Origin of the sequence: Methylobacterium persicinum, assembly GCF_022179525.1 — a bacterium.
In the GTDB taxonomy this organism is placed as follows: Bacteria; Pseudomonadota; Alphaproteobacteria; order Rhizobiales; family Beijerinckiaceae; genus Methylobacterium; species Methylobacterium persicinum.
In genome coordinates, this window is record NZ_BPQX01000051.1 from 1 (window position 1) to 55986 (window position 55986).

Consider the following 55986-nt stretch of genomic DNA (forward strand, 5'->3'; position numbering starts at 1 on the left):
CGCGGCGGGGCAACTCGCCGCGTAACCCGCCGCCATGGGGTTGAGACTCGACCGCTCCGCCTCCAACGGGACGACCCTCGCACCCGTCGCGGCGATGATCGCACCATGCGCCCGCACCCTTGCAATCACCGTCACGTCGAAGTCCATCGACACCGCCGCCCGCGCCATCGGCAGGAAATGCGACGCGAAGAACCAGTCCTCGGTGGCGATGAAGGCGAGGCGGCGCGGGACGCACGGGGACAAATCGGTTTGCTCCATCCTGCGCTCCTGCACCGCCACGATGCGAAACGAAAGATGGGGACGACTGTCGGTGACGGTGACGCGTCCCAGGAACGCGCTTTGACCCGCCCAGGTTGTCGGATGCCGGGGCGCAGGCCCCCGGAACGGGAGGAGTTTCGCGATGGCCGCGGTCGAACCCGCCGAGCAGACCGGCGACCTTCGGGATGTCGCCCAGGAAGCTGGACTGACCTACGTGGACGACAGGCGTCCCGGACTGACCCGACGCCGTAGCGGCAAGGGCTTCAGCTACAGGGACGCCAAGGGCGGCCCGATCCGCGACGCGGCGACCCTGGACCGGATCAAGAAGCTCGCCATCCCGCCCGCCTATACCGACGTTTGGATCTGCCCGCGCCGGAACGGGCATATCCAGGCCACCGGCCGCGACGCCAAAGGGCGCAAGCAGTATCGCTACCACCCGGATTTCCGGCAGGCCCGGGAAGCCAACAAGTTCTCGCGGATCATGAGCTTTGCCGACGCCCTGCCGGCGATCCGCCGACGGATCGACGCCGACATGCGACGCAAGGGCCTGCCCCGCGACAAGGTCCTCGCCACCGTGGTGTTCCTGTTGGAGAACACCCTCATCCGGGTCGGCAACGACGATTACGCCCGCACCAACCGCAGCTACGGCCTGACGACCCTGCGCGATCCCCACGTAAAAGTCGCCGGGGCGGCGCTGACGTTCCGGTTCATGGGCAAGAGCGGCAAGGAGTGGAACGTATCGCTAAAGGACCGCCGGGTCGCCCGCATCGTCAAGGCGTGCCAGGACCTGCCGGGCCAGGAACTGTTCCAGTACATCGACGAGGATGGCGTGCAGCGCGATGTCACGTCGTCGGATGTCAACGCGTATCTGCGCGAGATCACCGGCGAGGACTTCACGGCCAAGGATTTCCGCACCTGGGCGGGCACCGTTCTGGCGGCCCTGGCGCTGAAGGCCTTCGAAAGCTTCGACAGCGAGGCCGGAGCCAAGCGCAACGTTCGCGCGGCCATCGAGGACGTGGCCCAGCGCCTCGGCAACACGCCGACGATCTGCCGGAAGTGCTACATCCACCCGGAGATCCTCGACAGCTACCACGACGGAGCGCTCATCGAGCAGATGCGTGGCGCGGTCGAAACCGAACTGAGCGAGGACCTCGGCCGGCTCCGCTCGGAGGAGGCCGCCGTACTCGGGCTGCTGCAGGCCCGTCTCGCCCGCGTCCAGGCGGAGGCCCGTACCGCGAAGACATCACGGAAGGCCGCCGCAGCAAGCGGGAAGCGTGGGAAGCGTCCGGCGGCCGAAGCCGCCTGAACGCAGCTTAGTGGCGGGACGACCGGTCGTTCTGCGGCGTGGACTGCCGCGGTTCGTTGCGTCGCGCGGGCTCGCCATCGACCACCGGGGACAATCCGAGCTGCCGGGCCAGGGACACGAGGTCTTTCAGCCGACCGGTCTGCGTCTTCCGGCGGAGGTTGAGGCGGTGGGTCTCCACGGTCCGCACGCTGAGCGTCAGCCGGCGGGCGACTTCCTTGTTGCTGAAACCAGCGCTGAGGAAGCGGAGGACTTCGGCCTCACGGGGGGTCAGCCCCTGGCCGTCCATGACGTCGGCGGCCGGTACGGGCTCCATCCGCACGAGGCAATCCGCACCTTCCGCCAGCGCGACGATGGCGGTGCCAAGCTCCCGCGGCGACTTCGACCGGGCGACGAAGGCATCGGCGCCTGCCCCCAGCACGGCGCGCACGTCATCGGCCGTCAGCGCCTTGAACGAGACGAGCACCCGCAAGGCAGGTTGACGCTCCTTCAGCCCGACGATCCGCGCGACCCCGTCGGCGAGGCGTGCCTCGTCGAGGAAGACCAGCGCCACCGCGGGCCCGGCGAGCGAGGCGAGATCCCCCTCCCCGATCGTCGCGAATTCCGGCATATGTTCGAGGCCGGCGCGCACGGTCGCACTCAGATCCTCAGGCTCATCCAAGATGAGGACGCCAACCGGCGTATCCATGGTCCCTGCACCCTAGTTTCCCTGGCCGGGACATTCCAGCCAAGCTCCGGGAAGCAAGTCCAAGAAACGTTCCAGGTCAGAACCCGGGAAATTAAGGTTTACACTCGGGGTTTTGGGCTCAATTCGGTAGTTCTGCGCAACGCAATCGTTCCAGATCGAGATTGCGTAAAATTGTAATTATCTGTGCTGATCCGATCCGAAACGCGTCTTGGACAGGGCGAGGCTATCCGGCCGTGTCTCAACCATGACCCGGTTCCGGCCGGCGGCCTTCGCCGCATAGACCGCCACATCCGCACGCTTGAGAAAGGCCGGAATGGTGTCTCCGGCAGCCCACGTCGTGACACCGAAGCTGCAGGTCAGCCCGATCGTGCCATCGCCGCAGGCGACCCGAAGGGCGCGGACCCGCACCCGCAGCCCCTCGGCATGGAAGACTGCCGATTCAAGGTCCCTCTCGGGGAGGAGGATGCCGAACTCCTCGCCCCCGAGCCGGCCGACGATCCCCACCTCCTGGAACAGGTCGGCGACGGCACAGATCGCCTGATCGCCGATGTCATGGCCGTGGACATCGTTGATCTTCTTGAAATGGTCGATGTCCACCACGATCAGCGACGGCGTCCGCCCATGGGCGATCTTCGCGATGACGGAGTCCGTCCGCTCGCGGAACGCCCGCCGGTTCAGGAGGCCCGTGAGGCCGTCGGTCTCGGCGAGGCGGATCAACTCCTCCTGAAGCTTGGTCAGGCGCTCCGCCGCCCGGAGGCGCGCGTGCAACTCCTCGGCCCGCGGCGGCTTTTCGATGAAGTCGTCCGCACCGCTATCGAGCGCTTCGGCGAGGTTATGAACGCTGTTAGCGGAGGACATCGTGATGATGTGCAGGGGACGCCGGTCCTCGGCCAGCAGACGCACGGCCCAGCACAATTCCAGGCCATTCATCGGCCGGACTTCGAGGCTGGTGATCAGAACCCGGACCTCCGGGGCGGAGGACAGGAATTCCAGGGCCTCGTCGGACTCGGTGAACTCGTGGACCGTGTGCCCTCGGGCTTCGAGCAACGATCCGATCACGCGTAGGACGACTTGGCTCGAATCGACGACGACGATCTGCATAAGGACACCGGTCCAAACCCGTGCCACCGTCATCCCCAAAACCTTAAGTCGATGCAAACAATGTCGCACCAATCAGAGCGCGAGCCACCGAGAACCCCTGACGGGCGCTACATTATCGTTCGCGGCCGCCTCTGGCGGTGCGCTGATCCGTCGCTCCCGGAGGCTCGCCGTAGCACCCTCGTTGCAGAGCTGATGGCGTCGAGACGGGCGGTGGGAACGGCCAAGCGCAGCGGCGACGCGGCCGCCCTCAAGGCTGCCCGCGGTGCGGTGGATGCGGCGAAGATCGCGCTCGGCGAGCGTGGACCGGTCTGGTGGACGGATGGGGCGCCTGACCTCAACCGGCACATGGCGCGCAACACGCCTTACGGGGAATGGTTCGCCGAGATCAGCGGCGGGGAACGCTGACATTGACCACGCGGGTGTCGCCCATTGCCTCCTCGGAGCTCGCGCCGGCTCGAATGCCGCCCCTGCGGCCACCCTGCGGATGGATCACCGTCAACGTCGGCTGCTCGGTCGGAGGCGCGGCGATGCCGGAGACGGTGGGCACGCCATACGTGCCATAGCTCCAGGGGCTCGGCACCAGACGGTCCGGCCGGGGGACCGTGGTGTACGGCTCACCAATATAGTCGCCCTGGATAAATGGTTGTGCGAAGCCGCCGCCGTAAGCGACCGCCGGATAGCCATAGCCGTAGCCACGAACACCCTGTCCGCGGAATCCTTGTCCGACGAATGTCCGGCCGCGTGAGCCCGCCTCATGGGCCGGGGCGGTGCGGGAGCCCTGGGCCATCGCGGGCACGGAAGCCGGAAGCAGGGCGAGGCCCGCAAGGATCGTCAGGGAACGTAGGCGCATCGGGTGGGCTCCGGTTTCGGCCGGTGACGAACCGGGAACGGGTCGCCCCTGATGTCGTTCCGCCGGGTGCGCCCCCGCCAGCCGCGCGGACTGCGTACGAAGCCGCCTATCGGCAGGTCGCGATTTTGCGCACCACCCAGCCTTCACCCTCGAGCCACAACCGGCGTCGGGTATGGGTGCAGACCGGTTGGCCCTCGCTGATCACCGCCGCAACCGGCCTGACCGGAGACGCATCCTGGACCACGGGCCTCTCTTCCGCGCTCGAGCGGAGAGGCCGGGCCTCGGCGGAGACGAGCCCGAGCCCGACCACGGTCGCGGCACACACAAACGAGCGAAACATGATGGTCCTGCGAGGGGGCGGAATGAAAGCGGCCGACGCCCTGATAAGTGCGCAAGCGCTGGTTTTGGTTGCATGGCCAAGGTTGCATCTTGAAGACGATTCGCTCGGCAAGCGGCAAGCGTGCGCGCGCTTAGACTTCGCCCCTTCCCCGGAGTAGGAGGAACCTCCCCGGACGCGCAGGCGCCGAAAGGTTCATGACCAAGCCGAAGCCCCCGACGAACCCGCTCCTCACGGCCGAAAAGCGTGTGGAGGATGTCGATCAGTCCATCCGCCCGCTCAGCCTGTCCGAATTCATCGGGCAGCGCGCCGCACGAGCGAACATGCAGATCTTCATCGAGGCGGCTCGCAAGACGGGCCAAGCCCTCGATCATGTGTTGTTCGTCGGACCGCCAGGCCTGGGGAAGACGACTCTGGCGCAGATCGTCGCCCGGGAGCTCGGGGTCAACTTCCGGTCGACGTCGGGGCCTGTCATCGCCAAGGCGGGCGACCTTGCGGCCCAGTTGACCAATCTCGAGGAGCGCGACGTGCTCTTCATCGACGAGATCCACCGCCTCAACCCGGCGGTGGAGGAGATCCTCTATCCCGCGATGGAGGACTACCAACTCGATCTGATTATCGGCGAAGGCCCGGCCGCCCGCTCGGTGAAGATCGAACTGCCGAAATTCACCCTGGTCGGCGCCACCACCCGGGCCGGGTTGCTGACAACCCCCCTGCGCGACCGGTTCGGTATTCCGATCCGGCTCCAGTTCTACGAGATCGACGAGTTGGAGCAGATCGTCTCCCGGGGCGCGCGGGTGCTTGGGATCGGCATGTCCGCGGAAGGCGCCAACGAGATCGCCAAGCGAGCCCGCGGCACGCCCCGCATCGCCGGCCGATTGCTCCGCCGTGTCCGCGATTTCGCGATCGTGGCGGATGCCGAGACAGTGACGCGAACCATCGCGGACCGGGCACTCCAACTTCTCGATGTCGATGCCGCCGGCCTCGACATCATGGACCGGAAATACCTGACCCTCATCGCGACTTCGTTCGGAGGCGGCCCGGTGGGTATCGAGACGATTGGCGCAGCCCTGTCCGAACCCCGCGACGCGATCGAGGACATCGTCGAACCGTACCTGATCCAGAAGGGCTTCGTGCAACGGACGCCCCGCGGCCGGGTCCTGACGCCCCACGCCTTCCGGCATCTCGGCTTCGCGGAGCCGCGGCGCGACCCCGCCTCGCAGTTCGGCCTCTTCACCAACGACGGCACTCGGTGAAAGACGAGCATCATGCGTAAGGATCCGGGCAGCTTTTCGCCCTGATCATGCGTTGGCACCCAGTACAAGCTTGACCGTTCCGGGCAGTACTTAGCTTCTTCACATAATAAATGCCTGCGAACGTGCGTTATTTCCTGCTACTCGCACGCCCCTCTACGTAATCCCCCCGCCGCGCCAGGTGCGGCAAACTCGCGAATTCGCGATCAGCGACGATGGAACAGCGGCTGACCGCCGCGGTTAGGCGACGGACTGATCCCCACGGGGGATGTCGTTCCGGGCCGCCTGGCGCCAAGCCGCGGCCTCCCACCCATCGCTAGAGAGGGACTATCCCCACTCATGAAGAAGATCACGCTCGCCGCCCTCGGCCTTTCGGTCGCCGCCATCGCGTCGCCTGCCCTGGCCCAGGACGCTCTTCCCGTCCGGATCTTCCCGAACCTGGCCAATACCGGCCCGACGACCACCTCCACCCCGGAATTCCGCACTGAGGCTCTGCGCTCCGATGCGGCGAGCATTGAGGCGAGCCGCATGGCCCTCGAGCGTTCGCGAAACCCGCGCGTCCGCGCCTATGCCAACCGCGTTCTCGTCGAGCGCAAGGCGACCACCGACGCGCTTCTTCCCCCCGGCACCTCGCTGAGCCGCGGCGGCACGGTCGTGTCCGACAACCAGGGCATCCGCACCGACCTCAGCAACCCGGCAGGCATCCTCCTGGCGCCCGTGACGATCGCCGCTAACCTCGGCACCTCGATCGTCGGCGGAACCCTCGGCGCTGTCGGCCTCGTCGACAACAGCCCGACCGAGCCGGGCCGTCGTGTGGCTCTCGGCGAGCGTGGCCAGGCCCGCCTCTCGCAGCTGCAGTCCGCCCCGAACGGCCGTGCCTTCGACCGGACCTACATCGACCAGCAGGCTCGCTCCGACGCCCGCACGCTGGCGCTCTATGACACCTACGCGAAGGGTGGCGAGAACGCTCAGGGCCGTCAGTTCGCCAACGAGGCGCTGCCTTACATCGCCGAGGAGCACGCCGAGTCCTCGAACCTGGCCGTCCGCTACGGCGGCTAATTCCTGACCGTCACCTGACGACTCGTGCGAGGGCCGCTCCCGATGGGGGCGGCCCTTGCCGCGTCAGGCCCCCGCGGAACTGCTATAGAGCCCGCGACAGGGGCCCCTCGTGGCACCGTGATGGAAGCGGACTCAATGGAAGCGGAAGGGCATGCGCTCCCCGTGCGCGTCTACTACGAGGACACGGATTTTTCCGGCTTCGTCTATCACGCCAGCTATCTGCGGTTCATGGAACGGGGCCGGACCGAACTGCTCCGCACCCTCGCGGGGGATCAGTCCGACCTGCATCGCGATGCCAAAGGACTGGTCTTCGTCGTCCGTCGGATGATCCTGGACTTTCTGAAGCCCGCTGTCATGGACGACCAGCTGATCGTCCAGACCCGCACCCTCGAGCTTCGCGGCGCGTCTATGAAGCTGGCCCAAGACGTGTGCCGCGGTGACGAGATCCTCGTCAGTGCGGAAGTCGTCGTCGCCTGTGTCCGCGACGGCCGGGCGGTCCGCCTGCCGGATAGCCTGCGCGCCCGGCTCACGCCGCCGACATGACCCGGAAGCGGCCTCCGGCCCCCCCTTGTGGAGGGCGCCGGACGCCGTTCTTCCTTCGAAGCACAAGGAAGCGCCGATGATGGGGCCGACAGACTGGCCCGACGATCAGTCCTGAAGCATCCGCTTCAGAAGCTCGACCTCATCGCCCAGGACCGTATCCTCGCCGATCTGCTTCTCGATCTTGCGAACGGCATGAAGGACGGTGGTGTGATCGCGTCCGCCGAACCGACGACCGATCTCGGGCAGGGAGCGCAGGGTGAGGACCTTCGACAGATACATGGCGATCTGCCGGGGCTTTACGACCGCCGCCGTCCGCCGCTCGGACAGGATGTCCGACCGTGAAACGTTGTAGCGGCTGGCCACCAGCTTCTGGATATCCTCGATCTTGATGCGCTTCGGCTCGCGGTTCTTCACGAGGTCGCGGATCGCCGTCTCAGCGGTCTCGATGGTCACGGCCGTCCCGCTGAGGGTGGCATGGGCCAGGAGGCGGTTCACGGCGCCTTCCAGGTCGCGTCCGTTGGCGGTGATCGCCCGGGCGACGTAGTTCACCACCTGCGGCGACACATCGAAGCCCGGATGGGCCGACCGTACGGCGGCGAGCCGGGCGGAGAGGATCGAGACGCGCAGCTGTTCGTCGAGGGAGCCGATCTCCACCACGAGCCCACCCGCGAGGCGCGAGCGGACCCGCTCCTCCAGCGCCTCCAGCTCGGTCGGCGGCCGATCCGACGCCACCACCACCTGGCGGCCCGCATCGATGAGGGCATTGATGGTGTGGCCGAACTCCGCCTGGATCGACTTGCCCTGAATGAACTGGACGTCGTCGAGGATCAGCAGATCAATGCCCCGCAGCCGCTCCTTGTAGGCAAGGGCCGACTGGGTCTTCAGGGCGTTGACGAAGCCGTACATGAAACGGTCTGCCGTCAGGTAGATTACCCGGCGCCCACCCTCCCGGGCCGCGTGGCCGATGCCGTGCAGGAGGTGCGTCTTACCAAGGCCGACACCCGCATGGAGATAGAGGGGATTGTAGAGCGCCCCCTCCCCCTGGTGGCGGGCGATGCGCTCGGCCGCAGCGTGGGCCAGGGCATTGGAGCGCCCGACCACGAAGCTTGCGAAGGTCAGCCGGGCATCCAGGGGCGTGCTGTTGAAATCCCCGCCCTGATCGGCAGCCGCCGCCGCCGTCCGCATTTCGGGCGCAGGGGCTACGGGCGCCATCGGAACCGGAGCCCCGGTCGCATGGAGGCGGGCCAGGGGGCCGCTGGTGGGCGCCGGCTTGGGCGTGTTCACCGGGGCGGGGCGGACGGGCGCCGCGGTGCCGCGCACGCCGATCTCGATCCGATCCACGTCGGGGGCCTCGGCCCGGAAGGTGGCCAGCACCCGATCGATATAATGAGACTCGATCCAGCTCTTCAGGAAGCGCGTGGGAACGGTGAGACGGCCCGCGCCGCTCGAGACGCTGTCCAGCTCCAACCGGGCGAACCAGCTCGCAAACACGTCCTCCCCGAGTTCGACGCGCAGACGGCGCTTCACCCGCGACCAGGCCGCGGCGTAATCGAGAGTGCCGGTCTCCTGCGCGCCACCATCCTGGGTGCGCCCTTCATCGTCGCCGTTCGCCACCGTTCCGTCGACACGCATCACTGGCTCTCCCCACGCCGCCGACGAACTTCCGCCCGCGGCGCGTACGCACGCTTCACGCTTCACGCCTCAGCGTCTCGCAACTACCGCGCGAGACCGATTCTCGGTGGCGAGTCAATCCCGCCACAAGGATCTTTTGCCGATTGGAGGAGCCTATCAACAAAGACCTGCAGTTCCCTTAACAGTGGGACTTGTGGGGACGGCTTCGATTCCCAAGAGCAAGTCTTCCGATGCGGGCATCCGCCAAGAGCTAGAGTCTTGCGCCGACACATGATTCGCGAGAGTCCCGAAACCAGCGCGTTTTGCTTGAATGCGGTGACGTTCTGTTAAGCTACACGCGCCCAGTGGACTCCGCAATGCAGCGAATCTGGGGGAAGGGTTAACCGTTTCTGAGCGGATGATGGGTTGCCGGCTGTCGGTCAGCGAGCAACAAAAAAGCCCGGCCAGATGGCCGGGCTTCGCAGAGGCTGGAGAGGAAGAAGGTTGGGGCGATCAGGCCGCCAGGGCCTTCACCCGCGCCGCGAGGCGCGACACCTTCCGGGACGCGTTGTTCTTATGGACGATGCCCTTCTGGGCGGCGCGCATGATCTCCGGCTCGGCGCTCTGGAGGGCGGCCTGGGCATCCTGCTGGTTGCCGGCGGCGATCGCCTCCTCGACCTTGCGCACGTAGGTGCGCATGCGGGAGCGGCGGGATTTGTTGATCGCCGTGCGCTTGGCGATCTTGCGGGTCATCTTCCTGGCCGAAGCGGTATTGGCCATGTCAGTCCTCGTGTTTCTCGTCGGGCGATGCCGACGGGCCGGCACGGCCGGGGATCGGTCAACGCGAAAGGTTGTCAGGCGATAGCCGAGACGCAGCGCACGCAAAAGCGCGGCGTTCCAGCGAAGCGCTCCGTATAGTGAGAGGGTGATGTGCCGTCAATGAGAGGCTTCCCAAGCACCCGCCGCTCATAATAGGCCTTTGTTCCTTTTTTCTCGATTTTGTTCCTGTTTTGTGCCAGAAACCCTTCGCGCTGCCGTTCTTGCGCGGGGGATTCGGATCGTATGGCCACAGAGCGAAAACGCCTGCATGACCTTCGAGCGATCGAAGATTTGCTCGCAGGGGCGGCCGTCAGCCGCGCACTCGTACGCCTTCGAAGGGAAGATCTCGGACGAAAATATTCCGCAAGCCAGCCACGCGCTCCTGCCGGGAGCCCCGATGGCGGGCGCTGGATCGACGACCCCTCAGCCGATCGCGCGACGAGTGGTTCGACCGACCCTCAAAACAGGGACGCCGGGCCATTTGCCAACACCGAAAGTACGACCCTGGAGGACGGGACGCGGGTTCTCTCGATCCGGATTCATGCCGGTCGACAACAGTTCGAAGAGCAACATGCCGTCATTTCACCGGACGGCGACAGCCGAATTTTCGAGACATCAGGAACAACTCAAACGATCCGCGATGGCGTCTCGGGGGAGGTGCTGTCCCAAAGCACATTTACAGCCTCGGATATTGTTCCAGATGCGACGGTCCAGCCAGCCTTCCTCCAGTTCGTTCCTCCTGCGGTCGCTGCACTTCGTGCTGCCCGAACGATCGAACTCGCACTGTCACTCTTCACGGCGCTCAGCGCTCGCAAAGGTGACTTCGGCACAGTACTCGGCTTGACGGCTCGAGAATACGATCTTGGCGCGGAAAGCTCTCCGACCCTGGTCCCTTGGGTTGGAACCCTCGATAAGCCGACCTTGGACGCTGCGTGCCCTCGAAACGGAGAGGTCATGGCCATGACCGATCGAGTCACGAAAGCAGTCCGAGCTTCCGGACAATATAGAAATAAGACAGAACTCGGAAACAAAATACATATCAATATTGCAGGCGAGGTAAAGGCATTAAGAGACCCAGATTTTATACAGGAATTACTTCTTGATCCGACGGGGGACAAGGCCAACCCGCAAAAAAGGGAAACGTTCGCCTTGACCTCCTCGAGAATGTCCAATCTACGAAAACCGTGTGTGTTTATGACTACAAAACAGGCGAAGCAGGCTTATCGCTAACCCGAGCGATACAACTCGCAGAATCGGCGCACAAAAACTTTCCGTCCCTTCGCAGACTCATCATCATTCAAGTGAGGCCGCAGATATGAATCAGCCGATGACATTGAGTCCTTTATTTCGCGAACTCAGAAAAAGAAATCCCTCCCTGGTCAGATTTTCAAATAACACTTTGGCATTCGCGCCATTTGAACACTTTTGCCGATACATCTATGTCGGCAATTATCCAAGCAGGGGATATTTGGGGGTGGAGTGGAAGATGCACCACCCATTCGAACCGATGGGAAGCAGCGCTGTCGGATGGGGCAGGTTGCGCTGTCCGATCGGTCGCTCGATAAAATTTAAACCCGAAGGGCAAGGCGGATGTTTTGAATGGAACGACCCGACGATGCCTGGAGATTTCGTCGATCAGATCGAGGCTGAGATCTTACCATTGTTTCGTTCCCTTGATACACTGGAAAAGTCTATCGAGTACATCGCATCATGCGATCACTTTCCTCTCCGCGACTGGATGCCATGGATAACCTTGATGCATGTTGCGCTTGGCGAGATCGACAAAGCGCAAGAATTATGGCGCACTCTGATTCCAGGAGACGTCCCGGAATTGTCCCGTTCCGATCGATCGCGCCTGATCGCTGAGCGCCTCGAAAAGGTTCATCAAGTTGCAGGCGAAGTGCGCCTTAGAGAATGGTGCCGACTGACAGATCCGTTGATGGCCGGTGACCGGGCAGCCCTGGCGCGGCTGTTGCACGAGTGGGAAGCGTTTCACTTCGTCGGCTCGAAGCTGGAGCGTCACTGGGCGCCCACACCGTTTCCACTCGAACTTACGAAATAATCCCGTCAGGCGGTGCTTCCGCATAATGGATGCAGTCACCATCTTCCATGTACTACAAATACTCGAAGAGCGACGGATCCACCTCCGCCTCGCCCGCGACCGCCCCGACACGATCCGGGTCGATGCAACGCTGTGTGGTCTGCGCCTCGAGATCGATTGCTTCGAAGACGGCCACATCGAAATCTCGACGTTCAAGGGAACGGAAGACATCGATGGCGGCTACGACGAACTCACGAAAATATTGAACCATTACGTGATGGAATGAGAAGGTCGAGCGCGACGACAATCTTCACTCCGGCCATTTCAGCGCCGCCGCCGCCGCCACCGTGCCGACGACGGCGGCAATGAGGGTGAGCCCGGTCAGCACCGCCAGCGGCACGAGGAACGGCACCGTACCGCCCGTCGCCGCCTGAGCCGCGGAGACGCCGAAGATCAGCGTCGGGATCATCAGCGGCAGAACTAGCACGGCGAGAATCAGGCCGCCCCGGCGAATCGAAGCGGTCAGCGCAGCCCCCACCGCGCCGATGAAGCTCAGGGCCGGCGTCCCCACCGCGAGCGTCAGTGCCGTGGAGGCCATCGCCCTGCCGTCGAGGGCGACGAGAAGGCCGAAGAGCGGGCTCGCCAGGGCAAGGGGCAACCCCGTCGTCAGCCAATGGGCCAGCACCTTGGCGAGCACCACGCCTTCGAGGGGCACGGGCGCCCCAGTCATCAGGTCGAGGGAGCCGTCCTCCTCGTCGGCCTGGAACAGCCGGTCGAGGCCGATCAGCGTAGCGAGAACCGCCGCGAGCCAAAGGATCGCCGGGCCGATCCGCGACAGCAGATTGAGGTCCGGCCCGAGGGCGAAGGGCACAAGGGCTACGATCATCAGGAAGAAGACAAGCGACAGCGTCCCCGAGCCACCGACCCGAGCGGCGAGGCGAAGGTCGCGGGCGACGAGGGCGAAGCCGGCGCGGATCACAGCCACTCCTCCGCATCGGCGCCCAGCGCGACGGCGGGTACCTCGGGGGCGGCCCTGTCGATGCGCAGCTCCATCGCATCGTGCAGGCCCAGTGCTTGGTGAGTCGCCGCGATCACGAGGCCGCCGCCGGCCCTGTGTTCCGCCATGAGGAGGGCCAGCACCTCCTGCGAGGCGACGTCGAGGGCCGCGGTGGGCTCGTCGAGGAGCCAGAGGGGCCGCGCACAGACCAAGAGCCGGGCAAGGGCCACCCTTCGCCGCTGGCCGGCGGAGAGGTAGGCGACGGGCAGGTCGAGGACGTGGCCGAGGCCTAGGCGGTCCAGGGCCTGCGCCGGCATCAGGTGCGGTGCGCCGAGAAGCGCGCGGGCGAAGGTCAGGTTCTCCCCCGCCGTCAGGGAGGATTTCAGACCGTCCCGGTGGCCCACGACGTGGAGGCATTCGGGCAGGCTCGCCTCGCCCACCCCCGATACGGCGATCTTGCCGGCATCGGGCCGCAGCCGACCCGACAAGATCGCCAACAGACTCGACTTCCCGGCACCGTTGCGCCCTGTGACGGCAAGGGCCCCGCCCTGCTCCAGGGAGAAGGTCAGTCCCGAGAAGATCCGGCGGCCGGATCGGCGGCAGGCGAGATTGTCGACGTCGAGCCGCACGATGTCCTCAAGGGTCGCGCGGCCGCTTGAGGCGGCCGGTGCCGCCTCCATGCCCGATTGCGCCGGCCGACGGAACAGCGCCTACGCTTTGGAACGTTGTCCAAATGGAGGAACGCCATGAACGGAAACGAGCGAGAATCCACGCCGACCGAGGCCGACGTCGCCGCCAGCGAAGATGCGCAGGCGGGCCGCGCCATGGTCGAGGCCCGGGTAAGCCGCTGCAACCCGGAGGATCAGGCCGCATTCTGGGACGCCGTCGGGCGCTGCTTCGGCGGCGGCAAACCTCCGAATGAGGGCGAGGTCAGGGCTTCCTCGACCGCGTGAGTGCCCGCAGCGCACCCTGAAAGGTGCGTACGTCCTGCTCCGTCATCTCCATGCGGTGGAGCCTGTCGCGCATGTTGCGCACAATGCCGCCGCGCTTCTCGGGCGGATAGAACCCGGCCGCATCGAGGGCGGCCTCCAGATTCGCGAACAGCGCCACCAGTGCCTCCCGGGTCGCCGGCGGCGAGAGCATCTCGCCGGTGAACGGCAGGACCGCCCGGCCACTGGACCGTCGCCACTCATAGCCGACCAACAGCACCGCCTGCGCAAGATTGAGCGAGGGAAAGTCCGGTGAGACCGGAAACGTCACGATGGCGTCGGCGAGGGACACCTCATCGTTCGTCAGCCCGACCCGCTCGCGGCCGAACATCACCCCGCAGCGTTGCCCGGCGCGGCTGGTGAGTTCGGCCATGGCGTCATCTGGCGAGAAGACGCGCTTCATCTGCCCCCGCTCCCGGGCGGTGGTGGCGAGGACGTAGTGCAGATCCGCGAGAGCTTCCTCCACGCTGGAAAAGACCACCGCCGCGTCGAGCACGTGAGTCGCCCCGGACGCTGCCTCCCGCACGCCCTTCTTCGGCCAGCCGTTCTTGGGGTTCACGAGGCGCAATTCGGACAGGCCGAAATTCGCCATGGCCCGGGCGGTCATTCCGATATTCTCGGCAAGTTGCGGCTCCACGAGGATCACCGCGGGGGCGGTGCCCGGGGGGATTTCCAGGTCCTTTTCAGCGGAGGCACGGGTCATGCCGCCCTCTGGCACGGGCGCGCCGGCCCGTCGAGGGGGCGGGTTACGACGCCGCCCGGTTGACAGCCCGAGCCTTCCGCTGGGCGGAACCCCTTGCTATGTCGCCGGGCGCGTCCGCACGGCCCTTGCATGCCGTGCGCCCTCACGGACAGCGCACGAAGAGGCAGCGGCCCATGGCGAAGATCAAGGTAGCGAACCCGGTCGTCGAACTCGACGGCGACGAGATGACCCGAATCATCTGGGCCGAGATCAAGAACAAGCTCATCCATCCCTACCTCGACCTGGACCTCGAATATTACGACCTGGGTGTCGAGCACCGGGATGCCACGGCCGACAAGGTCACCGTCGATGCCGCCGAGGCGATCAAGCGCCACGGCGTCGGCGTGAAGTGCGCCACCATCACGCCCGATGAGGCCCGGGTGAAGGAGTTCAACCTGAAGGAGATGTGGCGGTCCCCGAACGGGACGATCCGCAACATCCTCGGCGGCGTGATCTTCCGTGAGCCGATCATCTGCAAGAACGTGCCGCGCCTCGTCCCGGGCTGGACCCAGCCCTTCGTGATCGGCCGCCATGCCTACGGCGACCAGTACCGCGCCACCGATTTCAAGGTGCCGGGCAAGGGCCGCCTGACGATCAAGTTCGAGGGCGACGACGGCACGGTCATCGAGAAGGAAGTGTTCAAGTTCCCCGAGGCCGGCGTCGCCATGTCGATGTACAACCTCGACCAATCGATCATCGACTTCGCCCGCGCGTCCATGAACTACGGTCTGGCGCGCAAGTACCCGGTCTACCTGTCCACCAAGAACACCATCCTCAAGGCTTATGACGGCCGGTTCAAGGACCTTTTCCAGAAGGTCTACGAGGAGGAGTTCAAGGCGCAGTTCGAGACCCTGGGTCTCACCTACGAGCACCGCCTGATCGACGACATGGTCGCCTCCTGCCTCAAGTGGTCGGGCGGATATGTCTGGGCTTGTAAGAACTACGACGGTGACGTGCAGTCCGACACAGCCGCCCAGGGCTTCGGCTCCCTCGGCCTCATGACCTCGGTGCTGATGACGCCGGACGGCAAGACCGTGGAGGCCGAAGCCGCCCACGGCACCGTCACGCGCCACTTCCGTGAGCACCAGAAGGGCCGGGAGACCTCGACCAACTCCATCGCCTCGATCTTCGCCTGGACCCGCGGCCTCGCCCACCGGGCCAAGCTCGACGGCAATGACGAGTTGGCGAAGTTCGCGGCAACCCTCGAGAAGGTCTGCGTCGACACCGTCGAGGCCGGCCACATGACCAAAGATCTCGCCCTCCTCGTCGGGCCGGACCAGAAGTGGCTCTCCACCACCGGGTTCCTCGACAAGGTCGATCAGAACCTCAAGACGGCCATGGGCGCCTGAGCCTGCGCCGATCGGCAAAAAGGGGGCGACGAATGAGGTAATCCGCCGCCCCTCTTTTTAAAGTCCGGCGAGGGAGATCATTCGCTCAGGGCGCCGTATGTGCGGACCTTCGCCGCCGTCTTTTCGAGCGCAGCGAAGCAATCCAGGGACGCGGAACGGCGACCATCGTGGCGCTTGCCCTGGGTTGCTTCGCTACGCTTGCAAAGACGGTGGGGATGTTGTCGATGGTGGACAGATCTCGTCTCCACCGAAAAAATTCTTCAGCATCCTGCTGAGCCTTATCGCCGTGAGATCCGTGGGAAAACTGATTCAGGCCGCGACGAGGAGCGCGGCTCCCGCCACGCCCGACAGGACGAGGCGCAGGCGCCCGAGCCAGACCGGCGCGAGGCCGCGGCGGGGGAGATCCTGATCGATCAGGCCCCAGGCCAGGACCAGGATTCCGAGCGTCCGCAGATCCCAAGGGGCCGGCGCGGCCATGGCGGCCCAGGCGACCAGGGACGGGACGATGGCGATGAAGTAATCGCCGTTGCCGCTGTTGCGCGCAGCCGCAGCGCCCCACCGGATCCCGCCGAGAAACGACGCGATCACTGCGCCGTAGGCGGACAGGATGGTGCGCGGCGAGAGGCCGATCGTTCCGAGCCCGCCATCGCTCCCCGAAACGGCGAGCGCAGCGAAACCCACGAACGGAATCAGCCCGGCGATACCCAGGACAATGGCGCTCAACGGCACTGCGGAAAGGCGCCCCATCCGACCTCCGGTTCGATGACCGGCCTTGGGACCGAGTCTACCGGGCCGGACCGACCGCTCCTGCCCGGGCAGGCCTCCCGCATCCGGGGGCTGCGGTCAAGTTCAGAACGCCAGCCGCGTCGCTGTGCCTCCCCGGCCGCCCCGGGGCCGAGCCCGAAGCGGGGTGGCTGCGATCGGGTTCAGATCGCCTTCCGGGCGGACTGGGGGTTCATGGCCGTGGGCGTGGGCGCGCCGAGGAGGCTGACGGGGCCCTGTCCGGCATCGGCCGTCACCGGAGGCTCGTTCACGGCGGGATCCAGCCGCCGGGGCTTGAACGAGGCGGCGAGGCTCTTGGCGCGGGCGAGGTCAGGGGCGCTCAGCTTCGTCGCGACATCGTCACGCTTCTTGCCGGCATCCTCGTCGCCCTGGGCGGCGGCGGCGGCGAACCACGCATAGGACTGGACCAGATCCTGCGTCAGACCCATGCCCCGGGCGTAGAGCACCGCGATGTTGTACTGGCTGTCGCGCACCCCGTGCTCGGCCCCTTGCCGGAACCAGGACGCCGCCGACGCGAAGTCGGGCTTGCCACCGGCAGCGGGGTTCTCGGCGTAGATCACCCCGAGATTGTGCATGGCGCGGGCATGGCCCTGCTCCGCCGCGCGGCCGTACCAGAGCTTGGCCTGGGCGAGGTCGCGGCCGATGCCCGAACCCTTCTCGTAGTGAGCGCCAAGCTTGTACTGGGCCGGGGCGTAGCCGACATTCGCGAGCTTCTCGAACAATTTGGCGGCGGCGGCGAGGTCCCGGGGCATGCCCCGTCCATCCGCCTCGCGCATCGCCAAGTCCCACACGGCGCTACCGTCTCCGGCGAGGGCCGCCTGCTTCACCTTGGCGAGGCTGGGGGGAACGTTGCCGAGATCGCCGGCAAGGCCGGCCATGTTCGGGACCTGCGGAATGGCCGGCTTCGCCTGGGCGGCCGGGGCCTCCTGAGGCCGCGGCGAGCCGATGGCCTGGGTGGTCACCGGGTCGCCGGCAGCGACCGCTGCGGCCTGCTCAGGCGTGACGGTGGGCTTCACAGCCTCCGCGGTCTTCTGCGGCTCGCCGCCCTTCTCGCCCGACGTATTGCCGGCAGAGGGAGCGAGCTGGGGCGCGCGTCCGGTGTCGTCGCTGGGGTGAAGGCCTATCGCCTGGAGGGCGCCGAGCGTCAGGACGATGGCGGCGAGGCCGAGGAGCAAAGGCTTGCGGTGCTGATCGATCTCCGAACGCAGTCGGCTCATGCGCCCAGCCGACACAACCGGCGCAGCGGTGGTGGGACGGCTGCGCGGCCCCCTGTCGTTGGGCATCTCCGAGGCGAGTTCGGCCTGAGCGGCCTGAGCCGCCCGGCGCGCCGCCGCGATGAAGCTCGTCTTGATGTCGCTGTCGCCCGAAGAAGTCTTAGCGGCCTTGTCGGCGACCACGGGCTTGGCGGCGGCTTCGCGCTTGTCGGCAACGGTCACGGCCGCCCGACCCGGCCGGGGCATGCCCGGCTCGAGGAGAATGTCGGTAGGGGATACCGTGGGAGCCACCTCGGCGGCATCGGGGAGGGACGGGCGACGGATGGCGCGGGCCGCCTCGGCGCTCGTCGTGGTCATGAGCCGCTCGTCGAGGGACGGCACCCGCAGCGCCGGGGGCGCATCCACCGCGCCGAGGCGGGTGACGAGGCGGTCCAGGGCGGATTGCACGCCTTCGAGTGTCGCGCTCAGCCGCTCGTCCGATGCGATCTGGCGGGCCTGCATGTCGGCGAGGCTCGCCCGAAGCAGGCCGAACTCGCTATGATCCGGGTTGACGCTCGCGACCTTCAGGGTTTCGGCGACGGCGGTGCGCGCCGCGCGCTCGATGGCAGCATCGCCCGGCGACCCGTCACGGAGCGCTTCGACCTGATGCATCAGGTCGTTCATCGTCCGCTCCAGGCTCGACAGGGCGGGGTCGAGGGAGCGTGGCGCCTCGATCTTGTCGACCAGGGTGAGAACCTGCTTCTCCAGGGCGTCGAGCCCCTCGGGGCCGGCACGCTCGCCCACCCGGTCCACCTTCTCGGCCAGGCTGTGCAGCATCGCCCGGATCGAGGTCATGTCGGGATCCGCCGCCGGGGCCGCCGCCGGGGGCACCACCGCACGCTTGGCGCCGGCATCGAGGTCGGCCCGGGCCTGCAGGCTGTCCATCTTCTCGACGAGGGCGTCGATATCGCCGGCCAGTCCGACCGGACGGGCGCCGCGTGTGGCGGGGCGACCGGCAGGCGCCGTCTCCTCGACGGCCGGGATCTTCGCGATCCGTTCGCCCAGTTCCTGAACACGGGCATTCAGCGCGCCGAGACGCTCGGGCGCCGCGAGCCCGGCTGCGGCACCGCGTAGGTCGGCAAGGTCGGCGGACAGGGCATCGAGGATCGGCTTGTCGGTCGACTCGTCGTCGAAGGCGATCGCCATGTCGAGGCGCTTGGAAAACTTCCGGATGCCGGCCGCGACCTCATCATGGGCCGGCGCGCCAGCCGGGAGATCGAGCTCACCGAGGCGGGTACGGATCACCGCGAGGGGCAGCGCGAGGGCCGGCACCTCGGCGCCGGACCGCGCCCGGTCGATGCTGGCGGCCAGGGAATCGAGGGCGTTCTCGAGCGACGTGACGTCGTCGACGGTCGGCAGCGGCGCAATGGTCTCGCGCACCCGGGTCGCCTCGCGCTGGAGTTCTTCGATCACGTAGGTGGGCAGGGCACCCGCCGGACGGGACTGACCGGCCGAGGCTTCCGCATGGTCGCCCCCGAGGCGCCGGGCGAGGTCGCGATGCATCGTCGCCACCGTCGCCGCGGGCTGGGCCTGATCCGACAATTCGCGCTGGCGCTGGCGAATCGCCTGCACCGCCTCGCGCATCTCCGCGGCGGCCTTGCCACGCTTGGCTGCAGGCTTCGCATCCGCCATCTCATCGCCGAGTTCGGCGACCCGGCGCTCGATGTCGTCGAGGCGTTCCGCCACCTCGTGAACCGGGTTTACCTGGATGGCCGTGTCCGGGCCGTACTGGCGCTTCTTGTCCGCTTGAGTTGCGGCACGTTGCTCGGCCTCGAGGGACCGGTCGAGACCGTCGAGTCGGGTTCTCAAGGCGCTGATCCCGTCCGATCCGGTGGCGGGCTCCGCCCCATCGATTGTCGTTTCCGGCGCTGCCCGCAGGCCGCCGTGCTTTGCCAGGGAGACCGGCATCTGATGCTGGGGCACGACAGAGGCGATCCACGCCTCCAGGGGAACGCCGACGCGGCTCGCGACATCGCGGGCGGCTTCGATCACCTCAGGATCGAAACTATCGAATTGCGAGGTCGCGATACGGTTCATAGTCGGCCTGTCGTCGTGGCGATCAGTGCGGCGTCCCTGGCAGTGCTGGCCGGGAGTTTACCCCCGGGGCCGCAACCTGTGGGCCGCTTCAATCCAACCATTAAATTTGTTGGTAAACATCGGGTTAAGGAGTCCAGGCGAAGCCGCACGGCCGCATTAATTGAGCACTTTGCAACTCAAAATTGCTGATCCGAACCGGGGCGCCGACGAACCCTCGATTGTGTTGATATTCAAGAACTTACACCCTGCGACGTCCTGGCGTTGTCTGTTAGCCGGGAAAACGCGTCATCGTTGCTGCAGGCCGCCCGGAGCGTTTAACACTCGCTGCGCGAAGGCCGCCCGGCGATGGCCGCGCGAATCGTAAGGTGGGGAAATATCGAATGCCGCATTACCGCGCCCCGGTCGACGACACCCTGTTCCTCCTGAACAACGTGTTGGGGCTTCAAAGCCGGTCCAACCTCAGCGGTTTCAGTGACGCGACGCCGGACGTGGTCGAAGCCGTCCTGAGGGAAGGCGGCAAGCTCGCCGACGAGATCCTCGCCCCCATCAATCTGGCGGGCGATCGGGAGGGGTGCGTCCGCCATCCCGACGGGACGGTGACCACCCCGCCGGGCTTCAAGGCTGCCTACGACGCCTATGCGGGCGGCGGGTGGATGGGCCTGTCCGTGCCGGAGGAATATGGCGGCCAGGGCCTCCCCCAGGTCCTCAACACGGCGATCCAGGAATTCGCCTCGGGCGCCAACCTCGCGCTCGGCATGTATCCCGGCCTGACCCAGGGCGCGATCGCGGCCCTGCTCGTCCACGGCACGGCGGAGCAGAAGACCCGCTACGTCCCGAAGATGGTCGATGGGACCTGGACCGGGACGATGAACCTGACGGAGCCCCATTGCGGCACGGATCTCGGCCTGCTGCGCACCAAGGCGGTGCCGAATGGCGACGGCTCCTATGCCATCTCGGGCACGAAGATCTTCATCTCGGCCGGAGAGCACGACCTTGCCGAGAACATCATCCACCTCGTCCTCGCCCGCATCGAAGGCGCCCCGGCTGGGACGAAGGGGATCTCCCTGTTCCTCGTCCCCAAGGTCACCGTGAACGAGGACGGTTCGCTCGGGGGGCGCAACGGCGTGTCCTGCGGCTCCATCGAGCACAAGATGGGAATTCACGGCAACGCCACTTGCGTGATGAACTACGACGGCGCCACCGGCTGGCTCGTGGGCGAGGCCAACCGCGGGCTCAACGCCATGTTCGTGATGATGAACGAGGCGCGGCTGGCGGTGGGGGTCCAGGGCCTCGGCCAGTCCGAGGTCGCCTATCAGAACGCCGTCGCCTACGCGAAGGACCGGCTGCAGGGCCGGGCCCTCACGGGCGCAAAGGCCCCCGAGCGGCCGGCGGATCCGATCATCGTCCACCCGGACATCCGCCGCACCCTAATGCAGATCCGTGCCTTCAACGAGGGTGCTAGGGCTTTGGTGCTGTGGACGGCCCTCCAGGCCGACATCCTCCATCGCTCCGAGGATCCCAAGGAGCGTCAGGCGGCCGACGACCACATGGGCCTGATGACGCCCGTGGTGAAGGGTGTCCTGACGGACCGGGGCTTCGCCAACGCAGTGGAGGCGCAGCAGGTGTTCGGCGGCCACGGCTACGTGGAGGAATGGGGCATGTCGCAATTCGTCCGCGACGCTCGCATCGCCATGATCTACGAGGGCGCCAACGGGATCCAGGCCATGGACCTGATCGGCCGGAAGCTGCCCAAGGATGGCGGCCGGGCGATGATGGGCTTCCTCGGCGAGGTTCAGGCCTTCCTGAAGGAAGCCGGCGAGGACGAGGCCATGGCCCCGTTCACCAAACCTCTTCAGGCGTCCATCGGCGATCTCCAGCAGGCCACGATGTGGCTGATGCAGAACGCCATGGGCAACCCCGACAACGCGGGTGCGGCGGCCACGGACTACATGCACCTGCTGGGGCTTGTCGCCCTCGGCTATATGTGGTGCCGCATCGCCAAGGCCGCCCTCGCGAAGAAGGCCGAGGGCGATGCCGCCCGCTGGGACGCGAAGCTCGTCACCGGCCGGTTCTTCATGGAGCGGTCCCTGCCGGAAACGGCTCTGCGCCTCACCCGGATCAAGGCCGGCGGGCAGACGACGATGGCCCTGGAGGCCGAGGTGTTCTGAGCGGCCCGCGCGTCAGCCCACCCGCCAACGGGCCGGACGCTACTCCCGCAGCGCCCGGTCCAGATCCTCGATGAGGTCCGCCGGATCCTCCAGGCCGATCGACAGGCGCACAACCTCAGGTCCGGCACCGGCGGCGGTCTTCTGCGCGTCGGTGAGCTGGCGGTGGGTAGTCGAGGCAGGGTGGATGATCAGCGAGCGGGTATCGCCGATATTGGCGAGGTGGGAGAACAGCTCGAGGTTCGAGACGAGTTTCACCCCCGCTTCGTAGCCGCCCCTCAGGCCGAAGGTGAACACCGCGCCGGCCCCGAGCGGCGTGTAGCGCTTGGCGAGGGCGTAGTACCGATCGCTCTCCAGGCCCGGATAGCTGACCCACTCCACGGCCGGGTGCTTCGACAGGAAGCTCGCGACGGTGAGGGCGTTGTCGGAGTGGCGCTGCATCCGCAGGGGCAGGGTCTCGATCCCGTTCAGGATGAGGAAGGCGTTGAACGGCGACAGAGCGGGCCCGAGATCGCGCAGGCCGAGGACCCGACAGGCGATGGCGAAGCCGAAATTACCGAAGGTCTCGGCGAGGACCATCCCGGCATATTCCGGGCGGGGCTGGCTCATCATTGGATAGCGTGCGTCCCCCGCCCACTGGAACGTGCCGCCATCGACGATCAGGCCGCCGATGGAGTTTCCGTGGCCGCCGAGGAACTTGGTCGCGGAGTGCACCACGATGTCCGCCCCATGCTCGAACGGGCGGATCAGGTACGGCGTCGCCATCGTGTTATCGACGATGAGCGGGATGTTGTGCCTCCGCGCGATCTGCGACAGCGCGGCGATATCGGTGATGACGCCCCCGGGATTGGCGATGGATTCGCAGAAGATCGCTTTGGTACGCGGGGTGATCGCCGCTTCGAACGAGGCCGGATCGTCCGTATCTGCCCAGACCACCGACCAGCCGAAGTTCCGGTACGAGTGGTTGAACTGGTTGATCGACCCGCCATACAGTTTGTTCGCCGCCACGAACTCGTCGCCGGGTTGCATGAGCGCGTGCATGGTCAGGAATTCGGCCGCGTGGCCCGAGGCGACGGCCAACGCCGCCGTCCCGCCTTCGAGGGCCGCGATCCGCTCCTCCAGCACCGCGTTGGTGGGGTTCGTGATCCGCGTATAGATGTTGCCGAAGGCCTGGAGCCCGAAGAGCGACGCGGCATGGTCCACGTCGTCGAACACGAAGCTCGTGGTCTGGTAGATCGGCGTGGCGCGGGCGCCCGTCGCCGCGTCGGGGGCGGCGCCCGCATGGATCGCCAGGGTGTTGAAGCCGGGAAGCCGGTCGGTCATCGCGCTCACAAGTCTCCGCGGGCCGTCAGTCCCTCAGCCTCTACGCCCCCTCGGATGGGAGGCGCAAGGCGCCCCCGCCGGCCACCTTACGGTAGACGAGGACGAGATTGTTGGCGGGCATCGCCACGCGCTCCGTCAACGCCAAGCCTCTCGACACCGCGAGACGACCGACCTCCTCCACCTGCCGAAGGCCCCAGCGGGGATCCCGGGAGCGCAGATCGGCATCGAACGCCTCGTTGCTTAAGGCCGTCGGCACCCCCTCCTCCCGGAATGGGCCGTAGAGAACGAGGGGAGCCTCCGGGGGAAGGAGACGCGCCGCCCCCGCCATCAACCCTTCGGTGGCTACCCACGGAGCAATATGGATCATGTTGATGCAGACGATCGCATCCGCTCGAACGGGAGGCCATGCGCCGGAGGACACATCGAGCGACAACGGATCGCGCAGGTTCGGCAATGCGGCCTCGCGGCCATGGGCGTGGATGCTGCGCAGAGCCGCCGGCTCCGGATCGCTCGGCTGCCAGGTCAGCCTTGGCAAGGCCCGGGCGAAATGGACGGCATGCTCGCCGGAGCCGCTCGCAATCTCCAAAACTGTTCCGGTCTTGGGTAACACCCGCAGGAGCACGCCCAGGATCGCGTCCCGGTTGCGGGCGACGGCGGGAGCCGTCAGGGCGTCGCCTTGGGATGTCCAGCTGAGCATGGGGGCAGGTGCCTCATCCGGGTCGGACCTTCGCTGTCGCGGTGTCGTAGCACTCTCCGCAGGCCGTGTAATCCGCAGCCCGGCCGATGGCCCCGCCGGCACCCCTCATCGGGCGCCACGACGTTCTGCGGGCCGTGATCCCCAGGTCCTCGCCTCAAATTGCGTTGCAACAGTTGCTGTGGCGACGTTCAAATTTTATATAAATTCTGATCTTTCTGTTCAGGGTTCACGAATGATTGCGTGTAGGCTTGTTCGATTGCTACCCTGTATCAGTATAGCAACCGTGGGCCTTGTTGCGCCCGCTCTGGCGCGGATCAAGGTCGAGGCCGCTCGGATCACGGGTGGAGAGCTGTGGATCCTGGGCTCCACCGACGAGCCAGAGGCCGAAATTACTCTCGACGGCAAGTTCCCGACCAAGGCGGACAAGCGCGGCAACTTCGAGCTTCGCGTCGTCTACCATCCGGCGACGTGCATCGCGACCCTGCGCTCGGCGCAGGAAGAGCGCAGCGTGGTCGTGGGCGAGTGCGGGCAGATGGGCCCCCCCGGACCGCCGGGAGCGCCCGGCCTGCCCGGCGAGCGCGGACCGGCGGGCGCACAGGGCGAACCGGGCCCGGTCGGGCTGCAGGGAATGTCGGGTGCGCAGGGTCTGCCCGGCCCGTCCGGTCACGCCGGCCCACCGGGTCCGGCTGGGATGCCGGGGCCGATGGGTTCGCCCGGTCCGGCTGGACCGCCCGGCCCCCCCGGTCCTCCGGGCCGCGAGGGTCCCCGGGGACCGGCCGGCCCCTCCGGTCCCGTGGCGAAAGCGGTCGTTCCTCCCAAGGCGGCCCTTGCACCCAAGGCCATCGCGCCGAAAGTGCCGGCGAGGGCCGAGCCGTCACGCCGGCCCGAGCCCGCGGAAGCGGGGCCGGAGGGCGACCTTGAACCCACCACGGGCGGCCCGATCCCACAGGACCGAAACTGACGGGACACCGGTGGCGGATCGCTGCAACGCAGTGCGCCCGCCGCCGCGGTGCTGATTGATCAACTATCGTTCTGGATCTGTGGTGAGCGCGCTGGGACTCGAACCCAGGACCTACAGATTAAAAGTCCGTTGCTCTACCAACTGAGCTACGCGCTCGCGTCCCCGTCGAGCGGGGCCGGCGGCCACCGCAATAGGGGAGCGGATGGGGAGGGTCAACCGATCGTGGCGCGGGCGCGCTCGATGATCGCCCGGGCCTCGTCGAAGGCGGCGGCGGCGTCGAGTTCCGTCGTGTCGAGGCGAACCGCGTCGTCGGCCATGCGCAGGGGCGCTGCACTGCGGGAGGAATCCCGGGCGTCGCGGGCCTCGATATCGGCGAGGATGCCTTCGAGGCTGGCGGCCTCGCCGCGGCCGGCGAGTTCCCGGTGCCGGCGGCGGGCCCGCTCCAGGGACGAGGCGGTGATGAACAGCTTCACGCTCGCCGCGGGGCAGACGACGGTGCCGATATCGCGCCCGTCCAGGACGGCGCCTGCCGGGTCGGCGGCGAACCGGCGCTGCCACGCGAGCAGCGCGGCCCGCACCTCCGGCACGGCCGAAATCTGCGAGGCCGCCTCGCCCATCGCCCGGTCGCGCAGGCGGGTATCGGTGAGACTGCCGGCGTCGAGGGTCTCTGCCGCACGGGCCGCGGCGGCCCTGTCCTCCAGGGACAACCCTGACTGGATCAAGGCGAAGGCGACCGCCCGGTAGAGAAGCCCGGTGTCGAGGTGGGGCAGGCCGTAATGGGTGGCGAGCCGCTTGGCGAGGGTTCCCTTGCCGGAGGCGGCGGGCCCGTCGATGGCGATGACCAGGGGCATGTCAGGCTCCGATCCGTCCGCCCAGCGCACGCATCGTCGGCAGGAAGCTCGGAAAGCTCGTCGCGATCATGGCGCCGTCATCCACGGAAACGGGGGCAAGGGTCGCAAGACCCAGCACGAGGAACGACATGGCGATGCGATGATCCAGATGGGTGGCGACGGTGCCGCCGCCGGGAGGGGCGCCGCCCACCCCGTCCACGATCAGGTCGTCGCCTTCGATACGGTGGGAGATGCCGTTGGCGGCGAGGCCCGCAGCCACGGCGGCGAGCCGGTCGGATTCCTTCACCCGCAGCTCATGCAGCCCGTTCATGCGGGTCGACCCTTCGGCGAAGGCCGCGGCCACGGCGAGGACCGGGTACTCGTCGATCATCGCCGGAGCCCGTTCCGCCGGGACATCGACGCCCTTGAGGCGGCTAGCCCGGACCCGGAGATCCGCAACAGTCTCGCCCCCCTCCTCGCGCTCGGCGAGGCGCTCGATGTCGGCGCCCATTTCCAGCAGCGTCGTGATGAGCCCGGTGCGCAGGGGGTTCATCATCACCCCCTCGATGACGATCTCGGATCCGGGCGTGATCAGCGCCGCCACCAGGGGAAAGGCCGCCGAGGAGGGATCCGCGGGCACCACCACGTCGGTGGCGCGCAGGGTCGGCTGGCCGGCGAGCGAGATTCGCCGGCCGTGGCCCTCCGGACCGTGGGGCTCGACCAGCACCTCGGCCCCGAACAGGCGCAGCATCCGCTCGGTGTGGTCGCGCGTCGCCGCCGTCTCGATCACCGTCGTAACGCCGGGGGCGTTGAGGCCTGCGAGCAGGACGGCCGACTTGATCTGCGCCGAGGCGGCGGGCGTCTCATACGTGATCGGGATCGCCTCCTTGGGCCCGCGCAGGGTCAGCGGGACGCGGCCACCGGCGGCCTCCTCGATTACCTGCGTGCCCATCCTGGTCAGCGGATCGAGGATGCGGCGCATCGGCCGGGACCGGAGGGACGCATCCCCATCGAAGGTCGCGGTCACGGGCTGTCCCCCGACCACGCCCATCATGAGCCGCGAGCCCGTTCCGGCATTACCGAAATCGAGCACCTCGGCCGGATCGGTCAGGCCGCCGATGCCGACGCCATCCACCGTCCAGCGCCCCTCACCCAGGCGCTCCAAGGTCGCGCCCAGCGCCCTCGCCGCTGCGGCGGTGCGCAGGACGTCGTCGCCCTCGAGCAGCCCCTCCACGCGGGTGCGGCCCTGGCTGAGAAGGCCGAGGATCATCGCCCGGTGCGAGATCGACTTGTCGCCGGGCGGTCGCAGCCGCCCGCGCAGGGGGGCGCCGGGGGTTGCGCTGAGGGGTTGAGGGTCGAGCGTGTGCGACACGGGGGGGTCCGTTCGGGTCGTGGGTCCGGGCTTGGGCCAAGTCCGGGGCGGCGTCGGAGGTGGAGCCCCGATGCAATCGCCCGCGGAAGCCCGCCGGATGCCTGTTCGCGGCGCGGTTATCACGGGCGCCGGCCTTCGTCATCCGCGGGCACCGATGCAACTGCGCAGGGAATACGTGACCTCCCGCAAACGCTCGCGAATTGCCCGGCGGACCACCTCGATTGACAGGGGCTGCGACCGCGACTAACCGGGCGCCTCCCCACAAAGTGTCTCGACGACGAGGTGTCCCCCGTGGCCCGACCGGAACTCGGCCTGAAACGCCAGTGCATGAGCTGCGGCGCGAAGTTTTACGACCTCGCCCGCGATCCCGCAGTCTGCCCGAAATGCGGCGCGGTCTATCAGGCGGTCGCCAGCCGCGCGGCGCCCCCGGCGCTCTCGCGCAGCACCGACGACGACGAGGACGAGACGGACGAGAAGGGGCCGGAGCTGGTCTCCCTCGATGAAGTCGAGGCCGACGAGGCCGAGGCCGATCCGACGCCCGACGACGATGCGACCGACGACAGCGATTCCTCGGGCGACGACGACGACACCTTCCTGGAGGAAGAGGATGCCGGCGACGACGACGTGGCCGACCTGATCGACGGCGATATCGAAAACGACGAAGAGAGCTGAGCCCCCCGCGATAAAGTCGCAAAAAGGGGCTTGAGTCCGGCCGGTAGGGCGCTTATAGAACCGCCCTCGCCGGCCGCCAGCCGGAACGGCGAACCCCGCGGAACCCAACCGCGGCGGCAAATAGTGGGGCCTTAGCTCAGCTGGGAGAGCGCTTCCATGGCATGGAAGAGGTCATCGGTTCGATCCCGTTAGGCTCCACCATTTCCCTTGTTGATCTCCGCACAGTATCTCGTCGGTTGCGGGCCGGGTGCGACGTCGTTCGTACGGGTCTGCTGGTGATCGCGGCGTTGCTGCTCTCGAGAGCAGCCGCGCTTTCGGATCCGTCCCTCGACGGGCAGACGCTTTCCACCCCCTCGACCGATGCCCTCGTCGCCGACCTTCGCCACCGCATCGTCGATGCGGACAGCGCCACGGCCGTGCTGGAGGCATGGTGCGCCGAGAAGGGCCTTGCCGGGCAGGCTCGCCTCATCGCCCATCGCCAAGCCGTCCCGGACAAGCCGCTCACCGCCGAACAGCGCAAGCGTCTGGGCGTGAGCGACGATGAACCTATCCGCTACCGCCACGTCCGCCTCGCCTGCGGGGACCGCGTCCTGTCCGAAGCCGACAATTGGTACGTCCCCTCGCGCCTGACCCCCGCGATGAACGCCACCCTGGACGGGACCGACGCCCCCTTCGGCCGAGTGGTCCGGCCCCTTGCGCCGAAGCGGCATCTTGTGGCCGTGAGGACCTTCCCGCTGACGGCGGCACCTGGACCCGATGAGCCCCTCATCGGAGTCGATGCTGTGCTCGTCGCCGGAGACGGGATACCCTTCTGCGAAGTCGTCGAGACCTATCTCGGGGCGGCCCTTCCTAAGGAAACGCCCCGGTGACGCCGCCACCACGGAGACGCCCCATGACGCCCGTTCCATTCTGCCTGATTGGTGTCGTGCTTCTGGCGATTGTCACCGTCCCGGCATCGGCTGCCTCGCCCGGTGATCCGAGCGGCATGTGGCTGACGGAAACGGGCCATTCACGGATCAGGATCGCTCCGTGCGGTGGCGGCTATTGCGGCACCATCGTCAGTACGCCGGGGAAGGGCCTCGACGCCAACAATCCGGACCCGGCCCTGCGGAGCCGAAGCGTGATCGGCGTGCAGATCCTGGATGCGCGCAAGCCCGACGGGGCAGGCTATTCGGGCTCTCTGTACAATCCCAACGACGGGAAGACGTATTCTGGTTCGATGAAGCTGACCAAGCCCGATACGCTCGAAGTGTCTGGTTGCGTCCTCGGCTTCCTGTGCAAGAGCCAGATCTGGACGCGGATGAAGTAGGCCTACCTGTGCGGTCGTGATCGGGCTGAGCCTCACTGCCCCTGACTACGGTGCTGCAGTGCAGCGTGTGCTGCCGCACAAGCCACGCGACCGTGTTGGATCGATTGTGCGCAATTGGTGTTCCCCACGCACTTGAAGGAACACCCAATGACCAACTTCCTCACCCGTATGACGATTTCGGCCGCGTTCGCCGTAGGCCTTGCCGCTCCTGCCGTGGCGCAGGTCATCGAAGGGCCGACCAGCACGACAGTCGTCGTTCCCCGTGGTGCCCCGGGCGTCGAGACGCCGTTGAATAACGCAACCGGCGGTGATCCGGCCGTGACCTACACGCCGACCGGGCGGCCGGCCGACTCGATCTCGAATGACTCGGCCGCCGCAGGCAACGCCGGCCAGCCGTCCCGTGCGGCTCCGCAGGGTGGCGGCGGCGGCAAGTAATTCCGCCGCATACCCCGTCCAACGAAAAAGGCCGCAGCGGATCGCTGCGGCCTTTCTTTTTTTGGACGCGCGGCTTTTGCCGCCATCGGTGGCGGCGATGCGGTCAGGCCGCTGCGCTCAGTACCCGCTCGATCGCATCCAGGGCAGCCTGGGCACCCGCACCGTTGGGTCCGCCAGCCTGTGCCATGTCCCGGCGCCCGCCGCCGCCCTTGCCGCCCAGCGCCTCCGCCCCGGCCCGGACGAGGCCGACGGCATCGAAGCGGCCGGTCAGGTCTTCGGTGACGCCAACCACGAGACCGGCCTTCCCATCCGGCGCGACGCCGACGATGGCGACGATCCCGGATCCGATCCGCGATTTGCCCTCGTCGGCGAGGCTCTTGAGGTCGCGCATCTCGACGCCCTCCACCACCCGCGCCATGAGGGGAATGCCTGCGACCTCTTTGGGCGCATCGGCGGCCGTCGTACCGCCCCCGCCCATGGCCAGCTTCTTCCTAGCCTCGGTCAGCTCGCGCTCGAGCCGGCGGCGATCCTCCATGAGCGCAGAGAGCCGGTCCGGCGCCTCGGCCGCGGGCGCCTTGAGAATGCCCGCCAGGGACGCCAGCACCCGCGATTCCTCGCCGCGGTGGCGGCGTGCGGCATCGGCCGTCAGGGCTTCGATCCGGCGTACGCCGGCGCCCACCGCGCTTTCGGAGACGATGGTGATGGCGCCGATGTCGCCCGTGCGCCCGGCATGGGTGCCGCCGCACAGTTCCACCGAGAATGCCTTCGCCCCCGCCTCCGCGACCGGCAGGCCCATGGAGACGACGCGGACTTCGTCGCCGTATTTCTCGCCGAACAGGGCACGCGCGCCGGAGGCGATGGCGTCATCGACGGCCATCAGCTTGGTCACCACGGGTTCGTTCTGCAGCAGGACGGCGTTGGCGATGTCTTCGACGCGGGCGATCTCCTCCGCCTCGATCGGCTTGGGATGGCTGATGTCGAAGCGCAGGCGATCCGGGCTCACGAGGGAGCCCTTCTGTGCCACGTGATCGCCGAGGACCTGCCGAAGGGCCTCGTGCAGGAGGTGCGTCGCCGAATGGTTCGCGCGGATCGCCCGGCGACGGGCGTGATCCACCTTCAGTTCGACGGGCTGTTCGACGCGCAGCGTCCCCTCCTCCACCGTCACGGAGTGGACGAAGAGATCGCCAAGTTTCTTCTGCGTGTCCGTGACCCGGACCTCGACGCCCGCGGCGAGGATGACGCCCGTATCTCCGACCTGACCGCCGGACTCCGCGTAGAACGGGGTCTGGTTGAGGACGGCGAAACCCGACTGTCCTGCTGTCAACTCGCTCGCTTCCGCGCCCTCGAACAGCAGTGCCGTCACGACGCCCTCGGCGGTCTCGGTCTCGTAGCCGAGGAACTCCGTAGCCCCCACACGCTCCCGCAGGCCGAACCAGACAGCCTCCGTCGCTGACTCCCCAGACCCCTTCCACGCTTCGCGGGCCGCCTGCTTCTGGCGCTGCATCGCGGCCTGGAAGCTGTCGGTGTCGACGCCGATCCCCCGGGCCTTCAGGGCGTCCTGGGTCAGGTCGAGGGGGAACCCGTAGGTGTCGTAGAGGGTGAAGGCGGTCTCACCGGAAAGGTTCTGTCCCGGCTGCAGGTCCCGGGTTTCGGCGTCGAGGATGGAGAGCCCCCGCTCCAGCGTGCGGCGGAAGCGCGTCTCCTCCAGCTTCAGGGTTTCGCCGATCAGGGCCTCGGCCCGCATCAGTTCGGGATAGGCCTGGCCCATCTCCCGCACGAGGGCGGGGACGAGGCGGTACATGGTCGGCTCGCGCGCGCCCAGGATCTCAGCATGCCGCATCGCCCGGCGCATGATCCGCCGCAGCACGTAGCCACGGCCTTCGTTGCCCGGCAGGACGCCGTCGGCGACGAGGAAGGCCGATGCACGCAGGTGGTCGGCAATCACCCTGTAGGAGGCCATCGTCGCCGGCTCAGGAGCGCGGGACACGGCGTGCGCCACCGCCTCGATCAAAGCCCTGAACAGGTCGGTCTCGTAGTTCGACTTCACGCCCTGAAGGACGGCCGCCATGCGCTCCAGGCCCATGCCGGTGTCGATCGAGGGCCGGGGGAGCGGGTTGCGCGAGCCGGGCTCCACCTGCTCGTACTGCATAAACACGAGGTTCCAGAACTCAAGGAACCGGTCGCCATCCTCGTCGGGGCTGCCGGGCGGCCCGCCCCGCAGTTCCGGACCCTGATCGATGAAGATCTCCGAGCACGGGCCACAGGGCCCGGTATCGCCCATCTGCCAGAAGTTGTCGGAGGTGCCGATGCGGATGATCTTGTGGTCCGGGAAGCCCGCGATCTTCTTCCAGAGCAGGGCCGCATCGTCGTCGTCGGCATAGACCGTGACGAGAAGCTTTTCCGGCGAGAGGCCGAACTCCTTGGTGATCAGGGTCCAGGCCAGTTCGATGGCGCGTTCCTTGAAATAGTCGCCGAAGGAGAAATTCCCGAGCATTTCAAAGAAGGTGTGGTGGCGCGCCGTGTACCCGACATTGTCGAGGTCGTTATGCTTGCCACCCGCGCGGACGCATTTCTGCGCCGTGACGGCCCGGTCGTAGGGACGTTTCTCGACACCCGTGAAGACGTTCTTGAACTGCACCATGCCGGCGTTCGTGAACATCAGCGTCGGGTCGTTCTTCGGCACCAGCCCCGAAGACGGCAGAACCGTGTGACCGGACCTGGCAAAGAAGTCGAGGAAAGTCGACCGGATCTCGTTGACGCCGCTCATCAGGCAGACTCTTCAGGCTTCTCACGTCACATACCGGGGACACGCTCCAGCGCGCCCCCTCTGTAGCGTCCTCTTAAGGATGGAACCGGTAGGAGTCACGGCGCCTCTCGGCGTCTGCTGGGAAAGATGCGCGTTCCGGGGCCTCCGGCAGCGACACGCCGTGAAATAGCCCTGGATTGCCCCAGGCTCGCCACAAGCGCGGCCGTGTTGTCGCCACATCTGTCAAGCCAGATCAGAACCGAAAGCGCCATCCGGCGCGGCGGGAAACGGAATCGCGATGCAGGGCCGTGTGGTCGGATCGGGGAAGACGGTGGTCGCGAAAGCCGGTCCGGCGAAGGTCAGGCATTTCGGCAAAGGCAATACCGGCGCCATCGCCGCGCAGCCCCTGGTCGGCGCCACGCACGGCAGCAAGGCGGCCCTGGTCCGCTCCCTCCTGACCGTCACGCTGATCGCCGGCTCCCTCAGCGGCGCCCTCATCGGCTCCGGGGTCGATCTCCACAAGGTCGGCCTGCCGCATGCGGTGACCCCGGCCGAGGCGGCCACGGAAATCCGCATGCCGCGGCCCAACATCCATCTCGTCGCCCTCAGCGACGACCTGGAGAAGGCGACCCTCCGGGCCTCGGCGAGCTTCGCCCCGGTCCACGACCTCGACACCGATCTCGGCTCGAGCGGCGTCGATAGGGTCTCCTACGATTACCTCCTCTCCCAGTCCTCCACCGGCGATCCGAACGACATCCTTGAATTCGGGCCGATGAAGATCCGGCGCCACCTCGTGCAGACGATCGTGAAGGCCGCGCAGGCGGTCCAGACCGATCCGGTCCTGCTGATGGCGGTCGCCGACAAGGAATCGAGCTTCATCACCGCGGTTCAGGCCAAGACCTCCTCCGCCACCGGCCTCTATCAATTCATTGAGCGCACGTGGCTCGGCGTGGTGCGCGACTTCGGTGCCAAGTACGGCCTCGCCCAGGAAGCGTCCCTGGTGACCAACGACGCGAACGACAAGCCGGTCATCCTCGATCAGGCCGAGCGCGCCCGGGTCCTCGACATGCGCCGGGACCCCTACCTCTCCGCGCTCATGGCCGGCGAGATGCTCAAGCGCGACGCCGCCCGGATCAGCCAGCGGATCGGCCGTGAGTTGACCCTGGGGGAGGTCTATCTCGCCCACTTCCTCGGCCCGGACGATGCGGGGGACTTCCTCGACAAGGTGGTCAACAAGCCCGCCGCCGCGGCTGCGGTCCTGCTGCCGGGCCCGGCCCGGGCCAACCGTTCGATCTTCTTCGCGGCCAACCGGTATGTCGGCCGGGGCCGGCACCGCAAGCCGCTGAGCCTCTCCGTGGCCCAGGTCCACGAGAAGTTCGAGGCGATGATGCAGGCCCGGGGCAGCCGTTATCAGAATGTCCAGGCCATCTCAGGAATCATGGCCTACGCAGACACGGCGTCGGCAATCGAGACTCAGTAAAGCTGTCGCGAGCCGTCGTCGATTTGCTGCGACAATCGCAACCGGCAGCGCGTTGCCGACTTTCCTCCACAGATTGCCGCACCGGAGTGCGGCGCGACATTGTGTCGGGGGAATTTCTTGAGGAAGCCGCAGCCTGATACGCACGCGCTCCTATCGGATACGCTGACGCCCGGCGTTCCACTCGATCAGATCGGTCAGACGCTCGCGTCTTTCTACGACGAACTGATCACGGAGGGCGTGCCCCCTCACCTCGCCAGCCTCGTGCGCAGGGTGAAGCAATCCCAACCGAACCCGACGGCGGAGCGCCAAGTCGCATCGCGCCCGGCCTGCGAGTCCCGGCCCGTTCACCTCGCCATCGTCGTGGAGGACGATCCGGAGATCCGTCAGCTCGCCGAGACCCTGCTCGAAGAGACCGAGCTGGAGGTCGTCGGCTGCCCCAGCGCGGAGGACGCCCTCAATGTCCTCCGACAGCGGGGTGGCGAAGTGGCCCTCGTCTTCGCGGACATTCGGCTGGCGGGGGCAATGGACGGTCTGCAGCTCGCGCGAGCCGTGGCGACGCTCTGGCCCAGGGCTCGCCTGGTCCTCACATCGGGCCATGGCGTTCAGCGGCCGGACCTGCCCAAGGACGCGGTGTTCATCGCCAAGCCGTGGCGTCCGGGGGACGTGCTGATCGAGGCCGAGCGGGCAGCCAAGGAACCGGCGCCGCCGATCTCCTGACCGTGGCACGGCCGGGCCCGCCCCTTGCATTGGGGCAGGCACGCCGGTCTGCGCCCGGAGTTCCCCTTGCCGATCCTGTCCGTCCGCCACCGCACGGTCTATCGCTACCGCCGCCCGGTGTCGTTCGGCGAACATCGGATCATGATCCGCCCCCGGGACAGCTACGACCAGCGGCTGATCGAGGCCAGCCTTGATATCGACCCTGCCCCGGCGACCCTGCGGTGGATGTTCGACGTGTTCGGAAACTGCGTCGCCGTTGCGACCTTCGACACCCGTGCCGAAACCCTGACCTTCGATGGCCGGATCACTCTGGAGCATACGCCCGAACACGCCCCGGTCTTTCCCCTGGCGCCGCATGCGGTGCTCTACCCTTTCGGCTATGGGGTGGAAGACATGCCCGACCTCTCCCGCTCCATCGAGAGGGCATGGCCGGACCCCCGCCACGAGGTCGACGCCTGGGCCCGGAGCTTCCTCCCCGCGGAGGGACGAATCCTCACGCAGGATCTCCTTGCCGCCATGACACGGCGGATCAGGGCGACCTTCACGTACGTCGCCCGGTCGGAGAAGGGCGTGCAGGATCCCCTGACGACCCTCAGGACGAAGCGGGGGTCCTGCCGGGATTTCGCGGTGCTGATGATGGAAGCGGTCCGGGCGCTGGGCATGGCCGCGCGCTTCGTCAGCGGGTACCTCTACAACCCTGGCAACGACCGCGGGCGCCATGTCGGCGGCGGCTCGACCCATGCGTGGGTGCAGGTCTACCTGCCCGGCGCAGGCTGGGTCGAGTTCGATCCCACCAACGGAATCGTCGGCAACCGCGACCTGATCCGCGTCGCCGTGGCCCGCGCCCCGGCCCAGGCTCTGCCCCTTCAGGGATCCTTCTTCGGCCTGTCCAGTGACGACCTCGGCATGATCGTCGAGGTCGACGTCACCGAATCAGCGGACGACAACGTTCATGGCTTGGCGGGGAACGCCGCCCCGCCGCTGCGTTGAGTGTGATGCGAAGTCATTTGCCGGTGGTCGGGTCCGACCGTTGGCACGAGTCTCGCGTTGCGGTTGTGGCGGAAAGGGTGGGTGAGATGCGGATCAGAACCGGCTTCGACATTGCCTACGAGATGCTACAGCCCACACCGATGATCCTGATGCTGAGTGTGCATCCCACGCGGATGCCGGACGTGCTGACGCCGCACGTCCTGACCTTCGATCCGCCGGTGAATGTGCACGAGTACCGGGACGATTTTGGCAACCTCTGCCACCGGATCATGACGCCCCCCGGACGCTTCACGGTCTCCGCGGATTTTGAGGTCGCCGACAGCGGACTGCCGGATCCCGTGGTGCCCGAGGCGAAACAGATCCCCGTGCAGGATCTGCCCGATGCTGTGCTCGTCTACCTGCTCGGCTCCCGCTACTGCGACACGGACAAGCTTTCGCAGACGGCGTGGTCGCTGTTCGGCTCGGCGCCGGAGGGCTGGGGGCGTGTCCAGGCGATCGTGGACTACGTCCATGACCGGATCCGGTTCGACTACCAGCGCGCGGACGCCACCCGCACCGCCCATGACGGCTTCATGCAACGGGAAGGGGTGTGCCGGGACTTCGCCCACCTCGCCATCGCCTTCTGCCGCTGTATGAACTTCCCGGCGCGCTACGCGACCGGGTATCTAGGCGACATCGGCGTGCCGAAGGATCCGGCGCCCATGGATTTCTCCGCGTGGTTCGAGGTCTTCTTGGAAGGCCCCGAGGGACCACGCTGGTACACGTTCGATGCCCGCCACAACCGCCCGAGGATCGGCCGCATCGTCATGGCCCGGGGGCGCGACGCCACCGATTGCGCCATCTCCACGAATTTCGGCTTCGCCAACCTCGCCCGGTTCGATGTCCATACGGACGAGATCGGCTGACACCGGTCTCGATCACGTTCCGCCGACTAAGGCGGAACGACACTGTAATTTGTCCCACCCCCTCCCTCATCCTGAGGTGCCGCGTCAGCGGCCACGAAGGAGGGCTCCAGGGATCGCGCGGAACCTGGAGGCCTCCTTCGAGGCCGACGCTTCGCGTCGGCGCCTTTCGCGTCGGCGCCTCAGGATGAGGGATGGGGTGGGAATGCGGTTGAGGCTGACATCCTGTTCAGCGCCGAGAGGAGCGCACCGAACGGCGCCCACCCTTACGCGTCTAGCCCGCCCCGGGACTTCAGCGCCCGGTACGCCTCGACGCCCAAGGCGAGATCCTCCCGCAGGCGGCGCTCGTCGGCGAGATCGTTCAGCCCGTAGCTGAGTCCGAGGATGTGGGCCGCCTCATAGCCCTCCGGCAACTCGCCCGTCGTCCCAAGCCGCAGGTCGGCGAGGGGTAAGCGGCCGGCAAAGTCGGCCAGACGCTGCCGAAGCCGGTCGCCGCTGGCCCGCAGGTGCTCCAACGCCCGCGGGCCGTGCTCCCGCAAGGCCGCGACGGTGCCCTGTGCCAGGGACAGGTGGACCCGCTCCCGGTCGGCGGGGAAGAGGTAGACGAGATAGTAGCCCCGCGTGGCACTCGTGGTCACGGCGGGATCGAACACCGCCAGCCACGGCACTGCCGCCCAATGGGTGCCGCGCCCCGGGCTTCCCTTGACGAGAAAGGTGCCCTCCACCGCCTCGAGCACCTGGCGAAGCTCGTCCGGCGCGCCCCTGCGGATCACCGCAGCCAGAGGGTGGCCGGCCGGGGGATCGAGCTTGGCGAGGGGGTATTCCTCGACGATGCGCCGGAGGGCGTAACCCAGGCTCACCGGACGTCAGGCCTCGGGCGTCGCAAGGCTCCCGCCGGTGATGGGCTCACGGACCCCCGTGGTCGAGGGAAAGGTGATCGGCAAGCCCTTCTGCGAGCGGACAGCCAGGAAGGCGAAAGCCTGCGCCTCCAGATAGGCCGAGGACCAGCCGATGGCGTCCGCCGTCGTGATCTCCGCACGCAGATGGTAGTTCAGAAGGCGGACGAGCTCACCGTTCCGCGCGCCGCCGCCGGCCACGATCCAGCGAGTGGGGATCTCCGGGGCGTGGTCGAGGGCGCGGGCCACCGCCCGCGCCGTGAAGGCCGTCAGCGTCGCCGCCCCGTCCTCCGTCGAGAGTTGCCCGGCGAGCTTGTGCGAAAACCAGTTCCGATCGAGGGACTTCGGCGGCTTGCGGAAGAAGAACGGGTGGGTCAGCAGCCACGCCAGCAGAGGCTCGTCCGGCCGTCCGCGGGCCGCGGTCCGGCCGCCGTCGTCGAGGTTCTTGCCCTCGCGCTCCTGCATCCACTCGTCGATAAGGGCGTTGCCGGGCCCGGTATCGAACGCGATGACGCCGCCCTTGGAATCGATGAGCGTGGCATTGGCGACGCCGCCGATATTCAGGATGCCGACGGGCCCGGTGAAGCCCGACGCCTCCGCCAACGCCTTGTGGAAGACCGGCACCAGGGGCGCCCCCTGCCCGCCCGCCTCGACGTCGGCCCGCCGCAGGTCCGACACCACGGGGATGCCGAGCCGGTTGGCCAGGGCCTGCCCATCGCCGATCTGGACCGAGATACGATGGTCCGGCCGGTGGATCACCGTTTGCCCGTGGAAACCGATCACGTCGATGTCGGAGGCCGTAAGGCCGTTCTCGGCGAGGAACCGCTCCACCGCCTCGGCATGGGCATCGGTGACGAAGACCTCCGCATCCGGCAGGCGGCCGGGACGGTCGCCGGGATGGAGGATCACCTCGGCATCCTTGGTGGCGGCGCGCAGGAGGGCCTTCTCCTCGTCCGAATAGCCGCGATAGCCGGTGGGCCCGAGCGGTTCGAGGAAGTTGTTGTGCCCCTTGATCACCCGGACGGCCTCGCCGTCGGTCTCGATCAGCGCGACGTCGACGCCATCGAGCGAGGTGCCGCTCATCAGGCCGATCGCCCGCGACATCGCCATGCCTTCCCCCGTGCCTTTCCCGGATCGGGCTGCTAAAAGCCGGGCCGATCCCCGAGCAGGGGAGCTAGCACGCGGGCCGCACCCTGTCGCCCGCCCCGGACTCCGTGACCCTGATGACCGCCGACTTCACGCCGAAATCCGACTTTCTCCGGATCCTGTCCGAGCGCGGCTATATCCACCAGGGCTCTGACCTGGCGGGGATCGATGCCGCGGCGCAGGAAGGGCGGCTGACCACTTATGTCGGGTACGATTGCACCGCCGCCTCGCTCCATGTCGGGCATCTGCTCTCGATCATGATGCTACACTGGCTGCAGGCCACCGGGGGCAAGCCCATCGCCCTGATGGGCGGCGGCACCACCCGGGTGGGCGATCCCTCCGGCCGGGACGAGACGCGCAAGATCCTCACTATCGACCAGATCGACGCCAACAAGGCGGAGATTCGCAAAACCTTCGACCAGTTCCTCCGCTTCGGCGAAGGGAAAACCGATGCGGTGATGGTCGACAACGCCGAATGGCTGACCAAACTCAACTACATCGAGATGCTGCGCGATGTCGGCCGGCATTTCTCGGTCAACCGGATGCTCTCGATGGACAGCGTGAAGCTGCGCATCGACCGTGACCAGGAACTGTCGTTCCTCGAATTCAATTACATGATCCTTCAGTCCTACGATTTCGTGGAACTGAACCGCCGCTACGGCTGCATCCTGCAGATGGGCGGGTCGGACCAGTGGGGCAACATCGTCAACGGCATCGACCTCGGCCGCCGCATGGGCACGCCGCAGCTCTACGCCCTGACCTGCCCGCTCCTCACCACAGCCTCCGGCGCGAAGATGGGCAAGACGGCCGCGGGCGCCGTCTGGCTCAACCCGGACATGCTGGCCCCTTACGATTACTGGCAGTTCTGGCGGAATACCGAGGACGCCGACGTCGCCCGCTTCCTCAAGCTGTTCACCCTGCTGCCCATGGACGAAGTCGCCCGCCTCGCCGGCCTCGGCGGCGCGGAAATCAACGACGCGAAGAAGATTCTCGCCACCGAGGCGACCGCCCTGATGCACGGGCGTGAGGCGGCCGAGGCCGCCGCGGAGACGGCGCGCAAGACCTTCGTGGAAGGTACGCTCGCCGCCGACCTGCCCACCGTGACGGTGCCGGCTTCCGTGATGGAGGCCGGGCTCGGTGTGCTGACGGCCTTCGGGCCGGAACATGCCAAGCTCGTTCCCTCCACCAGCGAGGCCCGCCGCCAGATCAAGGGCGGCGGTTTGCGGGTGAACGACGTTCAGGTCACGGACGAGAAGGCCGTGCTGCGCACCTCCGACCTGACGGCGGACGGGGTCATCAAACTGTCCTTCGGCAAGAAGAAGCACGTGCTGCTGCGCGTCGGGTGACGCCAAGCCGATTCTCCCGGAGCGGGGAGCCCCCCTCCCCCCGGGCCTGGAGCAGCGACCGATCACGTTGAGGCGGCCCCCAGCCTCTCACCCCATCCTGAGGTGCCCGCGTCAGCGGGCCTCGAAGGAGGGCTCCATCCTGCCGCGCGATCCCTGGAGCCCTCCTTTGTGGCGGCTGTCGCCGCCCCTCAGGATGAGGGGAGGATCTGGCGAAAGCTTGCTGAACCAACTCGTTCGGGTATTGCTTCGCTTCGCTCGCAAGGACGAGGCGCTGGGACGAAGAGCTGATGGTCCAGCGATTCCCGAAAACGCCCTACCCCAGGCGGCGGCGCAGGCCGCCCGCCGCCGGTTGCGGGGCGCCCGGCGCCGTCTCGACGCCGAGGTCGGGGACCGCGATGATCGGCGCGCCGCGCAGATCCTTCCGGCTCACGATGGCACCACGCTCCTCCAAAAAGGCCAGCATGCGCCGGGCCCGTCCGCCCGAGCTTGTTCCGTAAGCCTCGGCGAGGGCCGCGTCCGTAGGGCAAGGTGCCCTCTCGATGGCTGCCCTTGCGACCACGAGGAACAGGCCGGCAAGGTCGTCCGGCAACGAGGCGGCGATTGCCTGCGCCTTCTCCCAGCCCGATCCGTCGCTGACCTCGCTTCCAGCCTCGGCCCGCGCCACGGCGATGCGGCGCTTGAACTCCGGGAGCGACAGGGCCTCGCCTCGGATGCGCCGGATACGGCAGCGGACGGTGAAGTCCTGATAGAGAGTGGCGGGGGTGCAGGTGCTCGCATCGGCATCGGCCAGGACCGAGGCCAGAACCTCGGCGATGATCGCGTCGCGCTCGGCGGGGTCGAGGGCATCCTCCTCCGGCTCCTCGGCCGGGGCCGGGGGGCGGTAAGTCGCGAGTTGCGTCAGCACGTCCTGCACCGGCGCCGGGCGCGGCTGACGCCGCACGGGGGGCGCCTCGTCCCGGGGCTCGGGCGTGAGGATCAGCGCGCGGGCGTCCTCGATCGCCTCCGGCAGGGGGAGCAGGCCCGGCGCGGCGGCGCGGCTCACGGTCTGCGTGGGGCCCACTGCGATGGTGAGGGGGCGGCGCGCGACGGCCGGCCCGAGCCCGACGAACTGGCCCCGGGGCAGATCGCGGAAGGTCTCGGCCTGCCGGCGCTCCATGCCGAGGAGGTCGGCGGCCCGGGCCATGTCGATGTCGAGGAAGGTCCGGCCCATCAGGAAGTTCGACGCCTCGGCGGCGACGTTCTTGGCGAGCTTCGCGAGGCGCTGGGTGGCGATGACCCCGGCCAGCCCCCGCTTGCGCCCGCGGCACATCAGATTGGTCATGGCACCCAGCGACAGGCGCCGGGCTTCGTCCGAGACCTCCCCCGCCGCGGCCGGGGCGAAGAGCTGCGCCTCATCGACGGCCACGAGCATCGGGTACCAATGCTCGCGCTCGGCATCGAACAAACCGCCGAGGAACGCGGCGGCGGCGCGCATCTGGCCGTCCGCGTCGAGGTTGTCGAGGGTCAGCACCACCGAGACCCGGTGGACGCGCACCCGCGCCGCCACCCGCTGGAGCGCGCCGTCGTCCCCGTCGGCCTCCACCACCACGTGGCCGTAGCGCTCGGCGAGACTCGCGAAATCGCCCTCGGGGTCGATGATGGCCTGCTGCACCAGCCCGGCGCTCTGTTCCAGCAGGCGCCGCAGCAGATGCGATTTGCCCGAGCCGGAATTGCCCTGAACCAGAAGCCGCGTGGCGAGGAGTTCCGTCAGGTCGAGGAGAGCCGGGCGGTCGCCCGTCAGTCCGAGATCGATGTCGCAGCGCATCCTGTCCCTTTACCACGCCTCAAGCCCGCCGGGCGGGGCGGGCATGCGTCTGTCCACGGCTTCGCGCCTGGACCGGATGCCCGCAGCCGGTTAAGCGCCACCCCCACCCCACACAAACCGACCGGATTTCCCGATGGCGGCCTGCGGCCTCGACTTCGGCACGTCGAACACGACCCTCGGCCATAACGGCGCCGCAGGCCCTGTGCTCCTTCCCCTGGAGGGCGAGCACCTCACCATCCCGAGCGCGATCTTCTTCGAACCCAGGCGGGATCCGCTGGTCGGCCGGGCGGCGACGGCGGCCTATGTCGCAGGGCGCCCCGGCCGGCTGATGCGGGGCCTCAAATCCGTGCTGGGGACGCCGCTGATCGATGAGGCGACGCCCGTAGGCCGGGAACGCCTGCGCCTGCGCGATGTCATCGCCCGCTACCTCGCCATCGTGAAGGCCCGCGCCGAGGAGGCCGCCGGCACCACCTTCGACACCGTGGTACACGGGCGTCCGGTCCATTTCGTGGACGGCGATGTGGAGGCCGACCGCCGGGCGGAGGACACCCTGCGGGCCATCGCCGCAGATGTCGGATTCCGGCACGTCACCTTCCAGTACGAGCCGATCGCCGCCGCCCTCGATTACGAGCGGCAGGTGGAACGGGAGGAAATTGCCCTGATTGCCGATATCGGCGGCGGCACATCGGATTTCTCCATCGTCCGCCTCTCGCCGAAGCGGCGACGGCAGGCCGACCGATCCGCCGACATCCTCGCCAACGACGGCGTCCGGATCGGCGGTACCGATTTTGACCGGCAGCTCAGCCTCGCCGCGGTCATGCCGCTTCTTGGCTTCGGCAGTGCGATGAAGCGCGGCGACCTCGCGGTTCCAGGCGCCTATTACCACGACCTCGCCACGTGGTCGGCGATCAACCGACTCTACGACGGGAAGACCCTGCGGGAGATCGACGACGTCCTGCGGAACTGTGCACGGCCGGACCTCGTGGGTCGGCTGCGCACGGCCGTCGAGGAGGAGCGCGGCCATGCCCTCGCGGGCATCGTCGAGGGCGCGAAGATCACGGCATCCGAAACCGGCGCAGCCTCGATCGACCTCGCCTCAATCGAACGCGGCCTTGTCGCGGCTCTCGATCGGGCAGGCCTTGCCGCGAAGACGGACGGCCTCGCCCGGGCCGTCGCAGCCCGCGTCGATGCCTGCCTCACCCGGGCCGGACTACCCGCCGGGCGCATCGACGCGCTCTTCCTGACGGGCGGTTCGACCGGTTTACCGCACCTGCGCGCCGCCCTGGCGGCTTCCGTGCCTGACGCGCGGATCATCGCGGGCGACACATTCGGTTCAGTCGGCCTCGGCCTGACGGTCGCCGCCGGAACGCTCTCGGCGCCCGCGGGAGCGTGAGCAGCACGCCAGCGCCTCTTTTGGAAGCATTGGATCGCCTCCTCTCCGTCATTGCGAGCGAAGCGAAGCAATCCAGGGTCGCGGGACCTCTCTGGATGTGGCGGATCACTGGGTTGCTTCGCTCCGCTCGCAATGACGGTGGTGATGACGTGATCCAAGTTTCCGGGAAGACGCTCGAGAGCCGAAGCGTCGCACCGTTGCCGACGCCCGACATTCATGCCGATGAAAGGTCTCCGTGCTTCTCGGTCACGAAGCACCCGCACCCGCGGATTTACGTTGGGCGCGATTGAATTAAAACTGATCTTATCGGCACCAATATTTCCGACAGAAACAGGACAGACTGACCTGATTTGCATTCCTGTAGATACGCCCCCGCATTCGCGCAGCTTACACACTGCAGAGCATTGAATTATCCAATAATCAACTGTTCGTGATTAGGCTTTGATCGTCCACGTAGGGTGAACGACCATGAAGAAGCACTTGAGGGCGTTCGTCGGGGACGAGCGCGGCGCGACGGCCATCGAATATGGAATGATCGCTGCGCTGGTTGCCGCTGTCATCATCGGTTCGCTGCAGGTCATCGGCACGAGCCTGAACGCGAAGTTCTCCTCGATCTCGACCCAGCTCAACTGACGATTGCCTCGACGGAGCGGCTTCGCCGGCCGCACCGTTCCGCTGCGGCGCATGTTGACGTTGCCGCAACGATCTCCCACAAGGCCGCCGCCTCAGGGGGAGTCGAGCGGCCCGGCCGCGCCGCGGCATGCTGTTCAACTCGTACGTTTTCCTCCTCGCTTTTCTGCCTGCCGCCCTCGTCCTGCATTGGACGGTGGCGAGGGCGGCACCGGCTTGGCGCCTGCCGCTCCTCGTCGGCCTCTCCTTCGTCTTCTACGGCTGGTGGGACGTGCGGTTCGTGCCGTTGCTGGCCGGATCGATCCTCGCGAACTGGCTGATCGCCCGGGCCTACGGCCGGAGCTCGACCCGCTGGCTGATCCCCGCGGCGATCGTGGGGAATCTCGCGCTGCTTGGCGTGTTCAAGTATTTCGATTTCTTCGCCGACCTCGCCAATCTCCTGCCCGGCGTCGAGGTTTCCCGTATCGGCCTAGCTTTGCCGCTGGGAATCTCGTTCTTCACTTTCCATCACATCATGTATCTCGCCGACCTGCGGGCCGGTCGCGCCCCGGCTTTCGGGCTGATCAAATACGCCCTCTACATCTCGTTCTTCCCGCAGGTTCTTGCTGGCCCCCTCGTGCGGTGGTCGGAGATCATGCACCAGTTCGACGAGCGGCCCGACGCGCGTCCCGACGCGGCGGAACGGTTTGGCCGCGGACTGGTGCTCTTGGCCGTCGGCCTCGCGAAAAAGGTCTTTCTCGGCGATCCGCTCGCGGCCTACGTGAACCCGGTGTTCCTGGCGGCTGCACAGGGCAAGCCCGTCGGCTTCGCCGAGGCATGGCAGACGACCCTGGGGTTCACCTTCCAGATCTACTTTGATTTTTCGGGATATACGGACATGGCGCTGGGTATCGCGCTGATGTTCGGTCTCGTACTGCCGCAGAACTTCGACGTGCCGTACCGCGCGACGTCCCTCCAGGATTTCTGGAGGCGGTGGCACATGACGCTGTCGCGGTTCCTGAGGGATTACCTCTACGTTCCGATGGGCGGCAACCGCCACGGCCTGCCGCGCCAGTTGGGTGCCCTCTTCGCCACGATGGCCCTCGGCGGCCTCTGGCACGGGGCCGGCCTCACCTTCCTCGCCTGGGGGGCGTTGCACGGAGCCGGCCTCGGGGCGGGCGTTCTGACCCGGCGCGCCCGGTGGAGCATTCCCGCGCCGATGGGCTGGGCCCTGACCAGTGTCTTCGTGGTGCTGACCTGGGTTCTCTTCCGTGCCCCGTCGTTCGATGCGGCGCTGGCCGTGTACAAGGGCCTCCTCGGCTTTTCACCAGGAGGAACGGGGTTCAAGTGGCGCACCATCGCGTTGGCCGCCCTCGTGGCGACGATCGGGCCTACGGCGTGGAATGCGGTCCACCGCCTGCCGCCCCGGCGTAGCCTCGCCATCGCCGTCGCCGTTCTGTTCGTACTCGTCCTCCTCAAGATCGGCGACGACGCGAACTACGAATTTATCTACTTTCAGTTTTGAGAATGGCCGGCCGGCATCCCGTCCCCGACCGGGCATGGCGTGGGTTCGCCGCCGCGATCGTCTGCGGCGTCGTCGCACTCGCGGTGGGCTATCTGGCCCTCGCCGTCCTCGTCGATCCTTACGAAACCGGGCGGGTGACCCTCTTGTCCCGCGGTGCCGTCCGACCCCAGGGCCCCCGCACCGCTGTCGCGCTGCGGGGCCGGGATGAAGCCTATCGCGGCGCGCTGATCGGCAATTCACATCTCCAACTCATCGAGCCCGCCACATTGAGCCGGCTCACCGGCATTCCCTTCGTGCAGCTCTCAGTGCCGGCCACCGGGCCCGCGGAGCAATTCGCGGTCTTGCGTTGGTTCCTCCGCCACCACCCGAAGCCGGAAGCCATCGTGCTCGCCGCGGACGCGTTCTGGTGCGCGGACGATCCTGCGTTTCCCAGCGAACATCCGTTTCCGTATTGGCTGATCGGGGATTGGACTTCCTACCTCCGCGGCCTCTTTCGCCTCACGGCGGCGCAGGAGACCGTCAACCGGATCGGATGGCTTTTCTCCCGGAAGCGTCAATCCGCGGCGGCCGATGGTTGGTGGGATTACGAGCCCGATTACTTAGCTTTGGGCTATGGACGCGATCCAAAGATCAGGGAGAGACTGGAAATCCCTGCCAGCGCGGAGCCGGAGACTCACCGCGCCGGGCCGTTTCCCATTGAAGCGCGGCTCAGCGCAGCTTTGGCCGAGGTGCCCCCGGCGACGCCGGTCGTTCTGCTGTTCCCCCCGGTCTATGCGGCGGCAGAGCCGCCCACCGGCAGCCCGAGGGCCAAGGCTGAGGCCTCCTGCCGCGGGGCGATCCGGGCTGGATTGTCCCGCCACCCGCTGAGCGCTGTCGTCGATTGGCGGGACGGACGCCCCCAATTCCGGGATCCGGCAGCGTTCTTTGATCAGAGCCATTACCGGCTCCCGGTGGCGCAGGCGATTGGCGCGGAGATCGCCAACGCCATCATCCGGTTGCAGTCTTCGGACCCCGATCCCGGCGCCCGACCGTGGCAGCCAAGACGCACGCCCTGACGCAAAGCGGTGCCGACCGCACGGAAAGGCTTGCCCGCGTTGTGGTGTTACCGGGCCTCGACTATACGGCACTCGATTATCGCCGCACACCGGCCACCCTGTTCGAACGAGGGCGACGCATGGCGAAGGTGACTCTGGAGGACGGCTACGTCCCGTCCGACGACGAGCCCTTCATGAATGAAAGGCAGCGCGAATATTTCCGTCGCAAGCTGCTGAACTGGAAAAGCGAGATTCTGCGGGAAGCGCAGGATACGCTGACGGCGTTGCAGAGCGAAAACGAGAACCACCCGGATCTCGCCGACCGCGCCTCCTCCGAGACGGACCGCTCCATCGAACTCCGCGCCCGCGACCGGCAGCGCAAGCTCACCGGTAAGATTGACGCCGCCCTGGCCCGCCTTGAGGATGGGTCCTACGGCTACTGCGAGGACACCGGCGAGCCGATCTCCCTCAAGCGCCTCGACGCCCGCCCCATCGCGACCCTGTCCCTGGAGGCGCAGGAGCGTCATGAGCGCCGCGAGCGCGTCTACCGGGACGATTGATCGGCACCGGGGCCGCCCTACCCTCGTCCGGCGCCTTCATGCGCCTCGGAGCCCCCATGAAACCCCTGCTGGCCGTCGCGCTGATCCTCGCCCTGGCGGCCTGTGGCGAGTCGAAACCCGGGCCCGCAGGCCCGCCGGGCCCGAAGGGCGACCAGGGACCGGCCGGGCCCCAGGGGCCCGCGGGACTGAACGGCGCCACGGGGGCGCGCGGTCCGGCGGGGGACCGCGGCCCGGCCGGCGAACAGGGCCCGGCGGGTCCCTCCCCGAACAGCCAAATCCGCCTCGACGTCGCCTGCCGCAAGGACGAGGATCTGATCGGCGCCTATTGCCGCGGTATCGCCGTCCTGCCCTCCGTCTCGGTCACCGACGGTGTCGCCACTGTGGGCTGTATCGACATGACCGCCAAACCCGCCAAGGATGCCAAACCCGTAGCTGTCTGCATGAGGAAGCCGTGATCCGCGCCCCGATCCTGTGCGCCGCCCTCGTCGCGGGGAGCATTGCCGCGTCCCTTCCGGTCGCGGCACAACCGTTTGTGCCCGCCGACCGCGCCGCCGTCGATCTCGTGAAGGGGCATGTCACCGATGGCTACGTGACCGTGGCCCGGACCATCGCCTATGCCGAAAAGGCCAGCCGGGGGGCTTTCGCCTTCGCCGGCTACCGCGTGGAACAGGGACCGGGTGAGCCGTTCAAACGCGTGCGCATCTGCTACCAGCTCGGGATCGATCCGCCCGCCTGCGGCGTCGAGTATCTCGTGGGTACCAACCCACCCCATGTCGAACCGTCGGATCGGTTCATCGGCCTCGGACGGGACCTCGAGCACGGTCCCCGGGCATTCCTGCGGGCGCTCGCCCGCGAGGCCTCCCTCCAGCGCCAGCCAGAGATGCTCCGCCGCATCCAGGCCGCCGCCGAGCCATACAATCCGTACGACTGGCGGTAGCGGCCCGTCGAGCGACACAGAGCCGCGAATCGACAATGCTTCAACCGCCAACCCCGTCTTTGCGCGCGAAGCGAAGCAATCCAGGGCAGCGAAACCTCTCAGGATGTTGCGGATCCCTGGGTTGCTTCGCTTCGCTCGCAATGACCGTGGAGATGACGTGATTCAAAGACGACAGAAACCGCTCTAAGCGATCTTCCGGCTCAGCCTCGCTGGCGACTGCGCTAGATCAGCCGCGGGAAACCGAGCAGCCGCTGCGGCGCGAAGGGCGCGATCGGGACCGCGGGCTCGCGACCGGTGGCGAGGTCGGCGACGATCTCACCGGTGACCGGACCGGTCGACAGGCCGATATGGCCGTGCCCGAACGCGAAGATCAGGCCCCGATGCCGGGGCGCCCGGCCGATCACCGGCATTCCGTCCGGCGTCGATGGACGCGAGCCGAGCCAAGGCTCGTTGTCGAGGGGGCCGCCGAGGCGGAGGGTGTCCGCGGCTTCCCGGCTTGCGGCCTCGATCTGCCCGTGGTTCGGCGCCGCATGCCGGGCATTCAGTTCGACGCCGGATAGCACCCTCACGCGGTCCGGCCCCATCGGCGCAATGATGGAGGCGGCTCCCGTGTCGAGGACGGGACGGGACAGGGGCGGGCTGTCGGGATGCAGGGCGTAGTGGCGGTGGTAGCCGCGCTCGGCCGCCAGCGCGAAGCGGTAGCCGAGTTCCCGGGCCAGCACCCCTGAGGCGGCCCCCGCCGCGAGCACGACCTGCTTCGCCCACAGGGTGCCGCCCTCGTAGGCCAGCACCCACCCGTCCCCATCGGGCGTGAGGCGCGTGACGGTGCTGCGGATCCGCCGGCCGCCGGTCTGGGCGTAGAGAGCCTCGCATGCCTCGATCAGCCGGCCCGGCTCGCGCACGGACCCGGTCTCGGTGAGCAGCATCGCCCTCGCATAACGGCGCACCAGGGCGGGCTCGCGCTCGCGGAGGGCGTCGCCGTCAAGGATCTCAAAGGCGACGCCGTGCCGTTCGAGGATGTCGCGTTCCAGCGCGGCCCCTGCGAAGGCGTCTTCCGTCCGGTAGGCCTTGATCCAGCCCGTGCGGGCGAGGCGATCCGTCGTGCCCGCACGGGCGGCCAGACGCTCGTGGGCCGCGTAGGCGGCGCTAGTGAGCGGCAGCAGCGACGCCGCCGCCTCGCGCCAGCGCGTTTCCCGAGCAGCCGCCAGAAAGTGCGCGAGATAGGGGATGATGCGGGGCAGGTGCGTGTAGTCGAGGCGCAGCGCCCGGTCGGCGTTGCGGAGGTAGGCGGGCAGCTTCCCCCACAGGGCCGGACTCGCCATCGGCAGGATCGAACCCCGGCTGATCACCCCGGCATTGCCGAAAGACGTGCGCGCCCGCGCCTCGCCCGGATCACACAGGACGACGTCGAGCCGGCGCTCCTGCAGCGCGAGGGCGGAGGCGAGGCCGACCATTCCGCCGCCGATTACCGCGATGTCCGCTGTCTCGACCATTCCGCCACCGCCGCTCCAGGCCATCCACGTCGCGCCTTGTGGCGGATTTGGCTGGCCCGGAACAGGTGCGCTGGCGGAATGGCTGAGCGTTACGAACCGCCGCCGCCCGATCCGCCCGCGCCTTCCTGCGGCACGGCACGGCTCGGATGCCCGGCATTGCCGCCGACGGCTGAATCCGTCGTCACCGTGTCCGCCCCGGTTCCCGAACGGGCGATCGTCGTGTTGGCGCCCGGGCCGCTGTTTTGGACATCGGGCGCGACCACGACCGTGCTGTTCGGCGGTGTGGTCGGGGCGACGATGCGCTTCGGCTCAGGTTCGCGGGGTGGTGGAGGCTTGTTGCCCGCATCCTGCGCCACGGCTGTACCGGCGGCGAGGGAGAGGAAAAGGATCAAGGCTGTTCGCATCGGGCACCCCGTTTTATGAAAGCCGGAAACCGGCCGGGCTTCCCCACCTGATCGCGGCGGGGCTTGTGCCCGCGGGACAGCTCACGCTCCCGTGAACACGTGGGGACAACGGGTGGGATGGTCCTGCGTTTCATGGGCGAACGGAAGTCGCGTGACGTTCCTGACAACTTGTTGGCAGGTCGTGAGAGCCGCCCCGCAACGCGGCTTCCAAAGTTCCACCGTCGTCCGGCAACCTGCTAGAGAGCGGGCATGACCCTCGTCCGTTTCGCCCCGTCTCCGACCGGCTATCTCCACATCGGCAATGCCCGGCCAGCGCTGCTCAACGCGCTCTTCGCCCGGCGGCATGGCGGCCGGTTCCTCCTGCGCCTCGACGATACCGACCGTGCTCGCTCCACCGAGGCGTTCGCGCAGGCGGCGCGGGAGGATCTGGCGTGGCTGGGGATCGTGCCCGACCTGTTCGCCCGGCAGAGCGAGCGCAAGGCGCAGCACGATGCGGCGGCTGAGCGGCTGAAGGCAGCGGGTCGGCTGTACCCATGCTACGAGACCCCGGAGGAACTCGAACGCCGACGGAAACGACAGCTCGGCCGGGGTCAGCCGCCGATCTACGACCGGGCCGCGCTGAAGCTCACCGCCGAGGAGCGCGCCGCCCTGGAGGCGGAGGGGCGGACGCCCCATTGGCGCTTCCTGCTCGAACACCGCACGGTGGCCTGGGACGACCTCGTCCGCGGCCCGGCGCATATCGACTGCGCCTCCCTGTCGGATCCGGTGCTGATCCGCGCGGACGGCACCTATCTCTACACGCTGCCTTCCGTGGTGGACGACATCGATTTCGGCATCACCCATGTGATCCGCGGTGAGGATCACGTCACGAATACGGGCGTGCAGGTGCAGATCTTCGAAGCCCTGGACGCGGCGGTCCCGGTCTTCGGTCACCACAACCTGCTCACGACGGCCGATGGCGAAGGCCTCTCGAAACGCCTCGGCCACCTCTCCCTTCGGGGCTTGCGGGAGGCCGGCTATGAGCCGAGCGCCGTACGTTCGCTCGCCGTGCTGACCGGCTCGGCCGAATCGGTGCGCGCCGTGCCGGGCCTGGACGAACTGGCGCAGCTCATCGACCTGTCCGAGATCTCACGGGCACCCGCCCGGTTCGACGAAGCCGATCTCGATGGGCTCAACGCCCGGCTGGTCCACGAAATGCCCTTCGCCGCAGCTGCCAACAGGTTGCGGGAGATGGGCGTGCCAGATGAACGGGCGGACGCGTTCTGGCTGGCCGTACGGGCGAACCTCGGCAAGGTCTCCGAGGCGGCGGAATGGTGGCGCGTCGTGGAGGGGCCGGTGACGCCCAAGCTCGACGACCCGGCGCTTATCGAGGCGGCCCAGGAAACGCTTCCCGCCGGCCCTTTTGACGAGACGACTTGGAAGACCTGGACCGGCGAGATCCGCGCCCGCACGGGTGCCAAAGGCCGGGCGTTGTTCATGCCGCTGCGGCTCGCCCTCACGGGGCTCGACCACGGGCCCGATCTGGCGGGCCTCCTGCCGCTGATCGGCCGCGAGCGGACGCTTGCGCGGCTGGCGGGGGAGACCTGCTGACGCGCTTTAGCGTCGCCTTAACCATGCCGGCGCGAGCTTTCGGCCACGACAGCCGAGGGATTCGCCGATGACCCACCTGACGCACGAAGACGAGCACGCCGTCGACCGGCTGACCCTGCACCTGCTGCAGGACGCCTATTTCGACGTGGTCGCCGTCCTGCGCGGCGCCCAGCCGAAGGCCGCCTCCGCCATCCTGGCGGTGATGGAGCAGCGGGTCGCCAACGCCCTCAGCCGCATGTGCCGGGACGACTCGGAAGGAACAGGATCGAAATCCATCGCCCTGGCCGTCGGCGAGCGGCTGGGTGAGATCATGGAACAGGCGCACGGGCGGGCGAACGCCGCCAAGGTCGCCTGAGGCAAGGGCCTTTTCTCGCCGAAGTGGACACCGCTTCCGCGAAAGAAATTGCGGTGAACGTGGTGACCTAACGCATTATCGAGAGGCGTTGGATCACACAGCCTTTCCGTCATTGCGAGCGAAGCGAAGCAATCCAGGGCAGCGGAACATCTCAGGATGTCGTGGATCCCTGGATTGCTGCGCTTCGCTCGCAATGACGACGACAAGGATGCGATCCTGTCGTCGCCGAAAAGGCTCTAGGTCCCCCCGTCGACCCGGGTCGCGAGAATCTTGTCGATGCGCCGACCGTCGAGATCCACCACTTCCAATCGCCAGCCGGAGACGTCACACGTCTCGCCGGTGTCGGGCAGCCGGTGGAGCGCCGCGATGACGAGCCCCGCCGCGGTCTCGTAATCCCGGGGCTGCGGGAGCTTCAGGCCGAGTTGGTCGGCCATCTCGTCGGCGGGCATCGATCCGGCGATCAGCCACGATCCGTCCTGGCGGCGGATCGCATCGGGCTCCGGGTTTTCCGAATGGAAGGCGCCCGCGATGGCATCGAGGATGTTGGCGGGCGTCACAAGACCGTCGAAATGGCCGTACTCGTCGTGGATCAGCGCCATGGGCGTGGGCGCCTTCCGCAGGGCGTCCAGGGCGTCGAGGGCATCGATCGTGTCCGGTAGGACGAGGGCCGCCCTGGTCTGGGCACGGATCCGCGCCGGAAGGCCGGCTCCGCCCTGTTCGAGGAGGGCCGGGATCAGGTCGCGGACCTGCACCACGCCGGTCATCGCATCGGGATCGGCCTCCGTGACCGGCAACCGCGCATGGGGACTGGCACAGAGCAGGGAGCGGATCTCCGCTTCGTCGCGGGACAGGTCGAGCCAGACGACATCCGTGCGGGGGGTCATGACGCCGCGCACCGCCCTATCGCCAAGCCGCAGCACGCCGGAGATCATGGCCCGCTCATCCCCCTCGATGACGCCCGCGGTCTCGGCCTCGGCCACAAGGCTGCGGATCTCCTCCTCGGTGACGGCGCTGGCGCTTTCCGTTTCCTGGCCGATCAACCGGAAGACGGCGCGGGTCGACGCATCGAGGAGCCAGACCGCCGGGAAGGCCAGCCTCGCGACGTGGCGCATGCCAGGGGCGACGGTGCAGGCGATCGCTTCCGGATTGCGCAGGGCGAGATGTTTCGGGACCAGCTCGCCGACGATCACAGACAGGTAGGTGATCGCGGTGATGACGATGATATAGCCCAAAGTGTCGGCCCAGCCCCGCGCCAGTCCGGCGTCGAGGAGGAAAGCGGAGAGCCGGTCGCCCAAGGCGGCCCCGGAGACGACCCCGGACAGGATTCCGATGAGGGTGATCCCGATCTGTACAGTGGAGAGGATCCGCCCGGGCTCCTCCGCCAGCGACAGGGCGACCGCGGCGCCCGGCCGGCGGGCGTCCGCCATGGCCCTGAGGCGACTTTTGCGGGCCGAAACGATGGCCAATTCCGACAGGGCGAAGACGCCGTTCAGCGCGATCAGGAAGACGACGACGGCGAGTTCGAGCAAAGGGCGGATCTTGGCACCGGACCCTCTCGGGCACCGGGCGTCCTCTCATGATGTGGGCGCTTGAGATGGATACCGTAGCGCGGCCATTCAACGACGGTCGTGCTGCGGAGAGGTGATTGGCCTCTGTATCGGAGCGCGTGGGCCGCCCCTCCTCCTACCCTGTTCCTCATCCTGAGGTGCCGGCGCGAAGCGTCGGCCTCGAAGGAGGCCTCCAGGCTCCGCGCGCTCTCTGGAGCCCTCCTTCGAGGCCGCTGACGCGCCACCTCAGGATGAGGTGGAGGGTGGGAAGGATGAAGCGATCCGCCGCCTAAGACATCCGCGACTCAATTCAATACGGCTCCGTTTTTGGCCAAGCTGCCCGCCTCGTCTTGATTCGTCACGCGCCACGACAAACCCGTACCGCGGGGCGGTCGGTGACAGGGGCGCCAGCCCTTGCTATGCGGCGGGGCGTTCGGCAGTGCACCGCACGCAATTGTGGACGCCGCGTCGTGAATCGGCCGGCTTCCGGCGCCATGCTGCCGGGGACGTGGCACCCCGCGCCGACCCCCTGCCATAACGGCCCTGTCCCGGCGTGCCGACGCGCCGGGACGAAGCTCTGAGACGATTTGGAATGAACATCTTCGCCCAGTTCGAGGCGCGCGTGCGCGAAGGCTTGGACGCCCTCACCCGGAAGGGTTCGCTGCCCGGCGGGCTCGATTTCGGCCGCGTGGTCGTCGAGCCGCCGCGCGATCCCTCGCACGGCGACCTCGCCACCAACGCCGCCTTGGTCCTCGCCAAGGACGCGAAGACGAACCCGCGGGCGCTGGGCGAAGCCCTCGCCGACGAGCTGCGAGCCGACCCGCGAGTGGCGGAGGTCTCCCTCGCGGGGCCCGGCTTCATCAACATGCGCCTCAAGCCCGGCGTGTTCCACGACGTGGTGCGCGCGGTGCTCGCCGATCCCGCCGGCTTCGGCCGGGCGCGGCTGCCGGGCGGGCCGGTCAATGTGGAGTATGTTTCCGCCAACCCGACCGGCCCCATGCATGTGGGCCACGGCCGCGGGGCGGTGTTCGGCGATGCGCTGGCGAGCCTCCTCGTCGCGGCGGGGCGGCAGGTCACGCGGGAATACTACATCAACGACGCGGGCGCGCAGGTGGATGTCCTCGCCCGCTCCGCCTACCAGCGCTACCGCGAGGCGCTCGGCGAGCCCTTCGCCATTGGCGAGGGCCTGTATCCGGGCGACTACCTGAAGCCGGTGGGTGAGGCCCTGGCGCGGGAGCACGGGCGTGCCCTCCTCGACATGGCGGAGGCGGAATGGCTACCCGCCATCCGCGACATCTCGGTGGCGATGATGATGGACATGATCCGCCAGGATCTTGCTGCCATCGGTATCCGGCACGACGTGTTCTTCTCGGAACGCAAGCTGCACGACAGCGGCGCGGTCGGCGCCCTGCTGGAGGATCTGCGCAAGCGCGGTCTCGTCTACGAGGGCCGGCTTCCCCCGCCCAAGGGTCAGCTCCCCGAGGATTGGGAGGACCGGGAGCAGACGCTGTTCCGCACCAAGGATTTCGGCGACGATACCGACAGGCCGCTGCTGAAATCGGACGGCAGCTTCACCTATTTCGCGGCCGATATTGCCTATCACCGGGAGAAGGTGCTCCGCGGCGCCGAAGAGATCATCGATGTCCTCGGGGCCGACCACGGCGGTTATGTGAAGCGCATGCAGGCCGCCGTGAAGGCGGTCAGCGACGGCAAGGCCGTGCTCGAAGTCAAGCTGTGCCAATTGGTGCGGCTGCTGCGCGCCGGCGAGCCGGTGAAGATGAGCAAGCGTGCCGGCGAGTTCGTGACCCTGCGCGACGTGATCGACGAAGTCGGCCGCGACGCGATCCGCTTCATGATGCTATTCCGCAAGAACGACGCGACTCTCGATTTCGACCTGGCGAAAGTGGTAGAACAGTCGAAGGACAACCCGGTCTTTTACGTGCAGTACGCCCATGCCCGCGTCCGTTCGGTGCAGCGTCAGGCGCGGGAGGCTTTTCCCGACGCCGACATGTCCCCCCAGGCGCTCCTGGCGGAGGCCGACCTCGCGCTCCTGGCCGATTCGGGCGAGGCGGAAATGATGAGGCTGGTTGCTCAGTACCCGCGGGTGATCGAATCGGCCGCCCTGGCCCACGAACCGCACCGGATCGCGTTTCATCTGTATGAAATCGCTGCCTCACTTCACGGTTTCTGGAACAAGGGCAAAGACTTGCCGCAATTACGATTTGTTAATGCAACCGATCGAAAGTCCACATGGGCGAGGTTGGCGCTCGTCGAGGCCGTTCGATCGGTGTTGGCCGACGGTCTCAGCCTCCTCGGGGTGAGTGCGCCGGACGAGATGCGCTAGCCCAAATCGTATCGGTCACGGACCGATCCGCCACTGGTTGAGGAAGCTGCCATGACGAACGCGTCGCGCGCTCAGATCGATCTGGAAGCACTTGCGCGCGATCTGCGTCACGATGACGGTGCGCCGAAGGCCGCGAAGCCGGATCCCCTGGCCGAACTGGCCCGCATCGTCGGGCAGGACGATCCCTTCCGCGCGCTGCTCGCCGCCCGCGACAACGTGCGCCCGTCCCCGGTGAAGGAGGTTCCCCTCGCCCATGACGCCGGCTGGGCCGCCCGCCCGGAGCCGCACTTTGCGCCGGAAGAACCCGCCCGCGTCACCCCGGCCGACGCCTTCGACCAGTATCTCGCCTCCGTAGAGCGCGACATGCCGTCCTATCCGGCCGCCGAAGTGG

Annotated in this window: 53 protein-coding genes, 2 tRNA genes and 1 pseudogene (1 of these 56 only partly in view); 33 read left to right on the forward strand and 23 right to left on the reverse strand. The window is 67.6% G+C overall.

The features are described 5' to 3' along the window. Positions 1-258: pseudogene (locus tag MFF22_RS19360) on the reverse strand (glycosyltransferase family 1 protein); the annotation flags it as partial. 142 nt (positions 259-400) lie between these two features. Between MFF22_RS19360 and MFF22_RS19365 the strand changes: the two are divergent. Continuing rightward, the gene (locus tag MFF22_RS19365; protein ID WP_238251210.1) at positions 401-1564 is read left to right on the forward strand and encodes a DNA topoisomerase IB; all 1164 of its coding nucleotides are present in this window, start codon (positions 401-403) and stop codon (positions 1562-1564) included. A gap of 7 nt (positions 1565-1571) precedes the next feature. On the opposite strand, the gene MFF22_RS19370 is transcribed toward MFF22_RS19365, so the two are convergent. Continuing rightward, positions 1572-2249 (reverse strand): LuxR C-terminal-related transcriptional regulator, encoded by a 678-nt coding sequence (locus MFF22_RS19370; RefSeq protein ID WP_238251212.1) that lies wholly within the window; start codon positions 2247-2249, stop codon positions 1572-1574. 177 nt (positions 2250-2426) lie between these two features. Then, positions 2427-3350: a GGDEF domain-containing response regulator gene (locus tag MFF22_RS19375; protein WP_238251231.1), complete on the reverse strand. Its 924-nt coding sequence runs from the start codon at positions 3348-3350 to the stop codon at positions 2427-2429. A 60-nt stretch (positions 3351-3410) separates the two neighbouring features. Here MFF22_RS19375 and MFF22_RS19380 point away from each other — a divergent pair, with 60 nt between their 5' ends. Then, positions 3411-3755: a hypothetical protein gene (locus MFF22_RS19380; protein WP_238251233.1), complete on the forward strand. Its 345-nt coding sequence runs from the start codon at positions 3411-3413 to the stop codon at positions 3753-3755. Here the strand turns inward: MFF22_RS19380 and MFF22_RS19385 are convergent. Beyond that, the gene (locus tag MFF22_RS19385) at positions 3736-4200 is read right to left on the reverse strand and encodes a hypothetical protein (RefSeq protein ID WP_238251235.1); all 465 of its coding nucleotides are present in this window, start codon (positions 4198-4200) and stop codon (positions 3736-3738) included. The genes MFF22_RS19380 and MFF22_RS19385 overlap by 20 nt on opposite strands. Positions 4201-4734: 534 nt before the next feature. Here MFF22_RS19385 and ruvB point away from each other — a divergent pair. The 3 genes from ruvB (at position 4735) to ybgC (ending at position 7392) form a co-directional block, all read left to right on the forward strand. After that, a complete protein-coding gene (gene ruvB / locus MFF22_RS19390; protein WP_238251237.1) occupies positions 4735-5793 on the forward strand; it encodes a Holliday junction branch migration DNA helicase RuvB in 1059 nt (352 codons plus the stop codon). 336 nt (positions 5794-6129) lie between these two features. Then, positions 6130-6849, forward strand: coding sequence for a DUF4142 domain-containing protein (locus tag MFF22_RS19395; protein ID WP_238251239.1), 720 nt, complete (start codon positions 6130-6132; stop codon positions 6847-6849). Between the two features lie 135 nt (positions 6850-6984). Beyond that, positions 6985-7392: a tol-pal system-associated acyl-CoA thioesterase gene (gene ybgC, locus MFF22_RS19400; RefSeq protein WP_238251241.1), complete on the forward strand. Its 408-nt coding sequence runs from the start codon at positions 6985-6987 to the stop codon at positions 7390-7392. A 105-nt stretch (positions 7393-7497) separates the two neighbouring features. Here ybgC and dnaA read toward each other — a convergent pair whose 3' ends face one another. Both dnaA and rpsT read right to left on the reverse strand, forming a co-directional pair. Continuing rightward, on the reverse strand, positions 7498-9024 hold the full coding sequence (gene dnaA / locus MFF22_RS19405) for a chromosomal replication initiator protein DnaA (protein ID WP_238251253.1): 1527 nt from the start codon (positions 9022-9024) through the stop codon (positions 7498-7500). Positions 9025-9516: 492 nt separating this feature from the next. After that, on the reverse strand, positions 9517-9783 hold the full coding sequence (gene rpsT, locus MFF22_RS19410) for a 30S ribosomal protein S20 (RefSeq protein WP_238251261.1): 267 nt from the start codon (positions 9781-9783) through the stop codon (positions 9517-9519). 282 nt (positions 9784-10065) lie between these two features. Between rpsT and MFF22_RS19415 the strand changes: the two genes are divergently transcribed. From MFF22_RS19415 to MFF22_RS19425, 3 genes are all read left to right on the forward strand, one after another. After that, positions 10066-11052, forward strand: a complete 987-nt coding sequence (locus tag MFF22_RS19415) for a hypothetical protein (RefSeq protein ID WP_238251263.1) — start codon at positions 10066-10068, stop codon at positions 11050-11052. Between the two features lie 85 nt (positions 11053-11137). Continuing rightward, the gene (locus MFF22_RS19420) at positions 11138-11884 is read left to right on the forward strand and encodes a hypothetical protein (RefSeq protein WP_238251265.1); all 747 of its coding nucleotides are present in this window, start codon (positions 11138-11140) and stop codon (positions 11882-11884) included. A gap of 25 nt (positions 11885-11909) precedes the next feature. After that, positions 11910-12149 carry a hypothetical protein gene (locus tag MFF22_RS19425; RefSeq protein ID WP_238251267.1) on the forward strand — a complete coding sequence of 80 codons (240 nt, stop codon included), beginning with the start codon at positions 11910-11912 and terminating at the stop codon, positions 12147-12149. A gap of 24 nt (positions 12150-12173) precedes the next feature. Here the strand turns inward: MFF22_RS19425 and ccmB are convergent, their stop codons facing one another. Beyond that, complete coding sequence (gene ccmB, locus MFF22_RS19430; RefSeq protein ID WP_238251465.1) at positions 12174-12842, reverse strand: heme exporter protein CcmB; 669 nt, start codon at positions 12840-12842, stop codon at positions 12174-12176. Continuing rightward, positions 12839-13489: a heme ABC exporter ATP-binding protein CcmA gene (ccmA, locus tag MFF22_RS19435; protein WP_238251270.1), complete on the reverse strand. Its 651-nt coding sequence runs from the start codon at positions 13487-13489 to the stop codon at positions 12839-12841. Before ccmA ends, ccmB begins: the two co-directional genes overlap by 4 nt. Before the next feature lie 117 nt (positions 13490-13606). Here ccmA and MFF22_RS19440 point away from each other — a divergent pair, with 117 nt between their 5' ends. Next, positions 13607-13813 (forward strand): hypothetical protein, encoded by a 207-nt coding sequence (locus MFF22_RS19440; RefSeq protein ID WP_238251272.1) that lies wholly within the window; start codon positions 13607-13609, stop codon positions 13811-13813. Here the strand turns inward: MFF22_RS19440 and MFF22_RS19445 are convergent. Then, entirely contained in the window at positions 13791-14552 is a 762-nt protein-coding gene (locus MFF22_RS19445; RefSeq protein ID WP_238251274.1) for an RNA methyltransferase, read from the reverse strand. The genes MFF22_RS19440 and MFF22_RS19445 overlap by 23 nt on opposite strands. Positions 14553-14725: 173 nt before the next feature. On the opposite strand from MFF22_RS19445, the gene MFF22_RS19450 reads away from it, so the two are divergent. Further along, on the forward strand, positions 14726-15940 hold the full coding sequence (locus tag MFF22_RS19450) for an NADP-dependent isocitrate dehydrogenase (protein ID WP_238251276.1): 1215 nt from the start codon (positions 14726-14728) through the stop codon (positions 15938-15940). Positions 15941-16249: 309 nt separating this feature from the next. Here MFF22_RS19450 and MFF22_RS19455 read toward each other — a convergent pair whose 3' ends face one another. Further along, positions 16250-16687 carry a DUF3429 domain-containing protein gene (locus MFF22_RS19455; RefSeq protein WP_238251277.1) on the reverse strand — a complete coding sequence of 146 codons (438 nt, stop codon included), beginning with the start codon at positions 16685-16687 and terminating at the stop codon, positions 16250-16252. A gap of 179 nt (positions 16688-16866) precedes the next feature. Then, positions 16867-20013 (reverse strand): hypothetical protein, encoded by a 3147-nt coding sequence (locus MFF22_RS19460; RefSeq protein WP_238251279.1) that lies wholly within the window; start codon positions 20011-20013, stop codon positions 16867-16869. A 380-nt stretch (positions 20014-20393) separates the two neighbouring features. Here MFF22_RS19460 and MFF22_RS19465 point away from each other — a divergent pair, with 380 nt between their 5' ends. Further along, positions 20394-22181, forward strand: coding sequence for an acyl-CoA dehydrogenase C-terminal domain-containing protein (locus MFF22_RS19465; protein WP_238251281.1), 1788 nt, complete (start codon positions 20394-20396; stop codon positions 22179-22181). A 39-nt stretch (positions 22182-22220) separates the two neighbouring features. Here MFF22_RS19465 and MFF22_RS19470 read toward each other — a convergent pair whose 3' ends face one another. Both MFF22_RS19470 and MFF22_RS19475 read right to left on the reverse strand, forming a co-directional pair. Then, entirely contained in the window at positions 22221-23501 is a 1281-nt protein-coding gene (locus MFF22_RS19470; protein WP_238251283.1) for an O-acetylhomoserine aminocarboxypropyltransferase, read from the reverse strand. A 40-nt stretch (positions 23502-23541) separates the two neighbouring features. Next, positions 23542-24198 carry a DUF938 domain-containing protein gene (locus MFF22_RS19475; protein ID WP_238251285.1) on the reverse strand — a complete coding sequence of 219 codons (657 nt, stop codon included), beginning with the start codon at positions 24196-24198 and terminating at the stop codon, positions 23542-23544. A gap of 283 nt (positions 24199-24481) precedes the next feature. On the opposite strand from MFF22_RS19475, the gene MFF22_RS19480 reads away from it, so the two are divergent. Further along, positions 24482-25159 (forward strand): collagen-like domain-containing protein, encoded by a 678-nt coding sequence (locus MFF22_RS19480; RefSeq protein WP_238251470.1) that lies wholly within the window; start codon positions 24482-24484, stop codon positions 25157-25159. 80 nt (positions 25160-25239) lie between these two features. Here MFF22_RS19480 and MFF22_RS19485 read toward each other — a convergent pair. From MFF22_RS19485 to aroA, 3 genes are all read right to left on the reverse strand, one after another. Beyond that, positions 25240-25315 (reverse strand) — tRNA-Lys (locus MFF22_RS19485). Between the two features lie 56 nt (positions 25316-25371). Continuing rightward, positions 25372-26010 (reverse strand): (d)CMP kinase, encoded by a 639-nt coding sequence (cmk, locus tag MFF22_RS19490; RefSeq protein ID WP_238251293.1) that lies wholly within the window; start codon positions 26008-26010, stop codon positions 25372-25374. A 1-nt stretch (position 26011) separates the two neighbouring features. Beyond that, positions 26012-27361, reverse strand: a complete 1350-nt coding sequence (gene aroA, locus MFF22_RS19495) for a 3-phosphoshikimate 1-carboxyvinyltransferase (RefSeq protein ID WP_238251295.1) — start codon at positions 27359-27361, stop codon at positions 26012-26014. A 291-nt stretch (positions 27362-27652) separates the two neighbouring features. Here aroA and MFF22_RS19500 point away from each other — a divergent pair, with 291 nt between their 5' ends. The 5 genes from MFF22_RS19500 (at position 27653) to MFF22_RS19520 (ending at position 29777) form a co-directional block, all read left to right on the forward strand. Continuing rightward, complete coding sequence (locus tag MFF22_RS19500; protein ID WP_238251296.1) at positions 27653-28033, forward strand: TIGR02300 family protein; 381 nt, start codon at positions 27653-27655, stop codon at positions 28031-28033. A gap of 125 nt (positions 28034-28158) precedes the next feature. Next, a tRNA-Ala gene (locus MFF22_RS19505) sits at positions 28159-28234 on the forward strand. Positions 28235-28320: 86 nt separating this feature from the next. Further along, complete coding sequence (locus MFF22_RS19510) at positions 28321-28902, forward strand: hypothetical protein (protein ID WP_238251305.1); 582 nt, start codon at positions 28321-28323, stop codon at positions 28900-28902. Between the two features lie 23 nt (positions 28903-28925). Then, positions 28926-29342, forward strand: coding sequence for a DUF2147 domain-containing protein (locus MFF22_RS19515; protein WP_238251306.1), 417 nt, complete (start codon positions 28926-28928; stop codon positions 29340-29342). 147 nt (positions 29343-29489) lie between these two features. Next, on the forward strand, positions 29490-29777 hold the full coding sequence (locus tag MFF22_RS19520) for a hypothetical protein (protein WP_238251308.1): 288 nt from the start codon (positions 29490-29492) through the stop codon (positions 29775-29777). Positions 29778-29880: 103 nt separating this feature from the next. Here the strand turns inward: MFF22_RS19520 and alaS are convergent, their stop codons facing one another. Continuing rightward, positions 29881-32544: an alanine--tRNA ligase gene (alaS, locus tag MFF22_RS19525; protein ID WP_238251310.1), complete on the reverse strand. Its 2664-nt coding sequence runs from the start codon at positions 32542-32544 to the stop codon at positions 29881-29883. Between the two features lie 277 nt (positions 32545-32821). Here alaS and MFF22_RS19530 point away from each other — a divergent pair, with 277 nt between their 5' ends. The 4 genes from MFF22_RS19530 (at position 32822) to MFF22_RS19545 (ending at position 36615) form a co-directional block, all read left to right on the forward strand. Next, positions 32822-34003 (forward strand): transglycosylase SLT domain-containing protein, encoded by a 1182-nt coding sequence (locus tag MFF22_RS19530; protein ID WP_238251318.1) that lies wholly within the window; start codon positions 32822-32824, stop codon positions 34001-34003. Positions 34004-34120: 117 nt separating this feature from the next. Next, positions 34121-34720, forward strand: a complete 600-nt coding sequence (locus tag MFF22_RS19535; protein ID WP_238251328.1) for a response regulator — start codon at positions 34121-34123, stop codon at positions 34718-34720. Between the two features lie 66 nt (positions 34721-34786). Next, the gene (locus MFF22_RS19540; protein WP_238251329.1) at positions 34787-35710 is read left to right on the forward strand and encodes a transglutaminase family protein; all 924 of its coding nucleotides are present in this window, start codon (positions 34787-34789) and stop codon (positions 35708-35710) included. 86 nt (positions 35711-35796) lie between these two features. Continuing rightward, complete coding sequence (locus MFF22_RS19545) at positions 35797-36615, forward strand: transglutaminase domain-containing protein (protein WP_238251332.1); 819 nt, start codon at positions 35797-35799, stop codon at positions 36613-36615. 263 nt (positions 36616-36878) lie between these two features. Here the strand turns inward: MFF22_RS19545 and MFF22_RS19550 are convergent, their stop codons facing one another. Both MFF22_RS19550 and MFF22_RS19555 read right to left on the reverse strand, forming a co-directional pair. Further along, positions 36879-37472, reverse strand: coding sequence for a DUF3578 domain-containing protein (locus tag MFF22_RS19550; protein WP_238251334.1), 594 nt, complete (start codon positions 37470-37472; stop codon positions 36879-36881). A gap of 6 nt (positions 37473-37478) precedes the next feature. Beyond that, positions 37479-38618, reverse strand: coding sequence for an anhydro-N-acetylmuramic acid kinase (locus MFF22_RS19555; RefSeq protein ID WP_238251342.1), 1140 nt, complete (start codon positions 38616-38618; stop codon positions 37479-37481). A 113-nt stretch (positions 38619-38731) separates the two neighbouring features. Here MFF22_RS19555 and tyrS point away from each other — a divergent pair, with 113 nt between their 5' ends. Next, on the forward strand, positions 38732-40000 hold the full coding sequence (gene tyrS / locus MFF22_RS19560) for a tyrosine--tRNA ligase (protein WP_238251351.1): 1269 nt from the start codon (positions 38732-38734) through the stop codon (positions 39998-40000). 313 nt (positions 40001-40313) lie between these two features. On the opposite strand, the gene MFF22_RS19565 is transcribed toward tyrS, so the two are convergent. Next, positions 40314-41804: a helicase HerA domain-containing protein gene (locus tag MFF22_RS19565; RefSeq protein WP_238251353.1), complete on the reverse strand. Its 1491-nt coding sequence runs from the start codon at positions 41802-41804 to the stop codon at positions 40314-40316. A gap of 133 nt (positions 41805-41937) precedes the next feature. Here MFF22_RS19565 and MFF22_RS19570 point away from each other — a divergent pair, with 133 nt between their 5' ends. The 7 genes from MFF22_RS19570 to MFF22_RS19600 all read left to right on the forward strand — a co-directional run bounded on the left by MFF22_RS19570 (position 41938) and on the right by MFF22_RS19600 (position 47862). After that, a complete protein-coding gene (locus MFF22_RS19570; protein ID WP_238251355.1) occupies positions 41938-43197 on the forward strand; it encodes an Hsp70 family protein in 1260 nt (419 codons plus the stop codon). Positions 43198-43665: 468 nt separating this feature from the next. After that, positions 43666-43830, forward strand: a complete 165-nt coding sequence (locus MFF22_RS19575; protein WP_238251357.1) for a Flp family type IVb pilin — start codon at positions 43666-43668, stop codon at positions 43828-43830. A 127-nt stretch (positions 43831-43957) separates the two neighbouring features. Continuing rightward, complete coding sequence (locus MFF22_RS19580) at positions 43958-45331, forward strand: MBOAT family O-acyltransferase (protein WP_238251359.1); 1374 nt, start codon at positions 43958-43960, stop codon at positions 45329-45331. A gap of 2 nt (positions 45332-45333) precedes the next feature. Beyond that, positions 45334-46386 (forward strand): hypothetical protein, encoded by a 1053-nt coding sequence (locus MFF22_RS19585; RefSeq protein WP_238251361.1) that lies wholly within the window; start codon positions 45334-45336, stop codon positions 46384-46386. Positions 46387-46505: 119 nt separating this feature from the next. Next, complete coding sequence (gene dksA / locus MFF22_RS19590; RefSeq protein WP_238251377.1) at positions 46506-46925, forward strand: RNA polymerase-binding protein DksA; 420 nt, start codon at positions 46506-46508, stop codon at positions 46923-46925. A 56-nt stretch (positions 46926-46981) separates the two neighbouring features. Next, complete coding sequence (locus MFF22_RS24715) at positions 46982-47380, forward strand: hypothetical protein (protein ID WP_283206197.1); 399 nt, start codon at positions 46982-46984, stop codon at positions 47378-47380. Beyond that, entirely contained in the window at positions 47377-47862 is a 486-nt protein-coding gene (locus tag MFF22_RS19600) for a hypothetical protein (RefSeq protein WP_238251380.1), read from the forward strand. The genes MFF22_RS24715 and MFF22_RS19600 overlap by 4 nt, the downstream gene beginning before the upstream one ends. 221 nt (positions 47863-48083) lie before the next feature. Here the strand turns inward: MFF22_RS19600 and MFF22_RS19605 are convergent, their stop codons facing one another. Beyond that, positions 48084-49355 (reverse strand): NAD(P)/FAD-dependent oxidoreductase, encoded by a 1272-nt coding sequence (locus MFF22_RS19605; RefSeq protein WP_238251382.1) that lies wholly within the window; start codon positions 49353-49355, stop codon positions 48084-48086. An 89-nt stretch (positions 49356-49444) separates the two neighbouring features. Next, positions 49445-49747, reverse strand: a complete 303-nt coding sequence (locus MFF22_RS19610; protein WP_370877514.1) for a hypothetical protein — start codon at positions 49745-49747, stop codon at positions 49445-49447. A 261-nt stretch (positions 49748-50008) separates the two neighbouring features. On the opposite strand from MFF22_RS19610, the gene gltX reads away from it, so the two are divergent. Both gltX and MFF22_RS19620 read left to right on the forward strand, forming a co-directional pair. Beyond that, positions 50009-51349, forward strand: coding sequence for a glutamate--tRNA ligase (gene gltX / locus MFF22_RS19615; RefSeq protein WP_238251386.1), 1341 nt, complete (start codon positions 50009-50011; stop codon positions 51347-51349). A gap of 67 nt (positions 51350-51416) precedes the next feature. Continuing rightward, on the forward strand, positions 51417-51704 hold the full coding sequence (locus MFF22_RS19620; RefSeq protein WP_238251388.1) for a hypothetical protein: 288 nt from the start codon (positions 51417-51419) through the stop codon (positions 51702-51704). Positions 51705-51940: 236 nt separating this feature from the next. Here MFF22_RS19620 and MFF22_RS19625 read toward each other — a convergent pair whose 3' ends face one another. After that, entirely contained in the window at positions 51941-53233 is a 1293-nt protein-coding gene (locus tag MFF22_RS19625; protein WP_238251390.1) for a hemolysin family protein, read from the reverse strand. A 610-nt stretch (positions 53234-53843) separates the two neighbouring features. On the opposite strand from MFF22_RS19625, the gene argS reads away from it, so the two are divergent. Both argS and MFF22_RS19635 read left to right on the forward strand, forming a co-directional pair. After that, positions 53844-55595 (forward strand): arginine--tRNA ligase, encoded by a 1752-nt coding sequence (gene argS / locus MFF22_RS19630; RefSeq protein ID WP_238251397.1) that lies wholly within the window; start codon positions 53844-53846, stop codon positions 55593-55595. Positions 55596-55646: 51 nt separating this feature from the next. Beyond that, positions 55647-55986 carry the beginning of an SPOR domain-containing protein gene (locus tag MFF22_RS19635; protein ID WP_238251399.1) on the forward strand. It continues 1037 nt past the right edge of the window, so only the first 340 of its 1377 coding nucleotides appear in the window; it begins with the start codon at positions 55647-55649; the stop codon falls past the right edge of the window.

Coding starts and splice junctions, on each gene's coding strand:
- MFF22_RS19365 (WP_238251210.1), top strand. CDS start 401: ATGGCCGCGGTCGAACCCGCCGAGCAGACCGGCGACCTTCGGGATGTC.
- MFF22_RS19370 (WP_238251212.1), bottom strand. CDS start 2,249: ATGGATACGCCGGTTGGCGTCCTCATCTTGGATGAGCCTGAGGATCTG.
- MFF22_RS19375 (WP_238251231.1), bottom strand. CDS start 3,350: ATGCAGATCGTCGTCGTCGATTCGAGCCAAGTCGTCCTACGCGTGATC.
- MFF22_RS19380 (WP_238251233.1), top strand. CDS start 3,411: ATGTCGCACCAATCAGAGCGCGAGCCACCGAGAACCCCTGACGGGCGC.
- MFF22_RS19385 (WP_238251235.1), bottom strand. CDS start 4,200: ATGCGCCTACGTTCCCTGACGATCCTTGCGGGCCTCGCCCTGCTTCCG.
- ruvB (WP_238251237.1), top strand. CDS start 4,735: ATGACCAAGCCGAAGCCCCCGACGAACCCGCTCCTCACGGCCGAAAAG.
- MFF22_RS19395 (WP_238251239.1), top strand. CDS start 6,130: ATGAAGAAGATCACGCTCGCCGCCCTCGGCCTTTCGGTCGCCGCCATC.
- ybgC (WP_238251241.1), top strand. CDS start 6,985: ATGGAAGCGGAAGGGCATGCGCTCCCCGTGCGCGTCTACTACGAGGAC.
- dnaA (WP_238251253.1), bottom strand. CDS start 9,024: ATGCGTGTCGACGGAACGGTGGCGAACGGCGACGATGAAGGGCGCACC.
- rpsT (WP_238251261.1), bottom strand. CDS start 9,783: ATGGCCAATACCGCTTCGGCCAGGAAGATGACCCGCAAGATCGCCAAG.
- MFF22_RS19415 (WP_238251263.1), top strand. CDS start 10,066: ATGGCCACAGAGCGAAAACGCCTGCATGACCTTCGAGCGATCGAAGAT.
- MFF22_RS19420 (WP_238251265.1), top strand. CDS start 11,138: ATGAATCAGCCGATGACATTGAGTCCTTTATTTCGCGAACTCAGAAAA.
- MFF22_RS19425 (WP_238251267.1), top strand. CDS start 11,910: ATGGATGCAGTCACCATCTTCCATGTACTACAAATACTCGAAGAGCGA.
- MFF22_RS19440 (WP_238251272.1), top strand. CDS start 13,607: ATGAACGGAAACGAGCGAGAATCCACGCCGACCGAGGCCGACGTCGCC.
- MFF22_RS19445 (WP_238251274.1), bottom strand. CDS start 14,552: ATGACCCGTGCCTCCGCTGAAAAGGACCTGGAAATCCCCCCGGGCACC.
- MFF22_RS19450 (WP_238251276.1), top strand. CDS start 14,726: ATGGCGAAGATCAAGGTAGCGAACCCGGTCGTCGAACTCGACGGCGAC.
- MFF22_RS19455 (WP_238251277.1), bottom strand. CDS start 16,687: ATGGGGCGCCTTTCCGCAGTGCCGTTGAGCGCCATTGTCCTGGGTATC.
- MFF22_RS19460 (WP_238251279.1), bottom strand. CDS start 20,013: ATGAACCGTATCGCGACCTCGCAATTCGATAGTTTCGATCCTGAGGTG.
- MFF22_RS19465 (WP_238251281.1), top strand. CDS start 20,394: ATGCCGCATTACCGCGCCCCGGTCGACGACACCCTGTTCCTCCTGAAC.
- MFF22_RS19470 (WP_238251283.1), bottom strand. CDS start 23,501: ATGACCGACCGGCTTCCCGGCTTCAACACCCTGGCGATCCATGCGGGC.
- MFF22_RS19475 (WP_238251285.1), bottom strand. CDS start 24,198: ATGCTCAGCTGGACATCCCAAGGCGACGCCCTGACGGCTCCCGCCGTC.
- cmk (WP_238251293.1), bottom strand. CDS start 26,010: ATGCCCCTGGTCATCGCCATCGACGGGCCCGCCGCCTCCGGCAAGGGA.
- MFF22_RS19515 (WP_238251306.1), top strand. CDS start 28,926: ATGACGCCCGTTCCATTCTGCCTGATTGGTGTCGTGCTTCTGGCGATT.
- MFF22_RS19520 (WP_238251308.1), top strand. CDS start 29,490: ATGACCAACTTCCTCACCCGTATGACGATTTCGGCCGCGTTCGCCGTA.
- alaS (WP_238251310.1), bottom strand. CDS start 32,544: ATGAGCGGCGTCAACGAGATCCGGTCGACTTTCCTCGACTTCTTTGCC.
- MFF22_RS19530 (WP_238251318.1), top strand. CDS start 32,822: ATGCAGGGCCGTGTGGTCGGATCGGGGAAGACGGTGGTCGCGAAAGCC.
- MFF22_RS19545 (WP_238251332.1), top strand. CDS start 35,797: ATGCGGATCAGAACCGGCTTCGACATTGCCTACGAGATGCTACAGCCC.
- MFF22_RS19555 (WP_238251342.1), bottom strand. CDS start 38,618: ATGGCGATGTCGCGGGCGATCGGCCTGATGAGCGGCACCTCGCTCGAT.
- tyrS (WP_238251351.1), top strand. CDS start 38,732: ATGACCGCCGACTTCACGCCGAAATCCGACTTTCTCCGGATCCTGTCC.
- MFF22_RS19565 (WP_238251353.1), bottom strand. CDS start 41,804: ATGCGCTGCGACATCGATCTCGGACTGACGGGCGACCGCCCGGCTCTC.
- MFF22_RS19570 (WP_238251355.1), top strand. CDS start 41,938: ATGGCGGCCTGCGGCCTCGACTTCGGCACGTCGAACACGACCCTCGGC.
- MFF22_RS19575 (WP_238251357.1), top strand. CDS start 43,666: ATGAAGAAGCACTTGAGGGCGTTCGTCGGGGACGAGCGCGGCGCGACG.
- MFF22_RS19580 (WP_238251359.1), top strand. CDS start 43,958: ATGCTGTTCAACTCGTACGTTTTCCTCCTCGCTTTTCTGCCTGCCGCC.
- MFF22_RS19585 (WP_238251361.1), top strand. CDS start 45,334: ATGGCCGGCCGGCATCCCGTCCCCGACCGGGCATGGCGTGGGTTCGCC.
- dksA (WP_238251377.1), top strand. CDS start 46,506: ATGGCGAAGGTGACTCTGGAGGACGGCTACGTCCCGTCCGACGACGAG.
- MFF22_RS24715 (WP_283206197.1), top strand. CDS start 46,982: ATGAAACCCCTGCTGGCCGTCGCGCTGATCCTCGCCCTGGCGGCCTGT.
- MFF22_RS19605 (WP_238251382.1), bottom strand. CDS start 49,355: ATGGTCGAGACAGCGGACATCGCGGTAATCGGCGGCGGAATGGTCGGC.
- gltX (WP_238251386.1), top strand. CDS start 50,009: ATGACCCTCGTCCGTTTCGCCCCGTCTCCGACCGGCTATCTCCACATC.
- MFF22_RS19620 (WP_238251388.1), top strand. CDS start 51,417: ATGACCCACCTGACGCACGAAGACGAGCACGCCGTCGACCGGCTGACC.
- argS (WP_238251397.1), top strand. CDS start 53,844: ATGAACATCTTCGCCCAGTTCGAGGCGCGCGTGCGCGAAGGCTTGGAC.